The sequence below is a fragment of the Salimicrobium humidisoli genome (assembly GCF_002295105.1).
Taxonomy (GTDB): domain Bacteria; phylum Bacillota; class Bacilli; order Bacillales; family Halobacillaceae; genus Salimicrobium; species Salimicrobium humidisoli.
In genome coordinates this window covers 1-57671 of the sequence record NZ_NSGH01000016.1, presented here as the reverse complement: position 1 = coordinate 57671, position 57671 = coordinate 1, and the positions used below count along the sequence as shown (strand labels likewise).

The following is a 57671-nucleotide window of genomic DNA, read 5'->3' as shown; positions in this document are numbered from 1 at the left end:
GATTCCGACTTTCTCCGAAACTAGAAGAAATCGCCCATGAACTTCAACCGGCGATTTCTGCTGAAACAGGAGAGGAAATGTACGTCCACGTAGCGAAACATGCCCGGAGAAGCAAAAATCCTCCAAATGACACATGGGCCGCGATCGCTAATAATAAACGCGGGTACAAGAAACTTCCCCATTTCCAGATCGGTCTCTGGGGAGACAACGTTTTTCTTTGGCTGGCATTTATTTACGAGCTGCCTGACAAAGAAAGAATAGCGGAAGCATTTCTGGAAGATTCCGATCTCCTGAAGTCCGGAATCCCTGATCATTATGTATTATCCAAAGATCACACAAAGAATGAGGCTCTCGTATACAATGAAGAGAACTTATCGAAAACTCTTCACCGTTTCCGGGATGTGAAAAAAGGAGAGTTTCTCGTAGGTCGCCGCTTTTCATCAGACGATGATTTATTAAAGGACGGCGATGCTTTTATCAATGAGGCTCAAAAAACGTTCGAGACTCTTCTGCCACTGTACAAAAAAGCAATGAATGTCCAATAAATGTGAAGGGGCCAAAAGGGGTCCCTTCACATTTTAATATAATTGATATCGTCCCGCCCGGACTCTTTGACTACATGGTACGGAGAGTATTCCGAAACTTGTTCAAATTGCCTGAACAAAGTTTTTTCTTCGCTTTTTGAAGGCACTATCTGTTTAAAACGCGCATAAGCGAGTTTAAAATCTTCTTTCTTTACACCTTCTTCATAAGCTTTCTCAACCAGACTGTAAAAATTCACGACATCTATAATTTCTTCCTTCGACCAGTACTCCTCATCAATAGGGTAAGTATAGCCCATCAGAACTCACCTCCACTTCTCGCTTATGTATTCCGCTTCTGAAATAATTTCATTGAATAATTCCCGGACACTTACCACCTCACTGATTCTTGCTGAAACCTGGCCGGCCCATCCGAAGCCTTCCTGCTCGAGTCCTTCGTAAATGTACTTCTTATTAGCCTCCCCTGAAATATAATCTTTCATTTTTTCGTAATCGGCTCCTTCTTCTTCCAGTGAAAGAATCCGGTCGGTCCATGTATTTGCAAGCGCCCGTGCCGGAGAGCCGAGAGACCTTTTGATAACTGCAGTATCATCTGTACCTGCGCTCACTATTTTGTCCTTATAAGCCTCGTGAGCGTGCACACATTCTTCCGTAGCAATAAACCTTGTACCCATCTCGATACCTTCTGCTCCAAGAGCGAGAGCTGCCATCAGGCCGCGACCGTCCGAAATGCCTCCGGAGGAAATTACAGGTATGGAGACTGCATCCACAACTTCCGGAGTCAATACAAATGTTCCTGTATCTGAACGCCCTATATGACCTCCACCTTCCTGACCGACAACCATAACGGCGTCAGCACCAAGTTCTTCGGCTTTTACGGCCTGACGTTTTGCAGCTACAAGTACTATTTTTTTGATCGCAGTACCTTTGAGCAATTCCAGAACCCCTTTTGGATTACCACCTGTTACTGAAACGACGGGTACTTCTTCTTCCACTGCCACTTTAACCATATCCTCATACGGGCGGCCATGATTACCGATGGCAAAGTTTACACCGAATGGAAAAGCAGTTTTTTCTCTCGTTTTTTCTATTTCTTCCCTCAGCTCTTCAGGAGATCCCAGGCTCATCGCGGTGATCTGTCCGAGACCTCCGGCATTAGAGACGGCAGAAGCGAGTTCCGAATAAGCCAGGTAAGCAAGACCTCCCTGGATGATCGGATATCGTATGCCCAATAAATCTGTAACTTTCGTATTCCAGTCCATATTATCCCTCCCTGTTTCAAGTGTAGCATAAACTGACCGCAGGTATTACCGCTCTGCAATCCTGCAAATAAAAAACCGCCGGGCAGCCCGGCGGTTTCTGGAAGATAGATTATTTCGAGTTGCAAGTAGGACAAGTACCGTAAAGAGTCGAAACCTTTTCGTCCTCGTAGTGCTCGATGACTCTCTGACAATCCTGGCAAACAATTGTACCCATTTCTCATCCATCCTTTCTAATTTTGGTATCGCTTTCAATGTAGTTTTATTATATGGGTTAATACTGCTTTCGTCAACAGTGTAGTATAACTTTTTTATAAAAATGTCATACTAATAAAAGCGGTTAATATATTCTATTTGCACAAAGATTTTTAAGGAGAAATTCCATAAAAAAACTTCCGCCGTTTATCAGTGATAAATCGGCGGAAGCAATCCCTGAAAACTGAATGCCAGTACTTTCCCTCTTAAGGTCGTTTAATCCGGGCGGGGTCAAGTAATGTATAACCTTTCTCTCTTAAACCTGAAATGATATCGTTCAAAGCTTTGTTCGTCCATTCGCGATCGTGCATTAACAAATTAGCCCCGTCACGCAGCAACGGCGTATTGACCATAATATCAGCAAGGCTTGAGGCATCTGTATATTCTTCGTTCCAGTCGTAGCCATATGTCCAGTTCATAAGGAGCATCCCTTCTTCCTTAACGAGCTGCTCGGAGTACTCTGTATTCTGTCCGAATGGAGCGCGAAAGAAATCAGGGCGCTTTCCAATGATTTCCTCGATTTTATCACTTACTCCTACAATTTGTTCATACTGCTCTTCTTCTGTCAGGTCCTGCAAAGAAGCATGAGTTTCCGTGTGGTTACCGATAGGAAAACCCAGGTCGTGAATCTTTTTAAGTGTGTTCTTTTCTTCCTCAGTATTCAGAAAATGGCCGTTAACAAAAAAGATGGCGGGAGCTTTTTTATCTTTCAGTTTTTTGGCCATTTCCAGTGCGTGCTCATCCGGAGCATCATCGATTGTGAGAAGCGCTACTTTACTCTCGCCTTCCCCCGCCGGAGCAAAAGACCAGTCTTCCTGGAGAACATATTCAGTACCGGGAGCTTTTTCTTCATTCTTCTGACTTTCATCATCTTTCTTCTTTTTCTTTTCAGCTTTGTCTTTCTCTTCAGCTTCACTTTCTTCCTGTTCCTGGTCATTCGTTTTCGGGCTTTCTTCGGTGCCTGACGTAGCATCACCAGTGTTGCTGCAGGCTGAAAGTAATAGGAAAGCCACCACTATTATCCATTTTTTCATTTTGCGTCCTCCTGTCTAAATATGTAATATCCTATAATTATAGTATAGTTTCCCCATATTCACTATTAATATAGGAAGATTTGTATTATAATATGGAATCGTGACTTATCGAGACGCTATTTGAAGGTGGTCTTTTTCAAATGATGCAGTTTTTGAAGCGTTTTAACTTGTTCGGAGGGCGTACGGTTAAAACCGGTATATCGGTGTTTATTACGGCACTAATCTGTTCTTTTTTCGATCTGCCTGTCATTTTTGCCGTCATTACTGCTGTAGTAACGATTGAACATACAGTGGTAGCTTCTATCAGGAAAGCGGCTGTGCGCTTTCCGGCTGCTGCCATCGGGGCACTGATAGCGGTACTGATGTATTCGATGTTCGGAAAAGTCGCTCTTGCCTATGGACTCGCGGCGATGCTAACGATAGGGATATGTCATAAACTGAAGCTCGATGACGGTATTACCGTGGCTACCATTACTGCTATAGCCATGATCCCTGATTTCGGGGAGAATGAAATTGTTTCGTTTATAGTAAGGTTGGGTACTACATCTATTGGTATTGTCGTCTCAACTATCGTGAATTTTTTCCTTCTCCCACCCAACTACACGACTACGATTCTCAAAAATCTTCACATGATGAACAGAACCGCAAGCCTGTTGCTCCGTAAGATTCTGCTCGATGTTACGGACGAATCCAGGCAGAAGACTTCCTTCCTGAGGCGGTTGCACCGTCAGCTTACTACCAGACTCGAGCGTACGGAAGTTCTCCTGAATTTCCAACGCGAAGAGTGGAAGTACCACAGACATTCAAGGGGCGATTTGAAACAGCTTGTGTATGTGAAAGAACACTTGTCGTTGATGCACCAGATTGTGTATCAGCTCGGTAATATGCTTTATGCCCGCGAGACTACACCTTCATTTGATGAAAACGAAAAAGAATTGATTTTGTACCTTGGGAAACTTTATGCCCAGGTGATTACAGACAAAACTCACACAATAAGTGAGGAGCAATTCAAACTCGTCGAAGACCTCGATCAGCGTCTCTGGGAATGGAGAGAACATCACATTGAGCAGAGATATGGATATCGTCATCATTTCGTCGCGGAAGTAGTGCTTATTTATGAATTACTGTCTTTTCATGACGTTCTCGAAGAAATGCACCTGTTGACGAAAAAGCACGAAGAGCATATCATCACTTATGATGATTAAAAACAGGAAAGGATGAAAGCTTGATGAATCAAGTAACAAAAGTATTCTATATTTCAGTAGTTATTGCGTTCTTATTTATCGCATGGGGAGTTATCCCGGACAGTGTGTTGCCTAACGCCAACCTGTCCAACGTTACATCGCAGATCCAGGGGTTCCTTACCGATAAGTTCGGCTGGTTCTATCTGCTCTCTACTACAAGTTTTGTAATTTTTGCCATATACCTAGTGTTCTCCAAGTACGGGAAACTTAAACTTGGGAAACCGGAAGATGAACCGGAGTATCCGTACATTACCTGGTTCGCCATGCTTTTCAGTGCAGGTATGGGTATCGGGCTCGTCTTCTGGGGCGCTGCGGAACCGTTGTCCCACTTCCACACTCCTGCGATACAGGGACAGGAAGCACAGACACCGGAAGCTGCTTACTCTGCCATGAAGTACACCTTCTTCCACTGGGGAGTACACCCTTGGGCGGTCTACGCTATATTGGCTCTCGCTCTTGCGTTTTTCAAATTCAGAAAAAACGCTCCCGGAGTTATAAGTACGGCACTCGTACCTTTGCTAGGTGAAAAGAGAATTCAGGGTCCTATAGGGATCACCATCGATTCCATAGCAGTATTTGCTACAATTTTCGGTGTCGCTACTTCTCTCGGTTTGGGTGCACTGCAGATCTCCAGTGGTCTTTCGTTTACCATACCGGGTCTCGAAGATACATTCTTCCTTCAACTTATCATTATCGTTATAGTAACCTTCCTGTTTATGATTTCTGCTATGACAGGATTGAACAAAGGAATCAAGTATTTAAGTAACACCAACATCGTTTTGGCGATCTTACTGCTTATTTTCGTTATTTTCGCCGGACCTACAAACTTCATCATGGATTTCTTCACCACTTCCTTCGGCGGTTACATCAGAGACTTACCGTACATGAGTTTCCGTCTTACACCGTTCTCTCAGGATAATACCTGGATAGAGGACTGGACGATCTTCTACTGGGCATGGTGGATTTCCTGGGCACCTTTCGTAGGTACGTTTATCGCCCGTGTATCGAGAGGACGTACCATCCGTGAGTTCGTTCTGGGTGTCATGCTCGTACCGACTGTATTCGGCGCTCTGTGGTTCTCCGCTTTCGGTGGTACTACAATTGGCCTTGAGTATTTTGACGGTATAGATGTATTTTCCGACATGTCGGAACTGGGTACGGAAGTAGCCTTGTTCTCAGCTCTTGAACACCTCCCTCTCGGAGGTATCATGTCTGCTGTAGGATTGTTGCTGATCAGTACTTTCTTCATTACGTCAGCCGACTCTGCAACATTTGTACTCGGTATGCAGACGACAAACGGAAGCCTGAACCCGAGTCGTAAAGTCAAGTTCACTTGGGGTATCATCCAGGCCGGTGCCGCTGCTGTACTGCTTTGGCAAGGTGGTTTAGGTGCCCTTCAGACGGCAGCCATCATTTCTGCCTTCCCGTTTGCTTTCATCCTGATACTAATCTGTTTCTCACTCATGAAAGCATTCAAAGAAGAAGAAAAACTTGTCGATTTAAGAAAGAAAAAATAATTTTTAAAGCACCCGAGGCTAATTAGCCCGGGTGCTATTTTTATGAAATATACGGAATGTCCTGACGCTTATCAGGAGAAGCAACGACCTGAAAATTTCGAGGACATGACCGGAGTCTACAAACGGGTGTCTTTTTCATAACATTTCAATTACATCCCCGGGGTAGTCTTTTTTGTTTGTTATTGTTAATGGGAGAGTTACAAGCGAAGGAGATGGTCAGACTGTGAAGTACTCTTTCCTATTCATTTATATAGTATTGTTTACCCTTACCCTGCATTTAACTACTCCGACTGTGGATGTCATTTATGCTGATGGAAATGACTATGATCTCATAGTCGTTTCTGATGAAGATAACCGGACTCCGAAGTCTTATATGAACGCATTGCTCGAATTCAAGGCCTCTGCTCCCTATTCCTTCAATTTCTCCAAAGAGAAAGTTAATGAACGGAAACTCACCCACCCTTTAACGAACGAGCCTGCTATAATCATTATGAAAGATGGTAAGACTGTCGGGAAAGTCTCAGGAAACGATTTGAGCACGAATAAAATCATTAGTGAACTTAACAGCATACTATCCTGAAAAAGCCATGAGCATGCACTCATGGCTTTTTAATGGCGTGGAACCTGTTTGTACAACTGTCTATATGTAAAAAAACCCTGCAGAAGGAATTCCTTCTGCAGGGATGCTGATCTATTACATAGTGTGGATAGGACGACCCATTGCTACTTCGGCTGCTTCCATACTTACTTCACCGAGAGTAGGGTGCGCATGAATCGTAAGTGACAGATCTTCAGCTGTCATGCCTGTTTCAATAGCAAGCCCGATTTCAGCTATCATATCACTTGCATTAGCACCGGAAACATGACCACCGATGATAAGCCCGTCGTCTTTTCTTGTAATAAGCTTAAGGAACCCTTCTGTACTATTCAGGGATAGCGCGCGTCCATTTGCCTGGAACGGGAACTTGGACTCTTTTACTTCATAGCCGGCTTCTTCAGCTGTTTCTTTCGTGTAGCCGACAGAAGCGATTTCCGGATCGGAGAACGCGACTAGAGGAATAGCCATGTAATCCACTTCCGCTTTCTCTCCGGCAATAACTTCTGCTGCGATTTTACCTTCATAAGAAGCTTTATGGGCCAGAGGAGGTCCAGGGACTATATCACCAATCGCATAAATATTTTCGAAGTTCGTACGACTGTGTTTATCCACCTGGATATAACCTTTATCATCCATTTCCATTCCCATTTCATCAAGACCCAGCTCATCTGTGTTCGGTTTACGTCCGACTGTAACCAGTACATAGTCTGCTTCAGCCGTTTTCTCTTCGCCGTTCACTTCATACGTAACCTTCACACCGTCTTCAGTTTCTTCCACGCCCTGGGCCATGGCGTTAGTTACTACTTCGACACCTTTATTCTTCAGGTTCTTCTTAACCGGCTGAACAAGATCTTTTTCAAATCCGTTCAGTATGCGATCCATTCCTTCAAGAATAGTAACTTCCGTATCGAAGTTTGCATAGGCAGTACCGAGTTCTGTACCTATATATCCGCCTCCGATGACAATCAGTTTCTTCGGAATTTCTTTCAGCTCCAGCGCACCTGTAGAATCAAGAACGCGTTCAGAGAATTTGAAATTAGGAATTTCGATAGGACGGGAACCGGTTGCGATAATGCAATCTTTGAACTTGTAAGTCTGTGACTGCTTTTCATCCATAATCTTCACTGTATTCTGATCGACAAAATAAGCTTCGCCTTTTACGACGTCTACTTTGTTACCTTTCAGAAGACTTTGTACGCCGCCGGTAAGTTTCTGGACGACGCCGCCTTTCCAGCTTTGTACTTTAGAGAAATCTACAGTGGTGTTTTCGGAGGAAATACCCATATCCTCGTCACCTTTTGCTTTCTCGAAGTTGTGAGCTGCTTCAATAAGAGCCTTGGAAGGAACACAACCCACGTTCAGGCATACTCCTCCAAGATTTCCTTTTTCAGCGATAGTAACTTTTTGACCTGTTTGAGCAGCACGGATAGCAGCTACATAGCCGCCAGGTCCTGCTCCTATTACTAATGTGTCTACTTCAATTGGGAAATCTCCTACTACCATACTTTACGCCTCCATCATAATTAGTTGTGGATCGTTCAGTAAACGCTTGATGTGATTCATTGCCTGCTGTGCAGTTACACCGTCGATAATTCTGTGGTCGAAGCTTAGAGAGATTGCCAGTACCGGAGCTACTACAATTTCTCCGTCTCTTACTACAGGTTTCTCATCAATTCTTCCGATACCCAGTATCGCAACTTCCGGATGGTTAATAACAGGTGTGAACCACTGACCACCGGCAGAGCCGATATTTGTAACAGTAGTGGAAGCACCTTTCATTTCTTCTCCGGTAAGTTTACCATCGCGAGCTTTAACAGCAAGCTGGTTCACCTCATCAGAGATAGTGAACATCGCTTTGCGATCAGCTTCTTTCACTACAGGTACAAGCAGTCCTCTATCCGTATCCGCCGCTATTCCGATGTTGTAATAATGTTTCTGGATAATTTCATTTGTTTCATCGTCCAGAGACGTATTCAATACCGGATATTTCTTAAGCGTTGATACAAGAGCTTTCACCACATATGGAAGATAAGTCAGTTTAATGTCCTGTTCAGCAGCAACTTCTTTGAACTTCTTACGGTGAGCTACAAGTTCCGTCACGTCCACTTCATCCATAAGTGTAACATGCGGCGCTGTATGCTTCGAGTTCACCATTGCTTTAGCAATTGCTTTACGCATACCGCTCATTTTCTCGCGAGTTTCAGGATAGGCTTCGCCTGATGGAACCTGCTGTTTACCGGCAGACTCTTCCTGAGTCTCTTCTTCTGCAGAAGCCTGAGCTTCCGACTGTTCTCCGTTCGCATAGGCTTCGATATCCTCTTTCAGAATACGTCCGTTTTTACCACTACCCTGAACTTTCTGGATATTAACATCTTTTTCACGCGCAAACTTCCGTACCGAAGGCATGGCTATCACTCTTGAACCATCATCCTCTTCGCTTTCGGAAGAAGCGGAGGCAGCCGGTTTTTCGTCACTTTGTTCCTGCTCGGCTTCCTGTTTCGAATCCTCTTTGGACTCTTCTTTTGATTCTTCTTCCGATTCTCCGCTTTCCTCTTCGGAGGACCCGTCATCGTAACCTTCTGCATCGAACGTAATAATAACTGTACCTACAGTTGTAGTTACACCTTCGTCTACATGGATCTTTTTGACAGTTCCTTCTACAGGAGAAGGGATTTCTACTACGGCTTTATCGTTTTGTACTTCACAAAGGACATCATCTTCCGCAATTTCCTGCCCTTCCTCTACAAACCACTTTGCAATTTCACCTTCGTGGATACCTTCACCGATATCCGGCAATTTAAATTCATATGCCATCAGGGATTACCTCCTACTTGGTTTATTAAAAATTCATTACACTTTCAACTTTTTCGATGATTGAAGTGTGATCAGGGAGCCACACGCTTTCCGCCTGGGTAAACGGATAGAGTGTATCCGGGGCAGTAACACGCAACACTGGAGCTTCGAGATGAAGAATAGCTCTCTCCTGAATCTCGGCTACAACGTTGGAAGCGATACCTGCCTGTTTTTGAGCTTCCTGCAGTACTACTGCACGGTTCGTCTTCTTCACGGATTCGATGATAGTATCATAATCAACCGGGCTCACTGTCCGGAGGTCGATAACTTCAGCCGAAACTCCCTTCTCTTCGAGTTGTTCCGCCGCTTTCAGCGCTGTGTGGACGATAGCACCGTAACCGATAAGAGTAACGTCAGAACCTTCTCTCTTAACTGATGCTTTACCGAGTTCCACCGTATAGTCTTCTTCCGGAACTTCTTCACGGAAAGAACGATAAAGTTTCATGTGTTCGAGAAAGATAACAGGATCGTTATCGCGTATGGATTGGATCAGAAGCCCTTTCGCGTCATACGGGTTGGACGGGATCACAACTTTAAGTCCAGGCATTTGAGCCATAGTCCCCTCAAGGCTGTCCGCGTGCAACTCGGGTGTGTTGACTCCTCCTCCGAAAGGAGAACGTATCGTAATCGGCATCGACTGGGTACCACCGGAACGATAACGGTAGCGTGCCATCTGGCCGGCAATTGCATCCATCGTTTCGAACACGAAGCCGAAGAACTGTATTTCAGGGACAGGACGATATCCTGTCAGAGCAAGTCCTATCGCCATACCATTTATACCTGATTCGGCAAGAGGGGTGTCAAACACGCGATCTTCGCCAAATTCATCCTGCAGGCCTTCCGTTGCACGGAAGACCCCGCCATAGTAACCAACGTCTTCACCGAAGACCAGCACATTTTCATCATTGCCGAGTTCTGTGCGCATTGCATCCGTGATGGCTTGAATCATTGTCATTTGTGCCATGATTTATTTCGACTCCTTTTCAGCGTATTCTTCCCGTTGTTCCTGTAGATTCTGCGGAAGTTCTTCATACATAATATCCATCAGGTCAGTAACCTTCTGTTTGGCAGTGTTATCCGCTTCCTTGATGGCGGCTTTAATTTCTTCTTTCGCTTTTTCAATCACTTCGTTTTCTTCTTCCTCACTCCATAGATCTTTGCTTTCAAGATACTTACGGAAACGAACGATCGGATCTTTTTGTTCCCATTCGTTATCAGTGTCTTCAGTACGGTAACGTGTCGGATCGTCCCCGGCCATAGTGTGAGGTCCGTAACGATACGTAAGTGTTTCAATCAGAGTAGGACCTTCACCGTTAATAGCTCTTTCACGGGCTTCTTTCGTTGCTGCATAAACAGCGAGAACGTCCATACCGTCTACCTGTATACCTTCAATACCTGCGGCAACTGCTTTCTGAGCAATCGTCTGAGCAGCAGTCTGTTTTTCGGAAGGTACGGAAATAGCATACTGGTTGTTCTGAACGACGAACACCGTTTGAGCACCGAAAGCACCCGCAAAGTTCACACCTTCATAAAAGTCACCCTGAGACGCGCCTCCGTCTCCTGTATAAGTTATTGCGATTGTCTTTTCACCGCGCTTCTTGAAGCCGAGTCCTACACCGGCCGCCTGAGTGATCTGAGCACCTATTATAATCTGAGGACTTACCGCTTTCACTTCTTCAGGCATCTGGTTACCGATATAGTGACCTTTAGAGAACAAGTAAGCTTTGTATAGTGGCAGACCCTGCCAGATCAGCTGAGGAACGTCGCGGTAGCCCGGAAGAATAAAGTCATCCTGTTCCAGTGCATAGTGACTGCCCAGCTGGGAGGCTTCCTGTCCTGCTGTAGGAGCGTAAAAACCGAGACGTCCCTGTCTGTTGAGAGCAATGGAACGCTGGTCCAAAATTCTTGTGTATACCATACGACGCATAATTTCCTTCAGATCGTCGTCCGAAAGATCCGGCATAGCCTCTTCGTTTACTATTTCGCCTTGCTCATTCAGAATTTGAAACGTTTCGAACTGTTTTTCGATATTTTCTAGAGTTCGTTTCAATGTCTGTCACCTCTTCCTTTCCATTTGAAATGTAAGTATCACCCTGAAAAAGACTGATTAACTCCCGCCTGCATTCAGCCAAAAATACATTGTGCACCTCTTACCCGCAATACCCGGAGAGGCGTGATATTAATCATCTAATTCGTCCCCGGTAACTGTTACAGGAACGAATCCGTTTTCGACTGGTACAATTACTCTACCACTAACAGTCTAGCCTAACAAAAACAAATCCGTCAATACACAGGCCTCCAGCTAGATTAAATGCTTCAGTAACTTGTAATGTCGCCGAAGCCGGGAGAATTCAGGGGATCCTTAGGTTATAATCTGTATTACTCACTTTTACTTTCTGTTACAATTGTAGACGATAATGTCTCAAGTTGCAAAAGAAAAAGACCGTAATTTCCCTACGGCCTTACCCTTTCTTATTATTATAATTCACGTTCAGGTCGGAAGCTTCATAATATTCCTTTTTCAACTCATTAAACTGTTCAGTCTTTTCATTGAAAGTTTCATTTACTTCCGTGATTTCTGTAAATTTATCATTTACGGAGGTTATTTGCGCACGCAGTTCTTCTTCTCCGGCATCCTCTTTCTTCAGCATTGCGTAAAGTTCTTCATCCATCTTCAGCAGTTCTTCATAAAGGGAGTGCATATCTTCGTAGGCATTATAACGTTTGTTCATGGCAGCTACCATATTTTCGGCAGCGGACCCGGCCTCTTCATTTTCCTCAATGTTACTGATAGAGGATTCCACTTCTTCGAATTCATCCCTTGCAGACTGAATACTTTCGTTTTCTGCATCCAGCTTATCTTTTCTTTCCTCGACATTTTCAAGAGCTTTATCGGCAAGCTTCTCGATCTTGTCCATCTCACTTTCTTTTGCTGCAATGATTTCTTTATATAACTCCCGTTCTTCATTTTCCAGGTCATTGATCTGTTTCTGATATTTCTCGAACGGTTCTTCCAGTGAAACAGTTTCTTCAAGGTGGTCATATATGTCTTCCTGAGCCGTCTGACTGGAACAGCCTGCAAATAAAAATGAACAGCCTGCAATAATGAACAAAACGTTCTTCCCCTTCACCAATCGCTTCCCCCTTAATCAATCAAAAACTTTTATTGTTTTTCATTTCTATCTACAATAGTATAATAGTTGGAATAAAATGAAAAGATGATTTTCCCCGTGGAACCAGGAAAGAAAGGATGAGAACGATGATTACGATGGAAGATATCGTCAGGGAAGGGCACCCTGCCCTGAGAAAAACTGCTGAAAATGTAGATCTCCCCCCAAGCCCGGAAGACCGGAAAACGTTGGAGGAAATGCTGCAGTTCGTCAAAAACAGTCAGGATGAAGAGATGTGTGACCGTTACGGGCTTCGCCCTGGAGTAGGGCTCGCCGCTCCGCAAATTGACATCAATAAACGTATGATGGCTGTGCATTTTACAGATACAAAAGATAAAGAATACAGCTACGGACTTTTCAACCCGAAAATCATCAGCCATTCGGTAGAATACACCTACCTTTCTACCGGTGAAGGCTGTTTATCCGTTGACAGAGAGGTACCCGGATATGTCCCGCGATACCGCAGGATAACTATGAAAGCCACGACACTTGACGGGGAAGAAGTGAAGCTCAGACTTAAAGACTTCGCTGCAATAGTATTTCAACACGAACTTGATCACCTGAACGGCATCATGTTTTATGATCATATAAACAAAGATCAGCCGTATGCCTTACCGGAAAATGCTACTCCGGCCGATTAAGTGGAACCTTCTGACAAAAAATCCTGCCGCACTCGTTCGAGTGCGGCAGGATTTTATATTATAACAGACCGACTTCATATACAGCTTTTGTCAGTCCGTCTTTGGAAACATCATCTGTTACATAGTCGCTCACAGCTTTCACCTGGGGCACGGCATTCCCCATAGCGATACCCGTACCTACATCACGGATCATTTCCACATCATTCGGGCCATCTCCAAAAGCGTAGACATTCTCCATCGCTACGTCTGCAGACTCGATAAGCTTTCTTATTCCCTCTGATTTCGATCCTCCACTCGGAATAATATCACAGGAGTATTTATGCCATCGGATATAATCGAAAGCTGTATGTGTCTGCCGGTAACTCTCAATTTCCTCCCCTTCACAAAATAAAAGGGACTGATACATCTCCTTCTTCTCATAGTAGCGGTCATCAACCTCGGGATATTCGAAATGGAGGGAACCGAGCGCCTGCTCGATACGCCAGCTTCCGGGTCTCGTAGCCATCATATTCTCGTCACTCATGAAGATCACAGGATGATTATTGCTGATCGCTTTCTTATGAAGAGATGCAAGTTCTTCGTGTTTCAGAGGGTTTTTATAAACAGGGTCCCCTTCCAGTACTGCATATTGTCCGTTAAAACTGATAAAAGAACTGATACCAAGCTGCTCTCTGATCCCTTTGTACATAAAAGGGGCTCTCCCGGTCGCAATCGCACAGTAAACCCCTGTGTCCTGAAGCTTTCTGATTGTGTCTATCGTGGATTGCGGTAACTTTTTATCATGGTCCAAAAGTGTGCCGTCTATATCAAAAAAGGCTAATTTTTTCGTCATCTTCCTTCCTCCCCGGACTGAATATTCTTTGATGGATATACTTTAGCATGAGTGCAATTTTTTTGAAAGGAACGGGCTCTTCCCCTTTTTTGTATTACACCGAAAACAAAAACTTTACCCTTATAATTAAGTTAGTTGTTTCATTATAAGTAAAACCGTATTATACTATAAGTAACAGGGATTGGGCGGTCATACGTTTTGGTAACAGTTTTCTTCCATTAGCCTGAAGGGAGATGGACGCTATGATGAAGCGTTTAAAAAGAAAGCTAAAAAAACGTTGGAAACGAATACTCGAGCGAAAGATGTATGCGTGAAGCTTATTTGAATTCCGGGAGAACGTGTGAGGTATGTATTTTTTTAATAAAGGAGAGATAAATGTAATGGTTTACAAAGTTTATTACCAGGAACTTCCGAATGAAGTGCCTGTAAGAGAACGTACTGATTCTATGTACGTAGAAGCAGAAATAGAACGCGAGGTACGTGAAAAATTAGCCGATAAGAACGTAAATATTGAGTATATTGAAGGTTTAAGTGAGGAACACCTTCAGTATGAGCAGCAGGACAAAGATTTCAAAATGGAGTCGTTTTAATAATGAAATTCGTTAAAAACGACCAGACTGCCGTCTTTGCTTTAGGCGGCCTTGGAGAAATCGGTAAAAATACGTATGGCGTCCAATTTCAAGACGAAATTATCCTCATTGACGCCGGTATCAAATTCCCGGAAGACGAACTTCTGGGCATTGACTACGTTATCCCTGACTACACGTACCTTATCCAGAACCAGGATAAAATCAAAGGGTTATTCATCACTCACGGACACGAAGACCATATCGGCGGTATTCCTTATCTGTTGCGTGAAATTAACATCCCTGTCTACGCCGGGAAGCTGGCAGCAGGCCTTTTGAAAAATAAACTCAGTGAGCATGGATTGACAAGGAGCACCAAGCTCCATGAAATCCAGGAAGATGATGTAATTAAATTCCGCAAGACCTCTGTGTCTTTCTTCCGTACGACTCACAGTATTCCTGATTCCTTCGGTATTGTGGTCAAAACACCTCCCGGTAACATCGTGCATACGGGTGATTTTAAATTTGATTTCACCCCGGTCGGAGAACCGGCAAATATCGCGCGTATGGCTGAAATCGGGAAAGAAGGCGTTCTTGCACTGCTTTCGGACAGTACGAACGCTGAAGTACCAGGCTTCACTAAATCAGAGAGAGTCGTTGGCGAAAATATTCAGAACGTCTTCTCCCGCGCTAAAGGACGCCTGATTTTTGCAACTTTCGCTTCTAACATTTACCGTCTGCAACAAATGGTGGAAGGTGCTGTGAAGCACAATAGAAAAGTGGCCGTTTTCGGCAGAAGTATGGAATCTTCCATACGTATCGGTCAGGAACTCGGATACATCAACGCTCCCAAAGGTACATTCATAGATGCTCATGAAATTAACCGTCTCCCGGCTCATGAAGTAGCTATTCTGTGTACCGGTTCGCAAGGAGAGCCTATGGCCGCGCTTTCCAGAATTGCAAACGGTACACACCGTCAGATCCAGATCATCCCAAATGACACTGTTGTATTCTCATCATCCCCAATCCCTGGTAATACTATCAGTGTCAGTCGTACCATCAACAAACTTTATCGTGCGGGTGCCGAAGTGATTCACGGACCCCTCAGCGACATCCATACTTCCGGACACGGAAGTCAGGAAGAAATGAAGCTGATGCTCCGTCTGATCCAGCCTAAATTCTTCATGCCGATTCACGGAGAGTACCGCATGCTCAAGGAACATGCCAAACTAAGCGAAGACTGTGATGTGGAACCTGACAATACATTCGTCATGGATAACGGTGACGTGCTTGCGTTAGGCAAAGACGAAGCGATGGTAGCAGGTAAAATCCCATCCGGATCTGTTTATGTGGACGGCAGCGGCATCGGCGATATAGGTAATATAGTTCTTCGGGACCGCCGTATTTTATCCGAGGAAGGTCTTGTGATTGTAGTCGTAAGCATTAATATGAAAGAATTCAAGATTGCTTCCGGCCCTGACATCATCTCCCGAGGATTCGTTTACATGAGAGAATCCGAAGACTTGATCAAAGATGCACAGAAGCTTGTTACTAAGCATGTAAATAAAGTCATGGAACGCCGGACAACCCAGTGGTCGGAAATCAAGAACGAAATCACTGATACGATTGCTCCGTTCCTTTTCGAAAAGACAAAACGCCGTCCGATGATTCTTCCTATCATTATGGAAGTATGATTCCATCAGTTTAATAATTATTAAAGCGCGCCCCCCGGAAGACATTTTTCCCGGAGGGCGCGCTTTTTTATTTGTTCCGTAAGTATCTGTCTAATCTTCTTCCACGACGAGATGTTTTTCAAAGCGGCTGATATCTATATCAGCACCGATCACTATCAGTACGTCACTTTCTTTTATATTTTCTGTAGCTCTCGGTGAAACGATTATGTCCCTGTTTCTTTTGATAGCAACTACGTTACAACCATACTGAGCACGAATATCCAGATCGATGAGTGATTTCCCACGCATCTTGCTTCCGGCTTTTACCTCCACGACGCTATGGTCATCAGACAGCTCAATGTAGTCAAGGATATTGTTGGAGATGATATTGTGAGCTATTCTTCTACCCATATCCCTCTCCGGATGCACTACGTGGTCAGCACCAATTTTATTCAGTACCTTCTCATGGTAGTCATTCTGTGCTTTTACAGTCAGGGTTTTAGTACCCAGTTCCTTCAGTATAAGTGTAGCAAGTATACTTGCGTGAATATTATCCCCTATTGCCACGATCACATGATCAATGTTCCTAATTCCAAGCTCTTTCAATGCATTTTCATCGGTAGCATCAGCAATAACAGCGTGGGAAGCTATATCTTTGAATTCGTTCACCTTATCTTCATCCGTATCGATTGCGAGGACATCCATCCCCTCTTCACTCAATTCCCGGCAGATACTACCTCCAAATCTGCCCAGGCCTATTACGGCAAATTCTCTTTTCATCACTAATTCCACCCTTCCTACGCGTATATTATCTCAAAAATAGCCGGAGAGGAAGACCTCTCCAGCTATTTATTACCTTTGATATAATCTGCATCAAACAAAAACATTCTCATCAGCATCACCAGAGAAGGGATAAGTAACAGCAGCCCGCCTATAAATGCGACTACCAGAGCCAATCCCATAGCATCAGGCGTTACACTTTCGGAAATCGTAACGTGCGGGTAAAGCAGATACGGCAGTTTCGAAACACCATATCCGAAGAAAGCGAAGAAGAACTGTAGCATTACGGCGATAAAGGCAAAGCCGTACAGTTTTTCACTGTAGACGAGAAATACAGCTATCAGATAGAACAACACACTGAGCCCAAACACCCACCAGTAATCGAACAGCCTGTCGAAGTGCTCGGGGTTGTGCTGACTCATAGCTATAAACACCGTCATACTGGCGATAATCGTAGGAATGCTCCAAAACAGAGCGTACTTTCTTAACAACGATAAAGCGTCTTTATCTCCCGCCTTATGGGCATAATATGACAGAAACATCGAACTGATGTAAAGCACGGAGACGATTGCAAGTAAGACTACACTCCAGGAGTACGGACTTAGCAGCAGTTCAGTAATCTGCAGTCTTACCCCGTCGTCCGTTACGTTAAGGAAGCCTCCTTCCGAAATAGTAAGAGCCGTAGAAAGTGAAGCAGGTATCAATAAACCCGTAGCTCCATAGAGAAACATGAAAACAGAGTTATTTTTTGAGCCGTAACTTTCAAACGCATAGAAGGAACCCCGGATAGCCAACAGCACAATTGCAATACTTCCGGGTATTAACAGCGCCTGTCCGAAGTAGTAAGCCATATCCGGAAAGAAGCCGACGAGTCCTACGAAGAAAAACACGAAGAACACGTTCGTCACTTCCCAGACAGGTGATAGATACCTGGAAATCAATTTATTCATAATATGATCTTTGTTCGTTCTTCTTGCGTAATAAGCAAAAAATCCTGCTCCGAAATCAACGGAAGCTACAATCAGATATCCGTAGAGAAACACCCATAAAACTGTGATACCTATATATTCGTATCCCATTATCGCTCCCCTCCTTTACCAACTTCCGTGTAAAGATGTTCAAGTTCCACTTCCGCAGGATGATCTTTGAACATTTTACGGAGAACTACAAGAGTACCGATGCCAAGAACAAAATACAGAAGGAAAAACAGCAGGAACATAGCTCCCACGTTCGGCGATGTAGTAGCTCCCTCGGCCACTTTCATAAACCCTCTCATAATCCAGGGCTGGCGTCCGATTTCGGCGTACACCCAGCCAAATTCAATAGCAAGCATGGATAAAGGACCGATGGTAGTCAGCGCCCAGAGCATCAGCTTATTATGCGGGTTCCATTTCTTGACATAGGTCATCAGTACATACAACCCGGACACCAGAAGTACAAACATTCCTATCGATACCATCAGGTCGAAGAAATAGTGAATAAATAGCGGAGGCTCTTCGTCATCAGGAATTTTATCAAGTCCCGTCACTTCCGCATCGAAATTTCCGTAAGCCAGAAAGCTCAAGGCTTTCGGTAATCGTATCTCACCGGTAATTTCATTATCATCATTCAGGGTACCGAAGAGCACAAGGTCCGCACCTTCTTCAGTTTCAAAGTGCCATTCCCCTGCCGCGAGTTTCTCCGGCTGGTATTCTGCCAGGAATTTTGCAGATAAATCTCCGGCCACAGCCGTGGAGATGGAGAAAACAAGTGTGGCTGTAACTGTCAGCTTCAGCGCGCGCTTCGCATATTCCTGATCCCGTTTCACGAGATACGTTACAGCAGCTATCGTCGCAAGAATCGCCGCTGAAGTCATGTAAGCTGAAGACACCACGTGAAAGACCTTCGTTGGAGTCGCAGGGTTGAACATTGCTGCCAACGGGTTAATCGCGTTGATTACTCCATCCTCCACATCGAACCCTGCAGGTGTATTCATAAAGGCGTTCACTGTTGTAATGAAGAATGCGGACAATGTTCCGCCAATTATAATGGGAATGGAGAGCCACCAGTGAGTCATAGGGTTCTTAAAGCGGTCCCACGTATAGAGATATGCCCCGAGGAAAATAGCTTCAAAGAAGAAAGCGAAAGTTTCCATAAACAGCGGCAGAGCAATCACCTTGCCGGCCAGCTGCATAAAACTCGGCCACAGCAGAGAAAGCTGCAGACCTATAGCCGTACCGGTAACCACGCCTACTGCCACAATTATCGTGAAGCCCCTAGCCCACCTTTTCGCCATTAACGAATAATATTTATCTTTTTTCTTTATTCCGATGAGTTCGGCTATGGAGATCATGACCGGAACTCCTACGCCTACTGTAGCGAAAATAATGTGAAAAATCAGCGTCATAGCCGTAAGCATACGGCTCAGCATGACGGAATCCAATTCAATCATTTTATTTCCCCCTCTTATGATAACTGATTACAGTTTGATCCGTATCAGGTTTTGACAAATTTGTGACTTATTTCACAATATCCTGTTACCAACTATAATACCTTACCCTGAGGAAACGTGTCTACTCATAGACCTGTGTCATTTAAGTGAAAAAGAACTTTGTTAACATTTAGTGACCGGAACTCTCCGGTAGAGTAAAAGCAGTAGCGGATCGCAGAGGGAAAGCCCGCATTTTTAAAGTTTCACTTAGTCAAAAGACCTGCCGGAATAACGGCAGGTCAGATAGCATCAAGCATTTGAAACTGGGATTTTACCAGCTCATAATATTCCCCTTCTTTTTCCATCAGTTCTTCATGCGATCCATGCTCCAGAACTTTTCCATTCTCCAGTACAAAGATTTTATCGGCTTCTCTGATAGTAGACAGGCGATGAGCTATCATAATAGCTGTACGATTTTTTAAAAGTCTGTTCAGTGCTTCCTGGATTTTCATTTCGGTTTCCGTGTCGATACTTGACGTAGCTTCATCAAGAATGAGAATACTCGGATCGGCAAGGAGAGCTCTGGCGAACGAAAGCAGTTGTCTCTCTCCTGCCGATAAAATGTTGCCCCGCTCTTCTACTTCCGTCCTGTATCCGTGAGGCAGCCGATCAATGAACTCATCCGCTCCCACCACCCGGGCAGCCTCTTTCACTTCTTCATCACTTGCCTCCGGCCTTCCGAACCTGATATTTTCCATAATATCCCCCGAGAAAATGAAGGTGTCTTGAAGTACAACACTAATCCGGGAGCGGATGCTGTCGATTTTCGCATCACGCAGATCGATTCCGTCTATTCTCACTTCTCCTTCAGTAGGATCATAAAATCTGCTGATCAGATTCGCGATTGTGGACTTACCGGAACCGGTGTGTCCTACGAGAGCAACCGTCTCACCCTGTTTTATCTCAAGAGATAAGTCAGGGATGGCTATTCTCTCGGTATCATAGGCGAATTTTACGCGGTCAAACTCTATGTGACCATTTATGCTTTTTAATTCGATCGCATCTTCCTTTTCTTTTACGTTCGGCTGTTCATCCAGGAACTCGAATATCCTCTCTGACGCTGCCATTGCCATCAGCAACTGATTGTACATCTGACCGAGTCTTGATATAGGTTCCCAGAACATACCGAGATAGATAGAGAAGGTTACAAACGTTCCTACCGTGACATCTCCCTCAAGAATTAAGTAAGCACCATATGCAAGCAGTATAACAGTTCCTATTGCATTACTCATTTCAACGAATGGACGAAACATGGCACTCTTCCTCGAAGCTTCTTTCCAGGCATTGAAGTTACTTGTATTTATCCCTTCAAAATATTCGGCATTTTCATCTTCCTGAGCAAACGCCTGCGTAATCCTCATTCCCTGCAGACTTTCATTTAAATGAGAGTTCAGCTTGGACTGTTCGATTCTGACTGTCTGCCAGGACCTGCGTATGTTCCTTCTCAGTTTCGTGGAAATATAAAACATGAGCGGAAGAACAATAAGAATTGCAATAGCAAGTTTAGGACTCAACGCGAATAAAAGTACCACAATGCCTGTAAGCAGAACGATATCCATCAGTACGTTAATGATACCGTTCGTAAACAACTCCTGCAGCGAATTAATATCATTCATAATCCTGACAAGAATCGACCCGGCCGATTTTGTGTCGAAGAATCGATGAGAAAGCCGCTGCACGTGAGTAAATAAGTGCCTCCTCAAATCATAGATGACGTTTTGTCCCAGTATATTCACATATTTTATACGAAGATTATTCCCGGCATAACTGATCAGATACATAAGAGAAATACCGATAACGAGCCAAGTCAAAAAAGGGACATCCTTGTCCGCTATAGCGCTGTCAATGGCTACACTACCGATAAGGACAGGTACGAACATCCGGACTAACGTGGAGACGAGCATAGCCGTAATTGCTATAGGAAGCAGTTTTTTCGTGTAAGGACGCAAGTACTTCAGAAGACGCAGCAGTTGTTTCCAATTAAACGGTTTCTCTATAGCCTGGTCCTGGGTATACTGAAATCTTTCCAGGTGTTTTTTATTACGTGCCATTTGACCCCTCCTTTCTTACTGCCGATGAGCTTTAAATATTTTATCCCTGTCTTTATACTGGATATCATAGATTCTCCGGTATGTTCCTTTGTTTACAAGCAGGTCTTCATGTCCCCCTCTTTCCACCACTCTCCCCCTGTCGAGCACCAGAATTTCATCAGCATGCTTAATAGAGGAAATCCGATGAGCAATAATAAATGTCGTCCTCCCTTTCATCACTTCCCTTAAAGCCTTCTGAATTTTGAATTCCGTTTCCATATCGACAGCGGAAGTGGCGTCATCCAGAATCAATACGGCAGGATCGATAAGTATGGCTCGGGCTATGGCAATCCGCTGTTTCTGCCCCCCTGAAAGACCCATTCCTCTTTCGCCGAGCAGCGTGTCATACCCTTCCGGAGTTTCCATAATAAAATCATGGGCCTGCGCTCTTTTGGCAGCATTGATAATGTCTTCTTCAGAAGCCAGCGGGTTTCCATAGGCGATATTTTCTTTAATTGTGGTGGAGAACAGAAAGGATTCCTGCAGAACGACCCCTACATTCCTTCTTAAATGCTGCAAATCATAATCTTTCACAGGTTTTCCATCCACATAAACACTTCCCGACTCCGGCTCATAGAATCTTGTTAAGACCTGAGTAACACTCGTTTTACCTGAACCCGTAGCTCCGATGAGCCCAATCGTTGTACCGGCCGGAGCGTGGAGCGTCACGTTACGCAAAGCCTTATCCTCTTCCCCCGGGTAAGTCAGGGTTACGTCTTCAAATACTACAGAGCCCCGGATCGGTGCATGTTCCACAGCAGGGTCGTTTATAATATCTTCATCCTCCTCGAGTATACTCAGCAGTCTCTCTCCGGAGGCTTTGGACTGTGAAAACAGGTTGATTACGAACCCGAAATTCATAAGCGGACCGAGCACGAGCCACACGAGGTTAAAGAATGCGACGAGTTCTCCAAGCTGAAGTTCCCCGTTCATTACGAGATACCCCCCATAAGCGAGAAGCACTACAACGCTTACGTTTCCGATGAATTCCATAAGAGGAAAATATCGGGCCCATATGTTTGAAGTATTAATGTATGTCTGGCGATAATCTCCGCTTCTGTCTAAAAATCTGTTAACTTCGAAATCCTCGCGGGACAGTGATTTTACTGTATTCATGCCGCTTATATTTTCCTGTACCCGCGTATTGAGATTACCGTAGGACTTCCTTATTCTTCTGAAAGCCGGGTGTACAATCCGGTCGAAGCGGAAGACGACCACCGCTAAAAAAGGCATAACGGCCATAGTTATAAGAGCCAGAGGTATAGAGTAGTAAAACATGACTCCGAGACTTGCCGTCATCAATAGTATAATGCGCACAAACTCCGAAAACCCGAAAGATAAGAAAAAACGGAATCCATCCACATCGGCGGTGAGCTTCGACATAATGTCCCCCGTTTTCGCGTTATCGTAATAACGGAAAGAAAGACGCTGCAGCTTTTCGTAAAGTGCTTCCCGCAAAGAGAAAACAGAGCGGATGCCAAAATAGTCACCGAAATACTGATCGATGTAAGTAGCTATCGCTTTCATTCCCATGAGGGCAATGAAGATCAGACTGATATAAGGTATCCAGGAGTATTTTTCTCCCCGGATCACTTCATCTATAGTAATCTGTAATACGATCGGATATACGACAGTAATAGCAGTTACGAATATTAGCGCGATGATCGACCCTAAAAGCCACATTTTATAAGGCCAGTAATACTGTTTCAGTTTTTTGAATATGTCCATCATTTCACCCCGTTTCCAGTAATCTTAATATATCGGTTTTCGAAATAATTTGCCAGCATTTTGACAGATTTTTTTAAATTTATTGAAAAATATACGGATAATAAGTTCAGGTTGATTTCTCACACTTTTTTTCTTATTATTTTTTTATAAAGAGGAGGGAATACCATGGAAATATTCGGAATTGAATTTGATCTTGCCGGTATAATAAGTACGGTCTTGCCGGTTTTAATTGAAATTGTAATTTTACTCGTCGCTTTCTCCATTATTAATCCATTGGGATCAAAAGCCATTGCCAAAACGATGGAAACGATGGGAAAGAAAAGAAAACTGGCCCCGGGGCGTATGAAGACCCTGGAAAAACTCAGTGTTAACATATTTTCCTACACTCTTCTTTTCATATTGGTCGTCATGTTACTCGGTGCAGTAAATATAAACATCGGGCCGCTCCTGGCAGGTGCGGGAATTATCGGTCTCGCCGTGGCGTTCGGAGCGCAGAACCTTGTAGCTGACGTAATGACAGGCTTCTTCCTTCTGCTGGAGCGACAGGCTGAAGTGGATGATTATGTTACAGTAGGCGGTTATGACGGAATTGTGGAAGAAATTGGGATACGCACAACTAAAGTACGCGGTTTTGATGGTACACTTCATTTTATTCCGAACCGGCTGATCGAGGGTGTAAGCAACCATTCAAGAGGCAATATGCGTGCCCTTGTGGACATCCAGATTTCCTATTACGACAATATTGATGAAGCTTTGCACATTTTGCAGGGAGTAGCTGACCGGTTCAAGGAAGATGCACGTTTTAAAGAAGGCCCGGACGTATTAGGGGTCCAGAGTATCGGCAATTCAGAAGTAGTTCTCCGCCTGTTAGGTCATACTGAAAACATGGAGCAGTGGGGAGCAGAACGTGATTTGCTTAAAGCTATAAAAGAAGCATTCGATGCAGCAGGCATAGAAATTCCGTTCCCTCATCAGGTCAATATTTTCAAAGACAGGTCAGAAGCCAAAAAGGAAGAGTACAGCTACAATTAATGAGTCAAGAAGCTGAACAGTTTGTTAAGATCTTCCGGAGAGTATCTCGGGGGATTCTGCTTTATCATATAATTGGAAAGGTATGCAGGGGAAGAGTGAATCGCTTATCTTCTCATATAAATAACAGAGAGAACGGGAACCGGAGGCTGTCGACCGGTTCCCGTTCTCTCTGTTTAACTTTGTACGGATGCTTCTGAATAAATGAACTTCTAAAGATGATATAAAGTATCTTTGACTATGGATACTCCATACTCCAATGCTTCTTCTTTGGGTTTTAGAGAGGACTGGTGCAGACCCGCTTGTGAATCCACCCCGAGCCAGAACATGAACCCCGGTATTTCCTTCAGCATGTAACCGAAATCTTCCCCGGTCATAGCTCTGTCGGCTTCCCTGCAATCATATCCCATCTCTTTCATAAGAGCAGTGAATTTTTCGGTCACTTCCTCTTCATTATATACCTGATAGTAATTAGCACCGTAATCGATGGTTATATTGCAGTCATTGGAGATTTCCATACCACGTGCTAACTTCTCTATTTCCCCTTTCACATCTTTCATGACGCTGCCGGACGTTGTGCGGATCGTCCCTTCCAGCCTTGATGTTTCAGCAATAATATTCTGCACCGTTCCCGCCTGTATCTTACCGATGGTAACTACTGCACTGTCCAGAGGGTCTACCCTCCTTGCGACTATTTGCTGAAGCTGGGTCACAAAATAACTCGCTGCTACTGTCATATCGAAAGCTTTATGCGGATAAGCCGCGTGCCCCCCCACACCTTTGAAATCGATGTAAAGCTCACTCGTGTTCGCAAACAGGAGGCCCGGTCTGGTTGAAATAGTGCGCACAGGAAGTTCGGGCGCAACATGAAGGGCAAAAATGGTGTCCGGTTTCCACTTCTTCATCGGCTCGGATCTTAACATGGGTTCTGCTCCCCCGGGCCCTTCCTCCGCAGGCTGGAATATAAACAGAACGTTATTCCGCGGGGGTTCAGCAGCCATGTATTCAAGAGCCCCAAGTGCGATTGTCATGTGGAAGTCGTGACCGCACGCGTGCATTCTTCCGGGGTGTTCGGAAGAAAAAGAATATCCCGTGTTTTCTTCCAGAGGAAGACCGTCGATATCTGTCCGGTACCCGATCGTTTTTGTCGGGGATGCCCCCCGTACGAACACGAATATCCCTGTCCTCCACGTCTCTACTGTGAGATTGTCTCCGGGCATCGTATCGATCATATCCAGAAGCAACTGCTGTGTCTTCACTTCTTCGAATCCGAGTTCCGGTATTTTATGAAGAGCTCTTCTCGTTTTAACGTAATCCATTTTTTCGCCTCCTTACCAGAAAAGCTGCCCTTCGGAAAGGACAGCTTCATGATTTAAGATTACTTCAGTTTACGAAGTTCCTGTTTGATTTCAGTCTTCGCTTTCGTCTGGTCATCAATGTCTTTCAGTTTGCGTGCCGGAGACCCTGCCACGAGGGTATTCGGTTCTACATCTTCCGTTACTATAGCGCCTGCAGCAACCACAGCACCTTCTCCTACGGTCACGCCTTCAAGGATAACAGCGTTCGCACCGACTACTACACCATCTTCCACGACTACAGGTTTAGCAGATGGCGGTTCGATGACGCCTGCGAGTACTGCCCCGGCACCAATATGACAATTCTTTCCTACAGTGGCGCGACCACCCAGTACTACGTTCATATCGATCATTGTACCTTCACCGATCACCGATCCGATATTGATGGAAGATCCATACATAATAACGGCTCCGTCTCCGATTTCCACCTGGTCACGGATAATGGCGCCCGGTTCAATTCGTGCGTTGACGTCTTTCAGGTCCATGAGAGGGATAGCAGAATGACGACGGTCATTTTCCACTTCGTAGTCTTCGATGTCTTTTTCATTAGCATCGAGAACGGCTTTAACCGCGTTCCATTCACCGAAAAGGACTCCGGAAGTACCGGAAACAAAGTCCCGCACTTCTTTACCGAAATCAATGTTCGAGAGATTTTCACCTTTTACGTATACTTTCACCGGCGTGGATTTCTCACTGTTAGATATGAAACTGATAATTTCATTTGCATCCATTTGATTCATGTCGTTACCTCCTTATGTATCTCTTTTCTCATCTACTTTACCAAAGCACTTGTGCCGTGACAAGAATAAGCGAGGGGGTTCCTCACTTATTCTTGGATTCGTGATAACTTTTACTGACGTTCTTCAGTATTTCTCTTCTGGTTACAATTCCGTCAAACTCATCATTATCCCCGATAACACATATAAACGGATGGTCGATCAATTTATGAAGTGCGTCGATAAACGTATGGTTTTTCTTCAGGCATGGGACGTCCGGATCCATGACCTCCCGTACGCTTATATCCCCCAGCCTGTTCATTTCAAACTGTTCAAGTCCGAGCGATTCTTCCAGTATTTTCGTTTTACTGATAATTCCTTCGAACTGAAACCGGGAATTCAGAACCGGCACCGATGAATAGCCTGTTTTAATAAGAACAAGCAAGGCGTGTTCGAGCGGGTTGCCGGACTGGACGTGTGCTACTTTTTCGGAAGAAATCATAAGATCTTTCACCAGTAACGTTTCGTTCTTTTCACTTTCCAATTGCAACATTATCTTCACTCCTCATTCTTTTCACATTACAGGAGCACCTCTTCTATGATACCATAATCCCGCTTCAAAAACGACCGGCTGCAATATCCTGTGATATTTACCTTTATATACCGGATAGTAAACCTTATTTTCTTTTCTTTGCCCGTTAGCTTATAATGAACTCATTAGATTTTACCTGGAGATGATCAATTGGAAACACATATTTTTTCAAAAAAAGAAGAATTGGCCAATGCCATTACACACGGCATAGGAGCTGTTTTAAGTATAGCCATGCTCGTCCTTCTCGTAACTTTCTCAAGTTTCGACGGTAACGTATGGACGATTACGGCCTCTGCTGTTTATGGAGCTACGATGCTTCTCCTGTTCCTGTCTTCCACTCTCGTACACAGCTTCCCTCAGGGAAAAATCAAAGATCTGTTCGAAATTTTCGACCATGCTTCCATTTACCTATTCATAGCAGGAACGTACACCCCCATCCTTCTTATAGCACTTGGCGGTAAACTCGGTTGGACACTTTTCGGCATCGTATGGGGAGCTGCTGTAGTGGGTGTCGTATTCAAAATATTTTTCGTTAAGAAATTCGTAGTTCTCTCCACACTGATTTATGTACTTATGGGGTGGATGATTGTTATCGCGTGGGACGCCCTGACTGCCTCCCTGGCCCCGGACGGCATCATCTTCCTCGTCGCGGGTGGACTCGCATATACGGTGGGGGCTCTGTTCTATGTATGGAGAGGTTTCACTCATCACCATATGATATGGCATCTGTTCGTACTTGCAGGGGCTATCCTTCATTTTATCACTGTATTCTTTTATATAATTTAAACGATTTTCGTAATCAGGCATTTCTTTACATCGTTACGAAAAAAATCTTCAAAAATAAGAAGGCTTGAGAGGTTTTCCTCCCGAGCCTTCTTCCTTTTTAAAAAGGAAACTGGTTCAACCATTGTCCGCCATCAAGAGTTACCACTTCTCCGTTCATATAGGAGGCATCCTCCGATAAGATGAACCCTGCTAATTTCGCAATTTCCTCTGGAGTTCCGACCCGTCCAAGAGGTACAGAACCAAGAGTACGCTTATAAGCATCTTCCGACTGGAATAATTTCTCCGCTCCCCCGGTTCTTTCAATCGGGCCCGGGGCAATAGCGTTGACTCTCACCCCGTACCTGCGTCCCCATTCTACGGCCAGCGTTCTTGTCATAGTCAGGACCCCTGCTTTTGCAGATGCCGAATGCACTACTCCCGCTCCCGCATTCCAGGCGTACGTGGCCACCATATTAAGTATGCTCCCTTTGGTTTTGTTCGCGATCCAGTAGTTCATAACCTCCCGGCTGCAGTAAAAAGTCCCGTTCAGAACTATATCGATCACTGATTTCCATCCATTCGGAGACATTTCTTCCGCTTTTTGAATGAAATTTCCTGCTGCATTATTTACTAAATGGTCAATCCTGCCAAATGTATCGTGTGTCTTTTCCACCATCTTTTTCACATCTTCCGGTTCTCTTACATCCATTACTACCCTTAGAATTCTTTCCTGTCCCTCTGCATTACTCAGGGCCTCGTTCAGTTTATCTTCGTTTCTTCCCGTGATGACAACATTTGCACCGTTCCCAAGAAAATGAGTGGCCATCGCCAGACCCATCCCGCTTGATCCACCTGTAATTATCACTGTTTCTTTCTTCATTTTATCAGCTCCTTATATTAAAAACAGTTCGCCATAAAAAAATGAATACCTGCTCATTTTTCGTTTTTCGACATTTTTGTGAAAAGAATGGGACGTATAATCTTTCATGATACAATGTATACGTCAGAAAGGAGTAAACAATGAAAAAACTTTTTATATTGCTCTCATTATTATTCATCAGTGCCTGTGGCAGTACTGCAGAAATAGATTCAAACATGTCCCGTGACATAGTCGATCTTTCGGCTAAAAACCAGCACGGAGAAAAAGTGAATGTTAAAGAAGAAATGAAAGGCGACTATTGGGTAGCCAACATGATTTTTACGAGCTGCACCACCGTGTGCCCTCCTATGACGAGTAATATGTCGCGCCTGCAAAACCAGATTGAAAAAGAAGGGCTGGATATCAGACTGGCTTCCTTTTCTATAGACCCGTCTACAGATGATGTAAAAACACTGAAACAGTTCGCGGATAAATACAATCCCGATTACGGGAACTGGAGTTTCTACACCGGGTACCCTTTCGAAGAAATCAAGGAACTTTCTATTAAATCATTCCAGTCTCCGGTGCAAAAACTTGAGAACTCCGATCAGTATGCCCATGCCACCGGATTCTTTCTCGTAACACCCGACGGTAAAGTCATCAAAAACTATGAAGGAACGAACAGCGAGGCTATGGAGACGATTATGAGTGATCTGAAGAAGATCAAGGGCGCTTCATAATTACTTTGCATTATATGCGCCCCCCCTATACAATAGAAGAAGCACGGATAGAAAGGAGAAAATTATGAACGAAAAACCGTTTTCCCCGCGGGAAATTGCGGAATCTTTATATGTGGTCAACCGCCATGCCAAGACCGCCCCTGATCCGAGACAGCTGTACGAATTGAAAAAAGAAGTGGTTGCCAAGCTTCTTAAAGAAGGCAAAGCCAAAAAAATCGGCCTGCATTATTCCGACCGTCCCAGATTAAGCAAACAGCATTCCACCTTACTGATAGAAGTCTCCGGGTATTATTTTCACATTCCTGCTCAGAAGAAAGATTTTCAGGAATTAAAACATTTAGGGAAAGTCGATACCAGCTTCCGGAACCCCAAAGCAAGAACTTCTCTTTCTAAATCCAGGCGTACTCTTCAGCAATATTTAGGTAAACAACTCAAAAAACCTTCACCTGTATCCTCTTACGGAAGTATGCTCGGCAATCAGAGCGTCGTCCCCTGGAATCAGCGGGTCCGACGTTAATCGACGTAAACCTTTTTAAAATAATTGTTCCGAGGTAAAGACGCTAAATTACAGCGTCTTTTCTATTTTTATCAAAGCAATGTAACCTTTTCCCTTCTCCCCTTCGGAAAGGAAAATGATTTATGGTACTATCAGTGGGTAAGTTTATGTATGAAACAGCGTCTGTATTCTTCATATCGTCGCAAATACCGGACGACTATCGTTTATTAATGTGAAACAAAAGGTGGTTATAAAGTGGAACACTTATTGAATGAACAAGTAAAACAACTTCAAATCTCGGGGATCCGGCAGTTTTTTAACATGGTCAGAGACTATGAGGACGTCGTCTCCCTTACTATTGGCCAGCCTGATTTCCAAACGCCGGAGCGGGTGAAAAGTGCCGCAATCACTTCTATTGAAGAAAACAAAACTGCATATACGATGAACGCCGGAATTCCGGAGTTAAGACAGGCCATAGCGGAGGATGTGGAAAAATACGGCTTGCACTACGATGCGGATTCCGAAATCATCGTTACTGTAGGGGCATCCGAAGCTATAGATATCAGCCTTAGAACTATATTGAGTCCCGGTGATGAAGTGCTTCTTCCATCCCCGGTATATCCCGGATACGAGCCTCTCATAAAAATGGCCGGGGCCAGCCCTGTCCATGTGGATATTGCTCCGTATGATTTTGTATTGACGAAAGATGCGATAGAATCTCACATCACGGACCGAACGAAAGCGGTCATCATGCCTTACCCGTCGAACCCGACCGGGGTCTCCCCTTCTTTCGGACAGCTCGAGGAAATTGCCCGATTTATGCAAAACAAAGAAATGTTTGTCATAGCGGACGAAATCTACAGTGAGCTGGTTTATGAGAATCCTCACACCTCTCTTGCGTCGTTCCCGGGTTTGAAGGATAAGGTGGTAGTCATAAACGGGGTGAGTAAATCCTTTTCTATGACCGGCTTCAGAATCGGGTATGTTCTGGCACCGGACTGGATGCGGCAGCATATGTTGAAAGTCCATCAGTATAATGTTTCCTGCGCCTCTTCTGTGAGTCAACACGCCGCTCTGGAAGCGCTGAAGAACAATCAGACTGAAATAGAACGGATGAGAGCCACTTACGAAAAACGGAGAGCTTTCGTTCTGGAGAAATTAAAAGACATCGGCCTCTCCTTCGTAGAGCCGGACGGGGCATTTTACGTCTTTATCCAGTTTCCTTCCGCCAAAAGCACTTTCGAGACCGCTGTAGGTTTAGTCGAGAAATCCGGGATAGCTTTAGTGCCAGGCAGCGCCTTTTCCGAGGGGGGCGAAGGTTACATGCGCCTCTCTTACGCTTATGACCTTCCGACTCTCGAAAAAGGGCTTGAAAGACTCCGCCACTATGTAGAGTATCATCTATAGGTTCATGTACTTCTTCTATGCTATAATAGGAGTAGTATTTGTAAATACAGGAAGGAAGATTCCAATTGGCTGCAAAACAAAAAAATGAATGGCTGGAATGGGGTAAAGCGATTCTGGTCGCTGTAGTTTTGGCTTTTATCATTCGTAATTTTCTCTTCGCCACCTCTATTGTCGAAGGAGCCAGCATGGACCCTACTCTTGAGAACGGAGAGCGGGTAGTGTTCAATAAAGTGGTATATCATCTGGATGAACCCGAATTCAACGATATAGTCATCATCGAGCGTCCTGAGAAAAGTTATGTGAAACGCGTCATCGGTGAACCCGGAGACACAGTGGAAGTGAAAAATCATGAATTGTTCGTTAATGGAGAAAAACAGAAGCAGAACTACCTGGACCAAAGCTCTATTCAGGCGACAAGGGATTATGGACCGATAAAGGTGCCGGACGGAAAATACTTCGTCATGGGCGATAATAGAGCTGTCAGTAAGGATAGCCGGAATGGACTGGGTATGATTGAGGAAGAAGAAATTATCGGACGGACCGAACTTGTAATTTTCCCCTTTGGAGAAGCAGAGAGAACGGAATAATCGAGAGAAATGAAAGAGGGAAGCTGCCGGTAATGGCAGCTTCCCTCTTTTGCGTTTTCAGCCGTTATCAAGAACAATAAATCCGATGAGTGCGATAAGGACAAATAAAAGGATCAAAAACATTGTGATTTCCATGGAGACCTTCACCTCCTAGTGTATGTATATTTCATGTTATAGTAGACAGGTAAACCTTAAACTACATCTATTCTAACCGTTTTTGATTTCAAATGAAAGAGGTGGACCATGGGAGACAGGATATTTTATTTTTTCACCGGCTGGTTTATAGTAGGTTTTATTCTGGTGCCGCTAGATCTTGTCCCTCCCTGGCTGGAGTGGGCAAACAGCGTATTTCTGATCGCTGCCGGTATAGTCGCCGTAACCTATTTTATACATACTTATAAGAAAAAAGCAGGTCTGTTTTACAGTACACTGGTTTTCACAGTGAGTATTGCTGTAGAGCAATTCGGTGTACAGAGCGGCTTTCTGTTCGGCAGTTATGAATATACGGCACGTTTCGGTATCAAAATCCTCGATACCCCCATAACTATAGGTTTTGCGTGGTTACTTGTGATGGGGTGCGCCGATGTTATCGCCCGGGGGATAGTCCGCCATTCCCGTTTCCTTCTTGCGATAGTCGGAGCGCTTGTTGCGGTGACAATGGACCTTATTCTTGATCCTGTTGCTTTTCAGGTAAAAGAATACTGGATCTGGGGAGAAGGCGGTTTGTATTACGATATACCTTCTCAGAACTTTTTAGGCTGGTTTATACTCGCTTTTCTTTTCCAGTCGGTCCTCGGTTTCTTTACCCATCATCCTGTTTCTGTCTGGCAGATGCGTATGAGCCTGGTTTTCCTCGGCATGATCGCCATGTTCAGCGTGACTGCCTTCGCGGGAGGTCTTTTGTTAGCTCCGATACTCGTTCTTATTCTGGGGGCTTTCTGGTATACTTTGTTCAAAAGAAAGAAGGCTCGTCATGAAATATCCGAATAAAAACAGATGGATTGAAAGCGGCTTCCGAAGAGTGAGCCGCACACTCATTCGTCGTCAATTCCATAATGTCTATATTGCCAAAGACTCCGGGACTTCTCCTTCCTACGGGTTGTTTCTGATCAACCACTCCAGCTGGTGGGATGGGCTGCTTCTCCATTTACTCAATGATAAAGTGTTGCAGACAGACAGTCATATTATGATTGATGAGGAGGGAATGGAGCGGTTTCCGGTATTTTCCCGGGTCGGTGGTTTCTCAGTAGATCATAACTCTCTCTCTCATACCAGACAGGCACTTCTTTACACCGAAAAGCTGTTAAAAGAGAAAAAAGGAGTCTTTCTGTTCCCACAGGGCGGTGAAAAACATCAGGAGGCCCGTCCTCTCCGTTTTCAAAAAGGGGCAGGTTTCATTATTAGGAGATGTCCTACGGAACCGGTGACCCCGGTCGTCATTTACTATTCATTCGGTCACAACAGGAAACCGGAAGCTTACATTCAAATCGGTCCCGCGCAAAAAGGGAACGTTTCTGTCATTGACTGGGAAAAAACTATGGAGCAACAGCTCGATTCACTGAAACAAAAGGTGATGCAGGAAGAGTTTGATTCGTTCAAGGCACTTCTTTGACCTCCATTCTCCTTTATGAGTTCATCCGGAGATGGGCGCGACACGGGAAGCGAACCGTGAATATGTACAGGTACCTGAAGGAGGGAGAGTAGTGGTTACTATTTTTTTGATATTAGCAGGGGTGCTTTTTCTTTGGACTATATTCAATTCTATGTTCATGCCGGGTTTAAAATCGAATACTCTGCGCCGGACCACTCCGGTTTCAATCCTCATCCCTCTTAGAAATGAAGAGTTTAACGCAGGTCCACTCATAGAATCATTGAAAAAGATCAACTATCCCGATCTGGAAATTCTTCTGCTGGACGATCATTCGGAGGACCGGACTTTCACCCTCCTCTCGGAAGCAACCGCTGATGACCCGCGGTTCCGGCTTTTCAAAGGGGAACCTCTCAAAAAAGGATGGACCGGTAAAGTATTTGCCTGTCACCAGCTTTCCCGTCTCGCCCGGGGAGAGTATATGTTTTTTCTCGACGCCGATGTCCGGGTCTCGCCCGATATCGTCACGAAACTGCTCGCTCTTGCCGGACAGAAACAGGCCTCTTTTGTTTCAGGCTTCCCTTCCTTTACAGACCGTAGTATGCTCGGACGGCTCCTTGTACCGATGCAGCACTTCGTCATTCATATGCATCTTCCTCTCTTCATGGCTAACAAGACAGAAATTCCTATGTTCACTGCAGCTTTCGGAGGATGTCTGTTTATCGAAAGAGAAGCTTATGAAGAGATTGGAGGTCACACGGAAGTATTCGATTCCCTGGTGGAAGACGTCCATCTTGCGAAAAAGATGAAAGAAAACAAGAAACGTACCATACTCGCCAACGTAACGTCAGATGTATCCTGCCGGATGTATGAAAGAAACGCGGATGTCTGGAAAGGGTTCCAGAAGAACATTTTCCCCGGTCTCGGCCGCTCTTTACTTCTGGCTCTTCTACTTGTACTGCTTTATACAGGGCTCTTCCTTTTCCCTTTTGCAGCGGCTTTAATTACAGGAGGGGGCTGGTGGGGAGTCTGTCTTCTGCTTGTTGCTGTTAAAATGTTCGTTGATGTCCGTACAGGTCATCCGTGGTGGATCTCTTTACTCCTCCCTGTGTCCGCTATTTCGGTAATTCTTGTTCTCTTTTCCTCCATTAAAGTGGATCGTCAGAAGAAACAATATGAATGGAAGGGGCGTACGTATTCATGAAAACGATTATTGTGGGCGGAGGCCTTGCAGGATTATCCGCAGCTGTAACCCTCGCCTCCGAAGGAGTGGAAACTGTTCTTTATGAAAAAAGTTCCCATTTCGGAGGAAAAATGAAAAGTGTCGATATGGATGGGTTCCATTTCGACTTCGGACCAAACACTATCACCATGCCCTACGTGTTCGAAAATGTGTTAAGAAAAGGAGGGATGGGGGGAACATTAAGCTATGAGAAACTTTCCACTCATACGCGGAACCAGTTCCCGGACGGTACCGTTTTTGACCTTTCTTCCGACCGTGACGTAATGATCAGACAGCTCAACAGGATGGATGAGAAAGGATCCGGACGTTACGACCGGTTCTCCGAGGCTATTTCGAAACTTTTCGACACCTCTTATTCCTCTTTTCTTACACGCGTCTTCACCGGCAAAAAAGATTATGTCTCCGCGTCGCTTCTTACAAGTACGATGCAGGTACGGCCGATGCAGAGCATGAACAGCTTTTATCGCCGGTATTTCTCCTCCCCTCATGTTATTGACGCTCTGAACAGGTACGCCACTTACGTCGGGTCGGATCCTTATCGCGCTCCTGCAACGTTTGCGATGATCGCTTATCTGGAACTTATGGAGGGAGTGTATTATGTTCGGGGAGGCAATACCAAAATTGCCGAAACTATGGTCCAGGCAGCCGAGAATTGTGGTGCCTCGCTTCACAAAAACCGTGAAGTCATTTCTTTGCTGAAAAAAGGGAAAAGAATTGAAGGCGTAGTGCTTGAGGACGGAGAAAAGGTAAAAGCTGACAACGTTATAATCAACGGAGATCTTGCGCATACACTTCCTTCTCTTCTTGAAGAAGAGAAGCCTGAATACGACCCTTCGATATCTGCCTTCGTCATTCTTGCCGGAATCGACGGTACACTTCCGCTGCACCACCATCACTTATTTTTCTCGGCAGATTATAAGAAGGAATTCAGTGAACTCCGCTCCGGTGAATATCCCGAAGATCCGACGATCTATATAGCTACATCCCGCAAATCCGATCCTTCGATATCACCGGACGGGGACAATTGCTTTATTATGGTAAATGCCCCTCCAGGCAGATCTGTAGACAAAGAGGAATATAAACGGGTGATATATAATAAACTGGAAAATAGCGGAATTCATCTATCTGAGAGGATTCTATTCGAACAGATCTGGACGCCCTTCGATATTGAAAAAGAATTTTCCAGTTTTCAGGGTGCTCTTTACGGTCCGAGCGTCAACAACCGGAAACAGGCTTTCCTCCGGCCGCGGAACAAATCCGACCGATTTGATAATCTGTATTTTGCCGGTGGCAGCACACATCCGGGAGGAGGTTCACCGATCGTAACTCTCAGCGGACAAAATGTAGCGAACTATCTTTTAAATAAAATAGTGAACTGAGTAGCCATTTAAAAAAAGATCATTGCAGCCTGGCAATGATCTTTTTCTTCTGCTCGTCACTTATATATATTCTCTTATTGAATACGTTATAATTCTCCTGTCTTACAGCTTCAAGAATATTCATATATAATAGCGCGGCCCCTTTCACCGGAAGCCTCGAAGTTACAGGATATTCGTTAAGAGAAGTCATAGCCTTTTCATAGTAGCTCTCTGCTTTTTTGGCGAGTGATTCCCATACCATAATGAATTCCGCAGACTTAGTCTTACTGATCAATTCTTCCTTCGTATAGCCGAAAGCCTCATAGTGCTCTCTCGGTATATAAATTCTTCCCCGTTCCAGGTCCTCTCCTACGTCACGCAGTATGTTCGTCAGCTGCATAGCGTATCCTAAATAGATGGCATCCTGTTTCAATACTTTATACTTTCCGGGTGCCAGGATAGGAAGAAGCATCAGTCCTACGGTGCTCGCCACATTATAGCTGTATGTCAGCAGTTCATCCATCGTAATCATTTCAACATCCTCAAGATCCGTTTCCTGCCCCCTGATCATATCATGAAAAGGGGCCAGGTCCAGATCGAATTTTCTTCTGACATCATCGAGGGCTATCCAGAAATGACGTTGCGGCACCTCTTCCCGTCTCTCGAATCTTATCAACTCCTCCTTTACTTCAGCCAGCTCCCGTACCGGGTTTTCCCCTTCATCCACGACATCATCCACGTGACGGCAGAAACCGTAAACGGCCCAAACCGCGCGTTTACGATCCCGCGGCAAGTAGGAGAAAGCTTTAGCGAAAGTTTTTGAATGATTTTTAATGACAGTATGACACTTCGCATATGCCTGTTCAATTTCCACGACATTCACCTCAATTATAAATAACCTCTCCCATTAATTCTCCCGCAAGCAGCTTCGCTCCCTGCATAACTATCGGCACACCTCCTCCGGGATGAATGGAAGCTCCTACCGCGTATAATCCATCGACCGGGTAAGGACGGAACTGTGGTCGAAATACGCCGGACTGCCCGAGAGTAGGTCCGATACCAAAACTACCGCCTTTATAGAGACCGGAAAATTCCGCTTCTTTAGGGGTTCTCATCCGGAACCATTCCATATGATCACGAAGTCCGGGGAAGGCTTCTTCTTCGAGAGTATCTATAGCGTATTCTACCAGACTTTCCTCTTTCACGTAATCAATGGATGCATCGGCCGGGACCGGGATGAGAACGTACAGCACCCCTTTACCCGGAGGAGCGAGGGTGTCGTCGACAACGGATGGATGAAACGCATATATAGACGGGTTGGCAGGAACTTTTTTCTCTTCAAATACTTCTTTCATGTGCGCACTGAAATTATTCGTCATAAAGAATTGGTGGACCGGCTGCTCTTCATATATTTTATCTGTACCAATATAAAGCAGCACACACCCTGAGGAAGGAGTGTAAGACTTGTTCAGCTGGTAACTTTTTGGCATAAGGGCGTCCATCGATGGAAAATCTCCATTGTAGATGACTTCGTCCGCAGCCTCTTCCCGGCCATCCGCGCATCGGACTCCGGTCGCCTTCCGCCCGTTGAGAAGAACAGTCTGCACCTCACTGTTTGTGACAATATCCACGCCCCGGGCCTTGAGCTCTTCGGTGAGGATATCTACTACAGTAGCGTATCCACCTTTTACGTACCATATCCCTTCCACGTGTTCACTGAGAGAAATGAACGAGTAAATAGAAGGGGACCTGGAAGGATTACCGCCTATATAGAGAGACTGGAGACTGTAAATATCGAGAAGACGTTCCGAAACAAAATATCTGCTCATAAAAGACCGGATCGATTTATGTGCTTTCATTCCCCACAATAATTTCAAAATATCGGGATGAAGAAATTTTTTTCTGTTCTGAAACGTCTGTCCGAGTATTTGCGCCTTTCCTTTTTCAAACCAGGGTTCCATCTCTTTCAGGAACTTCAGGTAACCTTCCTTCTCCTCCGGGAAAACTTCGGAAAACTCTCTCAGCTGCTTCTCTTTATTCTGAAATTTACGGAATTTAGTTCCATCCGGAAAAGTCACCTGATACATCGGCTCCATAGGCATAAGAGGTATCCGTTCTTTCTCGATGCCGCCTTCCTTCATCAGGTCGAGCAGCATTTCAGGAAGAAGTACAATCGTCGGTCCCTGATCAATCCGGCTTTCTCCGTGCTTTTCAAAGACCATCCTGCCTCCCGGCTTCCCTGCTTTCTCTAAAACTGTCACTTTCCTCTGCTTATCCCGCGATAAATACAGAGCGGTCATCAGTCCTCCGATGCCCGAACCGATTATTGTCGTTTTTTTCATGATTTACCAATCCAATCGCTCGTTATTTTTGCGGATTCCAAAATAGTCGGCAGACCGCTTCCGGGATGGGTCCCTCCCCCTACGAGCCAGGTATTATCAAGTTCCTCGAAGCGGTTATGAGGTCTGAAATACATCATTTGTGAGAGCTGGTGTCCAAGACTGAATGTAGCCCCTTCATAGACTTCAAAGGTCCTTTCCCAGTCTTTTGGAGTAATGATTTTCTTAACAGTAATGTGATTTCTCAAGTTTTCGTACCCTGTCTCTTTCTCAATACGATCCAGCACCACCTGTTCCACTTCTTCCTTTTTCCTGTCCCAGTCGATGCCGGAGAGGTTATTCGGTACCGGGGCAAGAATGTACAGGGCGGAATGCCCTTCCGGAGCCAGAGTGCTGTCAGTCACACTCGGGTTCTGTATATAGATGGAGGGCTCATCGGAAATTTCCAGCGTACTCGTCAATTCCTCCACATTCTTTTTGTAATCCGAAGAGAAAAGAATGGAATGATGAGGCATATCGTAAACTTTATCCACACCTGCATAAATCATAAACGTGGAACAGCTGAGTTTTTTCTTTTTGATCTTTTCTTCTTTGTATTTTTTCAAAGAATCCTGATCAACCAGTTTCGTCATCGCCTGGGCGAAATCGGCATTGATTACGATTTCATCGGATTCCACGCGTTCTCCGGATTCGAGTTCCAGCGCTGTGGCTCTGTTGTTCTCCGTTTCAATTCGGGTAACTTTTTCCCCGAAATGAATACGGCCCCCCAATTCTTCAAAAACCTCAGCCATAGCTTTGGAGAGACGATTCACTCCTCCAATCGGGTGGAACACTCCGTATTCATGCTCCATATACGATAAAATGGAGAAAGCACCAGGGCACTCCCACGGAGACATTCCCAGATACTTGGCCTGGAACGAAAATGCCACTTTCAGTTTTTCATTATCGAAATAGCGGGATAACACATCGTAGACGGATTTACCTAACGTCAGCTCCGGCAATGCTTTCAGAACGCGGGGCGACAGATAATCAAGCATACGATTGTGTTTATGCTGAAGAATCGGCGTCAGCCTGTCCATTTTTTTCTTATTTTCCCTCATAAACCTTAAGTATCCTCTTTCATTACCCGGGAAATGCTCCGCGATCGACTGAAGCATCATATCCTGCTGATGATACATCGGCACCCGGGTACCGTTGAACAACAGCTCATACATGGGAGTGAGCTGTCTCATATCCATGTAATCTTCCATATTCCGCCCCGATTTCCGAAATAATTCCTCCACGAGATGAGGCATACTGAGGAACGTCGGACCTATATCGAACGTGTAACCGTCCAGCTGCCATGACCCGTTCCTGCCACCGACCCTCTTGTGCTTTTCGTATATGTGAACATCATTTCCTTCGGCTGCCAGAATCATTGCAGATGCAAGACCTCCAGGGCCGGCTCCAATGATTGATACTTTCTTCATGCCCGTCACCTTCTCTCTATTTATATTATGGACAGTACCCGTTTTATTAACTATCTAGTCTTATTTTTCGACCGCTCTGCATTTCACGTACACACCCCCCGTATTGCAGGCATTATCTTCTTCCATTCGTCCCTTCCCACAAAAAAAGCGGGGAACCGGATCGTCCGGTCTCCCGCTTTTTTGTTTCTGTCTGGGCTGATACAGGCTGTTTTAAAATCAGTAACAGCTCTTATCCGATAATAACTCTCTCTTTCGGATAATGATAATTCCCTTTCTTCCTTTTTTCATTAAAGGAAAACAGGAATGTCAGTATCCCTATCCTTCCAATGAACATTAATCCCATCAGTAATAGTTTCGTAAAGGAAGTCAATTCCGGAGTAATTCCGAGCGACAACCCTACTGTCCCGAATGCAGAACATACTTCAAACAGTATCTCAGAGAGGGAGAATGGCTCCACCACGGAAGTTACGAGCACCGAGATGAATACGGTAAGAACGGCCATAATAGTGACGACCACAGCCCGGTTCAAATCTTCCGTATACACTTCTCTCCTGAAAATACGTATACTCTGTTTCCCTCTTGCGAACGTTAAAATATAAATGACAACAAGTGCAAAGGTGGTCGTCCGGATCCCGCCGCCGAAACTGCTCGGAGAAGCTCCGACGAACATAAGGGAGGACATGAACAGATGCGTCTGTTCCGTAAACTGGCTTATATCCATCGTGGTGAGTCCGCCACTTCTGCTGGTCACCGACTGGAACAGTGCATAAAACAGAATTTCGTGCCAGGCCCGCCCGCTTAAGAAATGATTGAATTCAAGTACTACAATCATTATGGCTCCCAGTAAAATAAGAGCAAAAAAAGTGATCGACGTCAGTTTCGTGAACAGGGAGAACCTGGTCCGTTCCCCGGTTTCGAACAGATACTGCTTCAGTTCAATCAGTACCGGAAAACCGATTGCCCCTGCAATAATCAGCATCATATTAATAAATTGAACGAAATAATCGTCCCGAAAAGGGATAAGTGAGGCTCCTGTTATATCAAAACCGCCATTGGTCATTGCACTTACTGCACCAAAAAATCCCTGCAAATACGCTTCTCCGGGTTCAAAGTACTGGAGGTAGTATGTACCGAGAATCAGAAAACCTATAAACTCGATCAAAAGAACGATGAAAACGATCTGAAGAACGAGACGGACGATGCCGGAGAAGTCCGACTGGTTCTGGTCCGTCATTATGAGTCTCCGCTCCCGCAGACCGATTTTTTTACGAAGCAGTATCCAGATGATTGTACCAAAAGTCATTATACCTATCCCGCCGAGCTGCAGCATCAAAGCGATCATGAAATAACCTACTGTACTGAAAGTCTCCGGTATCGACACAGTCGCAAGACCTGTCACGCTGACGGCACTCACTGCGATGAACAGCGTATCAATGAATGCTATATCCACTCCCGGCGCATAAGCGATAGGTAATGACAGAAGCAGAGTAGCTACCGTAACTGCAAATAAATAAAATAGTGCGATCACCTGAAAAGGTGAAAGTGTCCGTACCCAGTCGAATTTCCTCTTAGCTATAGCCATCCGTTTAACTCCTTACTCACATCAATTCCCTTCATTATATAGAAAATCAAAAGCGTTGTATAGACGTTACCGGGATGTGGAAGATGTCCGACGTTTAAACTCCTCGAGCAGCTTCTCCCCCTGATATCCTTCTTCGAGTATTACCTGAAGCAGTTTCTCCACCTGCTCCTGTTTTTTATCCACTATGGTACCCATAAAAAGTACGTTTATCGCTTCTTCAAAATCATTGACTTCGAGCGGATAAACCAGGAATGTGGCAGGAGAATTGCTTTTTTTTGTGATAATCACCTGAATCATCACTTTTTCATTATTTTCTACGAAAGCACGAAAATAATTCTCATGGTCTTTATCGAGAAATGCCTCTATAAGCCAGCGTCCATGATCATCTTCTCTGTTAATGATAAGTCCATCTTTCAATTCTATGGACCGGAGGGTGATGTCCTCCTCCTGTTCTTCGATTACATCAAGCGATACAAGCTTGAACGTCTTCATATTTCTCTTCTCCCCCTTCCCTGCATCTGTTTACATTATAGAATAGGTCACCCGAAAGCGAAAGCCGCTGAACATTCTTAGTAATCGACTGAGTATTTTTCCCGCACTTCTTGAACATATATTCTCCTGTAACTGCAGTTACAAAAAAAAACCGCCCTCATTGCGGGCGGTTGTGCAACTCAATTCAGAAAGGGCTGCTCAGTTTAAAACTTACAACTTTCTTTTCTGTGAGGGTATCTATAGCGAATTTCACTCCTTCTCTGCCTATACCCGAGTCTTTCGTTCCGCCAAAAGGCATGGCATCGATTCTGAAATCACTACTGTCATTGACCATAACTCCGCCGACCTGCAGGTTCTGTACCGCATAGAACGCACGATTTACGTCTCTTGTGAAAATCCCTGCCTGGAGGCCGTATTCAACATCATTGGATTTATCTACAGCTTCTTTAAGGTTCTGCACCGGCTCCACGAGGACCACGGGTCCAAATATTTCCTCTTTGGCGATTGTAGAATCCGGAGGAACATTAGTGAGTATGGCCGGTTCCACATAAGCTCCACTTCTTGTGCCCCCGGTTTCAATCCTTGCTCCCCCTGCTTTTGCTTCATGAATCCATTGTTCTACACGTTTTGCTTCTTTTTCTGAAATCAGGGGACCGACATCCGTGTCCTCGGTGAATTTATCCCCCATCTTCAGTTTTTTCGTTTCTTTAATAAATTCCTCAAGGAAAAGCGGGTAGGAGTCCTGTTCCACATAGACTCGCTGTACACTGATGCAATTCTGCCCGGCCGCACTGAATCCTCCGTCTGTACAGGCTGCGACGGCATCTTTTAAATCAGCGTCGTTCAGAACGATGACCGGAGAGTTTGAACCCAGTTCCATGTTGACGTGTCTGGTACCGGTCTTCTCGGTGATTTTTTTCCCGGCATCCGTACCGCCTGTGAACGAGAGCGCCTTGATATACGGATGATTCACCAGTTCTTCACCGATTTCCCTTCCAGGACCGGTCACTACCGACAGCATCCCCTCCGGCAGACCGGCTTCCGTAAAAGCTTCGGCAAGTTTCAGAGCGCTCAAAGGGGTCTCGGAAGCAGGTTTTAAAACGACTGCGTTACCACCGGCAATGGCGGGACCCAGTTTGTGGGCGACAAGATTCAAAGGGTCATTGAATGGAGTGATAGCTCCTACTACTCCTACCGGAAAGTGATAGTAATAACCGACTTTATTTTCGTTTCCTTCCACCTGGTCGAAGTTTATCGTTTCCCCCTGCATCCGTCTGGCCTCTTCTGCGGCAATTTCGAGCGTCTGAGCGGAGCGCGCAACTTCTCCTCTCGCTTCATTTATCGTTTTGCTGCTTTCTGAAGCAATCGTTCTGGCAAATGATTCGGCATTGTCTGATACATAGCGGCTTACGTATTTCAATATACGGATCCTTTCATGGACAGGCCACGAGTCGAGGGACCTGAATTTCTTATGGGCAGATTCAATAGCATATTTCATATCCTCTTTCGATGCTCTCGGCACCGTCGCAATACACTCGTTGTTCTGAGGATTTATTACACTGATGGTTTCTTCCCGTTGTACCCATTCTCCTGCTAACAGCATCTTCACTTCCTCGGTTCTTGTTGTCTTCATACCTTCCCTCCTCTACAGCTTTTCAGGCTCTCGTTCCTTATGATAATGAATCAGATCTATGAGCAGCGAAAAGCCCGTTTCCTTTCTTCCGGCCCCTGCTCCTGTCAATAACACAGGACCCAGAAGGTCGCACTCATACAGTATTGCATTAGTCGCCCCGCTTACCCCGGCGAGGGGGTGATCTTCCTTAATTTTCTCGGGAGCTACGCTTCCGGTGACAGAGCCGTCCCCGTTTCTTTCCACTTTTCCGATGAGTCGCCACTTTTCCCCGTTAGCCATGGCATTTTCCACGTCTTCCATTCTCATTTCCGTTATACCCCTACATTCGATATCCTTATAATCGAGCGGCTGGTTCATCAGATAGTTCGATAAGATCGACACTTTATACCTTGCATCATACCCTTCCACATCATTAGTCGGGTCGGCTTCGGCGTAGCCGTTGGCTTTCGCCTGTTCAAGGGATTCATCGTACGTTTTTCCTTTTTCCATTTCCGTCAGAATATAATTGGTGGTGCCGTTCAGTATGCCGCTGATTCTGTTGATATCATTCCCGGCCAGAGTTTCTTCAGGCATCCGGAGGGCCGGTGTACCACTCATGACCGTGCCTTCGAATCCGAAAAACACCCCGTGGTCTCTGGCCATCCCTTTCAGTTCATTGTAGGCGAGGGCTACCGGCCCTTTGTTCGTAGTAATTACGCTTTTTTTACCGGCAAACGCTTTTTTGCAATGGGTGATCGCAGGTTCTCCTGTATTGACATCCGTGAATGTCACTTCCACGATGACGTCTGCATTTGTCGTTTCTATCGTTTCGATACTGGAGAGACCCTTTACGACTCCCGGCTGTTCCGGATAATTTTCGACCGAGCCGTCTTTTCTTATACACTCGAGCAGCTGCTGCACGTCGAGACCTTTTTCCTGATATACGGAGCCTTTCATCAGGTCCGATACGGCTACGATTTTCGTTTCAAGTCCATATCGCTCCTGCAGGCTCTCCGCTTTCTCTTCAAGTATTTCGACGAGGGCCTGACCTACGCCGCCGAAACCGATCATTGCAATATTCGTCATTCTATCCCTCCTGGTTCTTCCAGTAGGATTGTAAGATTCCTACCATAATATCAAGGCCTTTCTGAAGGGCCTGCTCATCAATATCGAAGTCCGGATGGTGAAGCATCCGTTCCTTTTCCAGCCCGCAACCGAGGAAAAACATGGTGCCTTTCAAGCGGTTGACCATGTGGCTGAAATCTTCACTTCCCATGCCGAAGGGCTCGTTGTATATTTCAAAGTTCGCCGCTGCCTTTCTTACTACTTCATTAAGTTCTTCGTCATTAATGAGAGCTGGCTCCCCTTTCTGGATCTTCCACTGGTACTGGCCTCCGAGTGAATGGATCATATCCATCTTTTCGAGCAATTCTTTTTCCAGCTGATGCCGGACCTGCTCCGTATATGACCTCATCGTTCCGTATATATCCACTCGGTCAGGGATAATATTACTCGCGGTTCCGGCATGAATTTGTCCTACACTAATCGTACCCACTTCCAGCGGATGCATCCTACGCCCCGTCATGCTGTAGACTGTCTGCAGAAACTGCGTGGTCATCCATATTGGATCCGCTCCCTGGTGAGGGTAGCCGGCGTGTGCTCCTTCTCCGAAAATCGTAATATGAAATTCATCATTGTTAGCCATGCTCGGTCCGTCGTTCACCTGAATTTCTCCCGTGCGCAACCACGGACACATATGCAGAGCGTATACAGCGTCTATATCTTCAAGAAGCGGGGAGCGGATCATTTTCTCGGCACCCGTCTCCCCTTCTTCATCCGCCGCCTCTTCGGCTGGCTGGAAGATAAGCTTGATCGTCCCTGTGATCATTTCTCTGTGTTCCTTCACCCAGTGAGCTACGCCGAGAAGGATGGCACAGTGAGCATCATGACCGCAGGCGTGCATCACCCCTTCATTCACTGACGCATAGCCGGCGAATGACTGTTCAGTGATGGGGAGTGCGTCCATATCTGCACGCACTCCGACAACCGGTCCTTCTCCGTTCGAAATGACGGCCACAATACCGTAGCCTCCAATTTGTTCGTGAACTTCGAAGCATTCAAGCTTTTTTAATTTTTCCGCTATATATGCACTTGTCTCTTTTTCCTCGAAACTGAGTTCCGGATGCTGGTGCAGTTGGCGCCGCCATTCCACCATGTGGTCAAATAAAGTTTCCGGTCCATACATCTCCATTCCTCCTAGCTTTTCGGAGAAACCTTCTGCTCGACTTTTTCGAAAGCCTGCTTCAGATCGGCTTTCAGATCTTCTATATCTTCAATTCCGGCCGAGTAACGGATCAGTCCTTCCGGTATGCCCATCGCTGCCCTTTCTTCCGGTGTACATTCCACATGGGAAGTTGTACGCGAAGGTCCGACGATCGTTTCTACGGCTCCCAGGTTCGCAGCCTTATTGGCAAATTGCAGAGCCGGAATGAGCTCGCGCACCGTTTCTACTCCTCCTTTTACGGAGAAACTGAGCATACCTCCGAAACCATGCATCTGTTTTTTAGCGATATCATAGTTCACGTGCTCTTCAAGCCCCGGATAAAATACATCTTCCACAATATCAAATGTCTTCAGATATTCGGCGATGTCATGAGCGTTTTTATTCTGCTGATCTATGCGCAGTTTCAACGTCTTCATACCTCTGAGCAGCAGGTAGGCCGACATAGGATCCAATGTGGCTCCATTGATTTCTCTATAATGATACACCTGTTCCACCAGCTCCCTGGAACCCACAAGCGCGCCGCCAAGAGCATCTGCGTGGCCTCCCAGAAACTTGGTAGCACTGTGGATAACCAGATCGACTCCAAGGTCGAGCGGGTTCTGGTTTACAGGGGTGGCGAACGTATTGTCGACGATTACGATAGCCCCGTTGGCTTTCCCCACTTTGGCCATTCGTTCGATATCGGTGATTTTCACCGTAGGGTTCGTAGGCGTTTCGAGATACAGGATCTTACATCCTTTCTCCACTTCGGCTTCGAGCACCTCATGATTGGCTGTTTCGCACAATTCCACGTCCACGTTCATTTTCGGAAGAAACTCGGTGAAAATCTTATTCGTCCCTCCATAAGTGTCTTTAATGGAAACGATTCTGTCCCCCGGAGAAAGGAAAGTACTCAGTGTATTACTGATAGCAGCCATCCCGGTGGAAAAGCTGGTGGCAGCCTCTCCCCCTTCGAGATTTTTGATCTTATCTTCGAATGCTTCCACGGTCGGGTTCGTATTTCTTCCGTAAATGTGACCTTTCTTCTTGCCTGTGGCTACTTCATACCACTCGTCCATATCCTCATAACCGAAGGAAACGCTATGAACGACGGGTACCTGCGTCGCGCCAAAAGCCAGCTGATCTTTCTCTCCTGCCCAAATGGATCTTGTACTGAATTTACCTTGTGTCATGGTCATCATCCTCCTATAATTTGATTAGCATATCTTGCGATTGCCGTATCCTGGGCTCCCGTGCCAGAAAGGTCGGTCACTGTTATCTGCTCTTCATTTTCTCTGGCGGCGACCCCTTTGCCGGTAATCTCGCCCAGTTCGATCGTATTCTCTATTATATTGTTGTCGTTACAGGCACGAAGTTCCCCGAGCCTTCTGGACTGCGGCAGGGAATCACATGTAACGACGTCCACTGTCGCCAAAACTTCTTCAGAGAGTTCCTGTTTATGCTCGGCGTCCGAGCCCATGGCTGTTATATGAAGACCCGGGTGCAGCCACTCTGCCTGCACAATCGGTTCACTGGCGGGAGTCGTGGTGACGACTATATCGCTTTTTCTCACGACTTCTTCAGCAGTCGCCGTGACAGTAACAGGGAGTCCGAGTTTCTCCTCCATTTCCTCCTTGAATTTTTCAGCCTTTTTCCGTGATCTTCCCCACACCCGGACCTCTTTTAAAGGATGAACGATAGTAAGCGCTTCCAATTGATATCTCGCCTGAGAGCCGGTCCCGATAATTCCGGCATACTCACTATTTTCCCTGCTGACATGTTTTGCTGCTACAGCTCCGGCTGCGGCAGTCCTTAAATCAGTCAAAAGACCCTGATCCGCAAAAATCTTAAGGATTTCTCCAGTCTCACTGTCTATCAGAATCATCATTCCATTCGAAGTCGGCAATCCTTTTTTCGGGTTATCAAAGAATCCGGTGGAGAGCTTCACGCAAAAGCTATCATATCCCGGAATATAAGCCGATTTAATATCAACCTCTCCATTGAACTCAGGGATATCTATTCTCATAATTTCAGGCATAATCACCTGTCTGCTCGCCAGTGCGGTGAAAGCTTCTTCGATTACAGATACCAGATCTCCGGTCAGTAAAAGCTTTTCTTCCAGCGTGCTGCGGTCAATTACTTCAATAACAGTCCCCCCCTTTACGAGCTTATTGAATCAGTGTTGAAGCCGAAATTCTCTTTTCTGATCAGTTCCAGAGGATGAGTCGTGAAGAGCTCATACCCTGTTTCTGTAACGCGGAACGTCGTCGAAATTTCTATTCCATCATTTTCGAACCACAAAGCCGGAATAATGTGAAACGTCATGTTCGGTTCGAGCACCGTATGGTCGTCTTTTCTTATGCTAACCGTATGCTCGCCCCAGTCCGGCGGGTAGGATAAACCTGTCGAATACCCGAGCCTTGCTTCTTTTTCAAAACCGTACTGCTTAATAGAATTGCGCCATGCGGCTTCCAGATCACTGCATCTGGCTCCCGGCTTTATCACCTCCAGGGTCTTCCTTATCCCCTCTTCCACAACGGAGGCGACGTAATTGAGCCTTTCTCCCGGCTCACCGAGAGAAATCGTTCTGGCCATCGGAACGTGGTAACGTTTATAACAGCCTGCCGTTTCGATGACGACCGGAGAGTTTTCCTGGAATGTCTGGTCGGACCAGGTAAGGTGGGGCATGGAGGTATGGTCCCCCGTCGGCATCATCGGAACAATCGCCGGGTAGTCCCCCCCGTATTCGGGAGTGCCGCTTATCAGGTGATAATATAACTTCGCAACTGCATCATTCTCCCTGACACCGGGCTGGATATAGTCGATAGTCTTCCGCATCGCCTCGTCTACGATAATTCCGGCTCTTCTCATATACTCGATTTCCTGGTCGGACTTAATGAGTCTTACATAACCCACAAGGTTCGATGCATCGGAGAAAACAGCATCAGGAAGGGCAGCCTGCAGTCGTTGAAAAGACTTTGCCGTAAAATAGAACTGTTCCATCTCCACTCCGGTCCGCCTGTTTCCCTGTCCGATTTCTCTTAAAATCTCTCCGATGAAATCCATCGGGTGGTATACATCCGAATGAACGTAGTAATCAGGATAGGCGATGACATTGTCATTGTATATCCATGTAGTCGCTTTAGCACCGTTGGCGTCCATCGTACGCCCGATCCACAGGGGCTGAGGCTCGTCTATGATTACAATCAGCATCTGGTGAACATAAAACGACCATGCATCATACCCCGTTAAATAATTCATGTTTGACGGGTTCGTTATACACAAGACTTCCAACCCGTTCTCCTCCATACGCTTCTTCGTTTTATCCAGCCTATTCTGATATTCCGTAATGTCGAACGGAAGCACCATGGTTATCCCCTCCTTTACCTTTGATCTTTGCAACTTTCTATATCTTATTTTACGTTATAAAAAGTCCGAATATAATGTTCTAATTGTATGAATATTCAATTATTTCTTTCGTACAAATGTGTCATACTTTTGCGTGGAATGTACCTCCCCTTTCTTTATATGGAGCACATAAAAAAACGGAAGGCTTCAGAATGAATTCCAAAGCCCTCCGTATATTCTGCTTATTCTTTGATTAACATCCACATTCTCACACTTAATTCCAGCAAAAAGAAATCGTCTGCTTCGAGCAGGGAGAGGCCGGTCAGACGTTCAATATTTCTCAGTCTGTGAAGCAGCGACTGACGGTGAAGATTCATGGCCCGGGCAGTCTGACTTACGTTCGAATTGTACTTGTTGTATACCATAAAAGTGTGCAGGAGGTCCGCCTGTCTCTTTTCATCGTACTCTATAAGATCTTTTAAAGTATACGTGACGAGATCGACCACTTCTTCGTTTTTTGAAATGGAAAGCAATAAACGGTTAACCTTCGTATCAGCAAAAAATGTACGAAATCCTGCTTCTTCACGCCTGTACCCGAATCTGAGTGCCGTAACGGCTTCCTGATAGCTTTCGTAAAAGACCTTCACCCCGTCCCCGTGAAAAGAGATCCCCCACGAGACGGTAATACCTGCAAGTAATTCATGCAGCCGCCTCTCCACGAGATCAAGAAACTGATGGGTCGTCTCCATATAAGATTCTTTATCAGCCTCCAGAAATATAATTACCCGACCATCCTCGAAAGCGGTCATCCGTTCCCTTTTTATCTGGTCGGCCGCATGCTGGATTTCCGACTGGACGTAATAGTTTCTGCTGTGCATAGAGGAAGAAGCCACGTTACTGTCGATGGAGGTGACGTGCGTCTGAATCTCCTTGGAGAACTGCAGGTCTCCTGCAATACAAACGTAAGGTTTCTCCAGATTATATCCGAGCAGATGCCCTTTTTCCATTAATCCGTCACTGATTTCTTTATTCTCCCGTGCAAGATCGAGCAGAAAATTATCTTTCAGCCTGATTTCCGTCATTTCGATGGCGTTCTCCTTCACAAAGAAAAGAGCACAGGCAGTAACGGCATGCTCAAGTATAGTGAGATCCGAGGCACTGAATGCCCCTTTCCCTTCTTTGAAAAGGAGATATCCCTGCTTTTTGTGGTTGGATAGAATAGTTAACTGATAACATTCTCCACTGTCGAATTCATATTTCTCTATCGGGTAGTGATGTTCAAGATAAGATGTTTGAGTAAAAGGCACGGAACGGTACGCCCCTGCCTCGTTTTGATTCAAAATGTCGATCATTTTCCTGTCGAAATAATGATTGGCACGTACGTTGCGATCTTTATCACTTATAGCGACGGGGATGGAAGTGTGTTCGTATACCAATGACGAAATTTCCTTCAGCCCTTCTCCGTTCAGCACACAATCCACCATTTCCTGACGGATATGTTCCACAAATCGCTGCTCTTCTCTTTTTTCTTCAGAAATTGCCTGCAGAACTTCCTGCATAATATCTCCGAACCTGACCTCCCAGGGAACTTCCAGAAGTACGACCCCATTCCTCTCGCATTCTTCTACAATTGTATCGGGGATGGTGAAAATATACCTCCCCGTAGCAAAACCGATAGCGGATGCTCCCGAATCAATAACGTCTCTCGTATACTGTTCCAGACACTTCGGATCATTGTTGCATCCCATTCCGGTCGAAAGCACGAACTCCTTCTGTTTGACGAAGTCCTCTACCGGCGTTTCGATAACACTGATCCACTCCACCATTTGTTTATGAAGTAAAGAAGAAGGAGTGAGAAGCGTCGATTTTTCCATTACAGGCAATTCCATTATATCGTTCATAAGCAGTCCCATTACGTATCACCCGGCCTCTACAGTTGTTTCAGTACTTCCGCCCCTATATTATTCCCCGTTATTAAAATGACTACATTTTCTCCCTTCGGCAGCCGCTCTTCCAGTATCCATCCGACCCCGGAAGCAGCCGCACCTTCTACCAGCATTTTGTGTCTGTCCAGCATGAATTCGATTCCGTTTCCAATCTGTCTTTCCCCGACAAGTACGCTTTCATCCATCACCTGTTTCGTCATCTCATAAGTTAACGTATTTTCCTTCCCGAGCCCGCCGAGAAGGCTGTCAGCAAGCGTATCCTTTTCGGGAAGTGTAACCGGACCTCCCCTTTCGATACTTTCATGCATGACGGCACCCCCTTCTACGGAGACCCCGGTAACCTTGATGGCTTCATTGATCTTTTTGAGGCACGTTCCTACCCCCGACATCAGCCCTCCTCCGGAAAGAGGGACTAACACGTGATCCACAGACGGGCACTGTTCCATTATTTCAATTCCAATCGTCCCCTGTCCCGCAATTACTGCTTCGTCATCAAACGGGGGGACTACCGTTACTTCCGGAAGGGAATAACAGTACCTCTCGGCTTCATCCTGACTTGTGCCGGTAACGACGACCCGGGCGCCAAGCTCCTCCAGACGTTTCTTCTTTACGTCGGGGACTCTTTCAGAGATACATATAGTCGCAGGTATGCCTTCCTCCCGTGCCACATAGGCGACAGCAATGCCGTGGTTGCCTGTTGAAAACGTGGCCACTCCTTTCGCTTTCTCCAGTTCAGTGAGACCTTTTATTTTATTGGCAGCCCCTCTCAGTTTAAATGCCCCCGTGGGCTGTTCCGTCTCCAGTTTAAGATACACGTTCGCTCCCGTCTTTTTTGACAGAGCGTCCGAATATATACAGCGGGTTTTTTCTATCAGAGAATCGATCCGCTGTTTCGCTCTGTAAAACTGCTGCAGCTGCATAACACCCCTCCTTTCGGATTTTTCTGATAAGTAATTATAGTATACATGAAAAAAGGTGCGCGCTTAAAGCGCACACCCTGTTTTGTAACGAAAATAAACTATGAAGTCATCCCCTGCTTAACCGTAGAGACGACATTTTTCAAACGCTTCCTGCATGCGGATTTTCTACTGGAAAAATCTGTTCATCCAACTTCTGAAGTCGGCGGACGGCTTCCTTCCTCTCCATCTTTTTGTAATGATGGCGTCCCTGCTCCTCCTCATTCAGCGTATCCGCTTCCCATACTGCATTCTGCAACGGAGAACGCTGTGATCCGAGAGCGAAAGGTAGATAGCTGTCCGTATGGAGCAGTACACAAAGAGAGACTTCTTTGGCCGTTTCCCTGTCTTCCCCGAGCCGGATAAGAAGTTTGTGAGCCCGTTCCGCACCTTTGATTGCATGTATATCGTGTTTACGGTATTCGTCGTAATTCCATTTTCCATCCGTATACCATTCATAATGACCGACATCATGCAAAAGAGCGGCTTTTGCAGCAATTTCTTCGTTAAGGTCACGTTCCCGTGCAAGAGAAAAAGCGGTCTCAGCTACCGTTATCGCATGATAGATGCCTGAGCGTTGAAGGTATTTTTTTGTTATCCAGTGAGAAAAAATGTTCTCTAACGTTACCATTTCCCTCGTCTCCTCCCCGAATTTTTACTGTTTAATATAGCATTATTCCCCTTTATGAGCAAATTTAAAACTATTCTTCCAACCTTTATCTGTTCCGTTATAAGCAGAGATGAACCGCTGCCTGAACAACTGCACACTTCCGTTGTTTCCCTGGGCATCTTGTGAAACAATGGCTGAACAGGTGAGCAGACGAAAACAGCAGCCCGTTCTCAACTAGTGAGCCGGCTGCTGCATCATTACGCCTGTCGGGAGCTTTTAATCAAACCAGCCTTTTTTCCTGAAAAACACTATCATGGCAAACGCCATAATAATCATTAACGCCCAGACGATGAAATAGCTGTACTGGTATTGAAGCTCAGGCATGTAAGCAAAGTTCATTCCATACACGCCTGCTATAAACGTCAGCGGAAGGAAGATCATCGATACAACCGTCAGAAACTGCATTGTTTTGTTCTGTCTGTGCGATGTCATAGACAAGTTACTGTCCCTTATATCCTGAGTCATTTCCCGGTTTGAGGCGATCATGTCGGAAACTTTCAGTAAGTGATCATAAATATCCCGAAAATACTCTTTATGTTCGTAAACATTTTCGAGATCATGCGTATAAAGCATGCGATACACCATGTCTCTCATGGAGTGTATCGTCTGACGCATCCGGAGCAGTTCCGAACGCCGGTCGAACAATTCTTCCAGCATGTCCTCCATCGATAAATCGTTGGTGTTATCTTCGAGATCGTTAATCTGATCCTCGATGGAATAAATGATCGGAAAGTAGGCATCCACCACCTGGTCAAGAATTTTGTGAAGTATAACTGCTTCATCATGACGCTCGGGTCTTTGCTTTACCTGCTCCTTCACTTTTTCGATAACTGACGAAGGTTTCTTATGATAGGTGACGAGCAGCCCCTCTTTTAAGAATACGTCGATTTCCCCCTTTTCAAGTGTGTGGGGGTCGAGTGTATGCAACACAAAAAAAGTATGATCCCCATACCCATCCAGTTTGGGGCGCTGCAGATCCTGGAAACAATCTTCCACCGCAAGAGGGTGAAAGGAAAAATCACTTTCAAGCACTTTTTTCTCATTTTCGGCCGGACTGTCGAAGTCCACCCATTTCCACTCGTAAGATGCAGTTGTCCGGTTTACGTATTCACCGCTCTGCAGTCCGCTTTCAGATTCGTATACTAAGCTATGTAACATAAATTCACCTCTTTCGTCCCTCTTCATATTCCCACATTAGCACCTGCATAATCTGATATACTTAATGAAAAAGGAAGGTATAATATAACTATGGTCAGAGAAATCAACTTACAAAAAAACGACATCACTCTCAGAAGTATCAGGGACGAGGACCTCCCCCTCCTGTATCAGCTGATTCATGGAGAGAAGGAACCGCTCTGGAAAAAGTACGAAGCCCCGTTTTACTCGCTGGAACCTCACACATTGGAAAGTTACACAAACAGAGAAAACGCCCGAAAGCAGCGATTATCCGAAAACGAAGTCGATTCGAGACTTGTGATAGAAACGAACGGGGAAATCGTCGGTACCGTCGTCTATTACTGGGAAGAAAAACTGTCCTATTGGCTTGAAGTCGGGATCGGCATTTACAATCCGGCCTACTGGGGGAAGGGGATAGGAACCAGAGCCCTTAACATGTGGATCGACTATCTGTTCAGAGCCATGCCTCTCGTAAGAATCGGTATAAGAACCTGGTCCAAAAACGACCGGATGCTTCAGCTTGCTTCCAAACTGGGAATGAAAGAAGAGGCCAGAATAAGAAAGGCCCACCTTTACCGTGATTCCTATTACGATTCCGTACGCTTCGGCGTATTGCGGGAAGAGTGGTACCTCCCTGAGGAAGACATGCATGACGAATAAAAAAATGCTGCCCGTCCAGACTTTCGGGGCAGCATTTTTAATGGAAACAGTTCAGCCGAATACTTTGTTAAGTGGTGGCACGACCTGTTTTTTACGTGAAACTACACCTTCAAGTACAGCCTGGTCATCTTCGAGCTTAACGTCAAAAGCTTTCTCCACCGACTCTTTCTCCGTTCCTACTGTAAGTACTGTGGAGTCACTGTCGAGGATATCGGTAATCAGTAAAACAAAGAGATCATAATTGTTCTCGTCCACTTCTTTTTGCATAGCGTTTTCAAGTTCCGCTTTCCGCGTCAGCACATCCGAAGTGTCTACCGTATTCACCTGGGCTATTCTTACATTTTTTTCACCCATATCAAATGCTTTTGCATCCAGGGAGATGAGTTCTTCCGCGGACTTGTCACTGATATCCGTTCCGGCTTTCAGCATTTCAAGTCCATACTCTTCAAGATTGATGTCTGCTTTCTCTGCAAGTTCCCTGGCAGCTTTCTCATCTTCATCTGTACAGGTCGGTGATTTAAAAAGAAGCGAATCGGAAATAATGGAGGAAGCCATAAGTCCGGCCATCGTCTCCGAGACCTCCACATCGTTTTCTTTATATAGTTTATTTAAGATTGTAGCTGTACAGCCTACGGGCTCTGCACGGTAATAAAGCGGACTTTTCGTTTCGAAGTTGGCTATCCGATGGTGATCGATGACCTCCTTGATCTCGACTTGATCGATATCATCCGCACTCTGCTGAAACTCATTGTGATCCACAAGAATTACTTCATCCGTTTCGTCCGCTACTGTTTCCACAAGACGCGGAGCTTCCTGATTAAAATGATTCAACGCATATTCCGTTTCCCCGTTCAATTCTCCGAGGCGAACCGGCTCCACGTCGATCCCGAGTTTCTTTTTCAGATCGGCATATACGATAGCTGAACAGATCGTATCCGTATCAGGACTTTTATGTCCAAAAATCAAAGTTTTTGTCATGTTTATACCCCTTTCCTTTACTATTACGTACCCTAACCGATTATAGAATAAATAAACGGTAACGTCTATCCTTCTATCGCCCTTGACATTATCCTCATCTGTGTTATTATTAAAAGAATACAATCTTATAAAGGAGGTTTGCCAATGTCGATTCTATTTGCCAATGAGCTGATAAAGTGGATACTTTTCCTTGTATTTCTGGGAACAAGTTACATGTCTTATCAGTCTTATAAAGATGGAGTGACCGGACGTCAATTTACGCTTGGACTTCTTCATCTGTTTATCAGTCCTTTTTTTGCCTATTCAATTGGACCACTTATTCTTGGTCTCGGTCTGATTCAAATTTACATGAGTACTATACAGTGGAAAAACAAAAAAGCCGCAAGACTTTTCAGTCGCATACACTAATCTGACCTCTATGTAATTCTTCCAGCCGGCCGCCTCCTCTTCGGCCACCGACTTTCTATTCGTGCGAATCGTTTTCTCTTTATGCTAAACTTTTAAAGAGAAGATTTGCACAATAGGAGGTTTTTTTAATGAATTCAACAATAGAAACGATTTTGAACCACCGCTCTATACGTTCGTTCGAAGATACTCCCCTGGAAGATAAAACTATACGGACACTTATCGAATCCGCCCAGCAGGCTTCCACCTCAAGCTATATGATGGCATACTCCATCATCGGGGTGACCGATGAAAACAAAAAACAGGCTTTACAGGAGATATCCGGGCACCCGCACGTAACAAATAATGGCCATCTCTTCATCATGTGTGCCGATTACAGAAGGATCACTTATGGAATGGATGAAGAAGTCAGGGACGATGTTGAGAAAAACCTGGAGAACACCGAACATCTCATGACCGCCGCCATTGATGCCGCCCTTGCTGCTCAAAACATGGCTATAGCCGCAGAATCAATGGGGCTTGGAATGTGTTACCTCGGAAGTCTGAGAAACGATATTACAAAGACTGATGAAATTCTTAACCTGCCCGAGCACGTCGCGCCGCTGTTCGGTATAGCTGTCGGCGTACCGGCCGAACAACCTGAGAAGAAACCGAGATTACCGATGGAAGCTGTGTATTTTGAAAATGAATATAAAGACCATAAAGAAATAATCGAAGAGTTTAATCAGAATATAAGTAATTACTATGCATCAAGGTCCTCCAACCAGCGTCGCGACACATGGACCCTTCAGATGCAGTGCAGGTTCAAAAAACCCGTCCGAATGGATGTCACGGACTTTTTAAAAAGTAAAGGTTTCAACAAACGATAAAGGGTGAGAGTATGATCCAGCAAATAAAGTCTCTTATCAACAATTCCGATAATATTGCCGTATTAACGGGCGCGGGGGTGTCGACAGCAAGCGGTATCCCTGATTTCCGTTCAAGTGAAGGACTGTGGACGGAAGACAAATCCAGAGAAGAGCTTATGTCGGCAGACTATTTCCACGAAAATCCGGAACGGTTCTGGCAATTTTACAAGTCGATATTCCGACTGAAACTGCTTCAGAATTACGGCCCGAACCAGGTGCATCGTTACCTGAAAAGCCTTGAAAAGGAAGGCAGAGAAGTAAATATCATCACTCAAAACGTGGATGGTCTGCATGCAGAAGCGGGAAACGAAAATGTTACGGAATACCACGGTACTCTGAAAACAGCTACCTGTCCCGACTGCCATACGACGTATTCTTTCGAAAAGATACTGGCTGAAGATGTTCCGGTCTGCGCATGCGGAGCCGTGTTAAAACCGGATGTCGTTCTATTCGGGGATATGATACATTCACACGAAAAAGCCGAAACAATGGTTAAACGGGCGGATATGCTTCTCGTCCTCGGTACGTCCCTTAGCGTCATGCCATTCAATATGCTCCCTCTGGCAGCAACCGGTCCCAAAGTGCTGATCAATAATCATCCTACGTCGATGGACTATATGTTCGATTACCATATTCATGATGATTTATCCAGAGTTATAGAACAACTGAAAAAATAATGTACTTCAAAACCCCCGGACATTTATTATATGAACTATACCCCGAATAATGGACACGAAAAAAAGTGCCCCTTATGGTAGTGAACCCCGGAAGTTAGAGTAAAAAATCTAACTTCCGGGGTGTTTTTATGTCCAAGTATAGTGAAGAATTTAAGGTAAAGGTGGTAAGGGAATATCTTGAGGGCTCTCTGGGGTACACTTCA

56 protein-coding genes (1 of these 56 running past the window's edge) are annotated in these 57671 nt (G+C 45.2%); 21 read left to right on the top strand and 35 right to left on the bottom strand.

Annotated elements, in window-relative coordinates:
* A protein-coding gene (locus CKW00_RS10400) for a YktB family protein (RefSeq protein WP_095822502.1) crosses the window boundary here: on the top strand, positions 1-545 show its 3' portion. The gene continues 82 nt to the left of window position 1, outside the view; the window shows 545 of its 627 coding nt (coding positions 83-627); its start codon lies beyond the left edge, outside the window; its stop codon occupies positions 543-545.
* A gap of 26 nt (positions 546-571) precedes the next feature.
* Here the strand turns inward: CKW00_RS10400 and CKW00_RS10395 are convergent, their stop codons facing one another.
* The 4 genes from CKW00_RS10395 to CKW00_RS10380 all read right to left on the bottom strand — a co-directional run bounded on the left by CKW00_RS10395 (position 572) and on the right by CKW00_RS10380 (position 3090).
* Positions 572-841 (bottom strand): UPF0223 family protein, encoded by a 270-nt coding sequence (locus tag CKW00_RS10395; protein WP_095822501.1) that lies wholly within the window; start codon positions 839-841, stop codon positions 572-574.
* Positions 842-847: 6 nt separating this feature from the next.
* Positions 848-1804, bottom strand: coding sequence for an NAD(P)H-dependent flavin oxidoreductase (locus tag CKW00_RS10390; protein ID WP_095822500.1), 957 nt, complete (start codon positions 1802-1804; stop codon positions 848-850).
* A 109-nt stretch (positions 1805-1913) separates the two neighbouring features.
* Positions 1914-2018, bottom strand: coding sequence for a GapA-binding peptide SR1P (locus tag CKW00_RS10385; RefSeq protein WP_073991988.1), 105 nt, complete (start codon positions 2016-2018; stop codon positions 1914-1916).
* 244 nt (positions 2019-2262) lie between these two features.
* Entirely contained in the window at positions 2263-3090 is an 828-nt protein-coding gene (locus CKW00_RS10380) for a polysaccharide deacetylase family protein (RefSeq protein WP_095822499.1), read from the bottom strand.
* Between the two features lie 140 nt (positions 3091-3230).
* Here CKW00_RS10380 and CKW00_RS10375 point away from each other — a divergent pair, with 140 nt between their 5' ends.
* The 3 genes from CKW00_RS10375 to CKW00_RS10365 all read left to right on the top strand — a co-directional run bounded on the left by CKW00_RS10375 (position 3231) and on the right by CKW00_RS10365 (position 6431).
* Complete coding sequence (locus CKW00_RS10375) at positions 3231-4295, top strand: FUSC family protein (protein WP_095822498.1); 1065 nt, start codon at positions 3231-3233, stop codon at positions 4293-4295.
* A 23-nt stretch (positions 4296-4318) separates the two neighbouring features.
* Positions 4319-5851 carry a glycine betaine uptake BCCT transporter gene (locus CKW00_RS10370; protein ID WP_095822497.1) on the top strand — a complete coding sequence of 511 codons (1533 nt, stop codon included), beginning with the start codon at positions 4319-4321 and terminating at the stop codon, positions 5849-5851.
* Positions 5852-6074: 223 nt separating this feature from the next.
* Positions 6075-6431, top strand: coding sequence for a hypothetical protein (locus CKW00_RS10365; RefSeq protein ID WP_095822496.1), 357 nt, complete (start codon positions 6075-6077; stop codon positions 6429-6431).
* A gap of 114 nt (positions 6432-6545) precedes the next feature.
* Here the strand turns inward: CKW00_RS10365 and lpdA are convergent, their stop codons facing one another.
* From lpdA to CKW00_RS10340, 5 genes are all read right to left on the bottom strand, one after another.
* Positions 6546-7952: a dihydrolipoyl dehydrogenase gene (lpdA, locus tag CKW00_RS10360; RefSeq protein ID WP_095822495.1), complete on the bottom strand. Its 1407-nt coding sequence runs from the start codon at positions 7950-7952 to the stop codon at positions 6546-6548.
* Positions 7953-7955: 3 nt separating this feature from the next.
* Positions 7956-9263: a dihydrolipoamide acetyltransferase family protein gene (locus tag CKW00_RS10355; RefSeq protein WP_095822494.1), complete on the bottom strand. Its 1308-nt coding sequence runs from the start codon at positions 9261-9263 to the stop codon at positions 7956-7958.
* 25 nt (positions 9264-9288) lie between these two features.
* The gene (locus tag CKW00_RS10350) at positions 9289-10266 is read right to left on the bottom strand and encodes an alpha-ketoacid dehydrogenase subunit beta (RefSeq protein ID WP_008589662.1); all 978 of its coding nucleotides are present in this window, start codon (positions 10264-10266) and stop codon (positions 9289-9291) included.
* 3 nt (positions 10267-10269) lie between these two features.
* Positions 10270-11352, bottom strand: a complete 1083-nt coding sequence (gene pdhA, locus CKW00_RS10345) for a pyruvate dehydrogenase (acetyl-transferring) E1 component subunit alpha (RefSeq protein ID WP_095822493.1) — start codon at positions 11350-11352, stop codon at positions 10270-10272.
* A 412-nt stretch (positions 11353-11764) separates the two neighbouring features.
* Positions 11765-12433, bottom strand: coding sequence for a YkyA family protein (locus CKW00_RS10340; protein ID WP_158221307.1), 669 nt, complete (start codon positions 12431-12433; stop codon positions 11765-11767).
* 128 nt (positions 12434-12561) lie between these two features.
* Between CKW00_RS10340 and def the strand changes: the two genes are divergently transcribed.
* On the top strand, positions 12562-13113 hold the full coding sequence (gene def / locus CKW00_RS10335) for a peptide deformylase (RefSeq protein ID WP_095822506.1): 552 nt from the start codon (positions 12562-12564) through the stop codon (positions 13111-13113).
* A 58-nt stretch (positions 13114-13171) separates the two neighbouring features.
* On the opposite strand, the gene CKW00_RS10330 is transcribed toward def, so the two are convergent.
* Positions 13172-13945 (bottom strand): Cof-type HAD-IIB family hydrolase, encoded by a 774-nt coding sequence (locus CKW00_RS10330; protein ID WP_095822491.1) that lies wholly within the window; start codon positions 13943-13945, stop codon positions 13172-13174.
* A 380-nt stretch (positions 13946-14325) separates the two neighbouring features.
* Between CKW00_RS10330 and CKW00_RS10325 the strand changes: the two genes are divergently transcribed.
* Both CKW00_RS10325 and rnjA read left to right on the top strand, forming a co-directional pair.
* Positions 14326-14535 carry a DNA-dependent RNA polymerase subunit epsilon gene (locus CKW00_RS10325; protein WP_095822490.1) on the top strand — a complete coding sequence of 70 codons (210 nt, stop codon included), beginning with the start codon at positions 14326-14328 and terminating at the stop codon, positions 14533-14535.
* Positions 14536-14537: 2 nt separating this feature from the next.
* Positions 14538-16205, top strand: a complete 1668-nt coding sequence (rnjA, locus tag CKW00_RS10320) for a ribonuclease J1 (RefSeq protein ID WP_008589648.1) — start codon at positions 14538-14540, stop codon at positions 16203-16205.
* A gap of 90 nt (positions 16206-16295) precedes the next feature.
* Here the strand turns inward: rnjA and CKW00_RS10315 are convergent, their stop codons facing one another.
* The 5 genes from CKW00_RS10315 to CKW00_RS10295 form a co-directional block, all read right to left on the bottom strand.
* Entirely contained in the window at positions 16296-16964 is a 669-nt protein-coding gene (locus tag CKW00_RS10315) for a potassium channel family protein (RefSeq protein ID WP_008589645.1), read from the bottom strand.
* Between the two features lie 65 nt (positions 16965-17029).
* Entirely contained in the window at positions 17030-18043 is a 1014-nt protein-coding gene (locus CKW00_RS10310; RefSeq protein ID WP_198951632.1) for a cytochrome d ubiquinol oxidase subunit II, read from the bottom strand.
* A complete protein-coding gene (locus CKW00_RS10305; protein WP_095822488.1) occupies positions 18043-19395 on the bottom strand; it encodes a cytochrome ubiquinol oxidase subunit I in 1353 nt (450 codons plus the stop codon). Before CKW00_RS10305 ends, CKW00_RS10310 begins: the two co-directional genes overlap by 1 nt.
* Positions 19396-19673: 278 nt before the next feature.
* Positions 19674-21485 (bottom strand): ABC transporter ATP-binding protein, encoded by a 1812-nt coding sequence (locus tag CKW00_RS10300; protein ID WP_095822487.1) that lies wholly within the window; start codon positions 21483-21485, stop codon positions 19674-19676.
* A gap of 15 nt (positions 21486-21500) precedes the next feature.
* The gene (locus CKW00_RS10295; RefSeq protein WP_095822505.1) at positions 21501-23252 is read right to left on the bottom strand and encodes an ABC transporter ATP-binding protein; all 1752 of its coding nucleotides are present in this window, start codon (positions 23250-23252) and stop codon (positions 21501-21503) included.
* A 165-nt stretch (positions 23253-23417) separates the two neighbouring features.
* Between CKW00_RS10295 and CKW00_RS10290 the strand changes: the two genes are divergently transcribed.
* Positions 23418-24284, top strand: a complete 867-nt coding sequence (locus CKW00_RS10290) for a mechanosensitive ion channel family protein (RefSeq protein ID WP_095822486.1) — start codon at positions 23418-23420, stop codon at positions 24282-24284.
* A 209-nt stretch (positions 24285-24493) separates the two neighbouring features.
* Here the strand turns inward: CKW00_RS10290 and CKW00_RS10285 are convergent, their stop codons facing one another.
* The 3 genes from CKW00_RS10285 to cbpB all read right to left on the bottom strand — a co-directional run bounded on the left by CKW00_RS10285 (position 24494) and on the right by cbpB (position 26905).
* A complete protein-coding gene (locus CKW00_RS10285; protein WP_095822485.1) occupies positions 24494-25600 on the bottom strand; it encodes an N-acetyldiaminopimelate deacetylase in 1107 nt (368 codons plus the stop codon).
* Positions 25601-25659: 59 nt separating this feature from the next.
* Positions 25660-26376, bottom strand: a complete 717-nt coding sequence (gene dapD / locus CKW00_RS10280; protein WP_095822484.1) for a 2,3,4,5-tetrahydropyridine-2,6-dicarboxylate N-acetyltransferase — start codon at positions 26374-26376, stop codon at positions 25660-25662.
* Between the two features lie 82 nt (positions 26377-26458).
* On the bottom strand, positions 26459-26905 hold the full coding sequence (cbpB, locus tag CKW00_RS10275; protein ID WP_008589628.1) for a cyclic-di-AMP-binding protein CbpB: 447 nt from the start codon (positions 26903-26905) through the stop codon (positions 26459-26461).
* Between the two features lie 189 nt (positions 26906-27094).
* On the opposite strand from cbpB, the gene trhA reads away from it, so the two are divergent.
* Positions 27095-27730, top strand: coding sequence for a PAQR family membrane homeostasis protein TrhA (trhA, locus tag CKW00_RS10270; protein ID WP_095822483.1), 636 nt, complete (start codon positions 27095-27097; stop codon positions 27728-27730).
* A 97-nt stretch (positions 27731-27827) separates the two neighbouring features.
* On the opposite strand, the gene fadH is transcribed toward trhA, so the two are convergent.
* Complete coding sequence (gene fadH, locus CKW00_RS10265; protein WP_095822482.1) at positions 27828-28589, bottom strand: 2,4-dienoyl-CoA reductase; 762 nt, start codon at positions 28587-28589, stop codon at positions 27828-27830.
* Between the two features lie 140 nt (positions 28590-28729).
* Between fadH and CKW00_RS10260 the strand changes: the two genes are divergently transcribed.
* The 8 genes from CKW00_RS10260 to CKW00_RS10225 all read left to right on the top strand — a co-directional run bounded on the left by CKW00_RS10260 (position 28730) and on the right by CKW00_RS10225 (position 36008).
* Positions 28730-29308, top strand: a complete 579-nt coding sequence (locus tag CKW00_RS10260; RefSeq protein ID WP_095822481.1) for an SCO family protein — start codon at positions 28730-28732, stop codon at positions 29306-29308.
* Positions 29309-29372: 64 nt separating this feature from the next.
* Complete coding sequence (locus tag CKW00_RS10255; RefSeq protein ID WP_093105020.1) at positions 29373-29825, top strand: YkyB family protein; 453 nt, start codon at positions 29373-29375, stop codon at positions 29823-29825.
* Positions 29826-30059: 234 nt separating this feature from the next.
* Complete coding sequence (locus CKW00_RS10250; RefSeq protein ID WP_095822480.1) at positions 30060-31211, top strand: aminotransferase class I/II-fold pyridoxal phosphate-dependent enzyme; 1152 nt, start codon at positions 30060-30062, stop codon at positions 31209-31211.
* Positions 31212-31276: 65 nt separating this feature from the next.
* The gene (gene lepB / locus CKW00_RS10245) at positions 31277-31798 is read left to right on the top strand and encodes a signal peptidase I (protein WP_008589616.1); all 522 of its coding nucleotides are present in this window, start codon (positions 31277-31279) and stop codon (positions 31796-31798) included.
* A gap of 243 nt (positions 31799-32041) precedes the next feature.
* Positions 32042-32788, top strand: coding sequence for a carotenoid biosynthesis protein (locus CKW00_RS10240; RefSeq protein WP_095822479.1), 747 nt, complete (start codon positions 32042-32044; stop codon positions 32786-32788).
* Complete coding sequence (locus CKW00_RS10235; protein ID WP_095822478.1) at positions 32772-33410, top strand: lysophospholipid acyltransferase family protein; 639 nt, start codon at positions 32772-32774, stop codon at positions 33408-33410. Before CKW00_RS10240 ends, CKW00_RS10235 begins: the two co-directional genes overlap by 17 nt.
* Before the next feature lie 91 nt (positions 33411-33501).
* Positions 33502-34590: a glycosyltransferase gene (locus CKW00_RS10230; protein ID WP_158221306.1), complete on the top strand. Its 1089-nt coding sequence runs from the start codon at positions 33502-33504 to the stop codon at positions 34588-34590.
* Complete coding sequence (locus CKW00_RS10225) at positions 34587-36008, top strand: phytoene desaturase family protein (protein ID WP_233129766.1); 1422 nt, start codon at positions 34587-34589, stop codon at positions 36006-36008. The genes CKW00_RS10230 and CKW00_RS10225 overlap by 4 nt, the downstream gene beginning before the upstream one ends.
* Before the next feature lie 19 nt (positions 36009-36027).
* Here CKW00_RS10225 and CKW00_RS10220 read toward each other — a convergent pair whose 3' ends face one another.
* The 15 genes from CKW00_RS10220 to corA all read right to left on the bottom strand — a co-directional run bounded on the left by CKW00_RS10220 (position 36028) and on the right by corA (position 53822).
* A complete protein-coding gene (locus CKW00_RS10220; RefSeq protein WP_095822475.1) occupies positions 36028-36870 on the bottom strand; it encodes a phytoene/squalene synthase family protein in 843 nt (280 codons plus the stop codon).
* Between the two features lies 1 nt (position 36871).
* Positions 36872-38329, bottom strand: coding sequence for a phytoene desaturase family protein (locus tag CKW00_RS10215; protein ID WP_095822474.1), 1458 nt, complete (start codon positions 38327-38329; stop codon positions 36872-36874).
* Positions 38326-39795: a phytoene desaturase family protein gene (locus CKW00_RS10210; RefSeq protein WP_095822473.1), complete on the bottom strand. Its 1470-nt coding sequence runs from the start codon at positions 39793-39795 to the stop codon at positions 38326-38328. Before CKW00_RS10210 ends, CKW00_RS10215 begins: the two co-directional genes overlap by 4 nt.
* A 229-nt stretch (positions 39796-40024) precedes the next feature.
* Complete coding sequence (locus CKW00_RS10205; RefSeq protein ID WP_095822472.1) at positions 40025-41377, bottom strand: TrkH family potassium uptake protein; 1353 nt, start codon at positions 41375-41377, stop codon at positions 40025-40027.
* 66 nt (positions 41378-41443) lie between these two features.
* On the bottom strand, positions 41444-41869 hold the full coding sequence (locus tag CKW00_RS10200; RefSeq protein ID WP_076569557.1) for a YwpF-like family protein: 426 nt from the start codon (positions 41867-41869) through the stop codon (positions 41444-41446).
* Positions 41870-42053: 184 nt separating this feature from the next.
* Positions 42054-43502, bottom strand: coding sequence for an aldehyde dehydrogenase family protein (locus CKW00_RS10195; protein ID WP_095822471.1), 1449 nt, complete (start codon positions 43500-43502; stop codon positions 42054-42056).
* A 12-nt stretch (positions 43503-43514) separates the two neighbouring features.
* The gene (locus CKW00_RS10190) at positions 43515-44567 is read right to left on the bottom strand and encodes a homoserine dehydrogenase (RefSeq protein ID WP_095822470.1); all 1053 of its coding nucleotides are present in this window, start codon (positions 44565-44567) and stop codon (positions 43515-43517) included.
* A 1-nt stretch (position 44568) separates the two neighbouring features.
* On the bottom strand, positions 44569-45726 hold the full coding sequence (locus CKW00_RS10185; protein WP_095822469.1) for a M20 metallopeptidase family protein: 1158 nt from the start codon (positions 45724-45726) through the stop codon (positions 44569-44571).
* A gap of 11 nt (positions 45727-45737) precedes the next feature.
* Positions 45738-46937, bottom strand: coding sequence for a cystathionine gamma-synthase family protein (locus tag CKW00_RS10180; RefSeq protein WP_095822468.1), 1200 nt, complete (start codon positions 46935-46937; stop codon positions 45738-45740).
* 5 nt (positions 46938-46942) lie between these two features.
* A complete protein-coding gene (locus CKW00_RS10175; RefSeq protein ID WP_095822467.1) occupies positions 46943-47881 on the bottom strand; it encodes a cyclodeaminase in 939 nt (312 codons plus the stop codon).
* Between the two features lie 23 nt (positions 47882-47904).
* On the bottom strand, positions 47905-49113 hold the full coding sequence (locus tag CKW00_RS10170; protein WP_095822466.1) for a M24 family metallopeptidase: 1209 nt from the start codon (positions 49111-49113) through the stop codon (positions 47905-47907).
* Between the two features lie 221 nt (positions 49114-49334).
* Positions 49335-51005, bottom strand: coding sequence for a PucR family transcriptional regulator (locus tag CKW00_RS10165; protein WP_095822465.1), 1671 nt, complete (start codon positions 51003-51005; stop codon positions 49335-49337).
* Positions 51006-51022: 17 nt separating this feature from the next.
* Positions 51023-51958 (bottom strand): pyridoxal-phosphate dependent enzyme, encoded by a 936-nt coding sequence (locus CKW00_RS10160; protein ID WP_095822464.1) that lies wholly within the window; start codon positions 51956-51958, stop codon positions 51023-51025.
* 139 nt (positions 51959-52097) lie between these two features.
* Positions 52098-52625: an HD domain-containing protein gene (locus CKW00_RS10155; RefSeq protein ID WP_095822463.1), complete on the bottom strand. Its 528-nt coding sequence runs from the start codon at positions 52623-52625 to the stop codon at positions 52098-52100.
* A 255-nt stretch (positions 52626-52880) separates the two neighbouring features.
* On the bottom strand, positions 52881-53822 hold the full coding sequence (gene corA / locus CKW00_RS10150; protein WP_233129765.1) for a magnesium/cobalt transporter CorA: 942 nt from the start codon (positions 53820-53822) through the stop codon (positions 52881-52883).
* 90 nt (positions 53823-53912) lie between these two features.
* Here corA and CKW00_RS10145 point away from each other — a divergent pair, with 90 nt between their 5' ends.
* Complete coding sequence (locus tag CKW00_RS10145) at positions 53913-54500, top strand: GNAT family N-acetyltransferase (RefSeq protein WP_095822461.1); 588 nt, start codon at positions 53913-53915, stop codon at positions 54498-54500.
* A gap of 51 nt (positions 54501-54551) precedes the next feature.
* Here CKW00_RS10145 and CKW00_RS10140 read toward each other — a convergent pair whose 3' ends face one another.
* Positions 54552-55478 (bottom strand): manganese-dependent inorganic pyrophosphatase, encoded by a 927-nt coding sequence (locus CKW00_RS10140; protein ID WP_008589576.1) that lies wholly within the window; start codon positions 55476-55478, stop codon positions 54552-54554.
* A gap of 144 nt (positions 55479-55622) precedes the next feature.
* Between CKW00_RS10140 and CKW00_RS10135 the strand changes: the two genes are divergently transcribed.
* From CKW00_RS10135 to CKW00_RS10125, 3 genes are all read left to right on the top strand, one after another.
* Positions 55623-55886 (top strand): hypothetical protein, encoded by a 264-nt coding sequence (locus CKW00_RS10135; protein WP_008589575.1) that lies wholly within the window; start codon positions 55623-55625, stop codon positions 55884-55886.
* A gap of 128 nt (positions 55887-56014) precedes the next feature.
* Positions 56015-56752, top strand: a complete 738-nt coding sequence (gene nfsA, locus CKW00_RS10130; RefSeq protein ID WP_095822460.1) for an oxygen-insensitive NADPH nitroreductase — start codon at positions 56015-56017, stop codon at positions 56750-56752.
* A gap of 11 nt (positions 56753-56763) precedes the next feature.
* On the top strand, positions 56764-57468 hold the full coding sequence (locus CKW00_RS10125; RefSeq protein ID WP_095822459.1) for an NAD-dependent protein deacylase: 705 nt from the start codon (positions 56764-56766) through the stop codon (positions 57466-57468).
* Positions 57469-57671: the final 203 nt, after the last annotated feature.

What these genes read in the sequence shown, in the direction of transcription:
- CKW00_RS10395 (WP_095822501.1), bottom strand. Translation starts at nt 841, where the DNA reads ATGGGCTATACTTACCCTATTGATGAGGAGTACTGGTCGAAGGAAGAA.
- CKW00_RS10390 (WP_095822500.1), bottom strand. Translation starts at nt 1,804, where the DNA reads ATGGACTGGAATACGAAAGTTACAGATTTATTGGGCATACGATATCCG.
- CKW00_RS10385 (WP_073991988.1), bottom strand. Translation starts at nt 2,018, where the DNA reads ATGGGTACAATTGTTTGCCAGGATTGTCAGAGAGTCATCGAGCACTAC.
- CKW00_RS10380 (WP_095822499.1), bottom strand. Translation starts at nt 3,090, where the DNA reads ATGAAAAAATGGATAATAGTGGTGGCTTTCCTATTACTTTCAGCCTGC.
- CKW00_RS10375 (WP_095822498.1), top strand. Translation starts at nt 3,231, where the DNA reads ATGATGCAGTTTTTGAAGCGTTTTAACTTGTTCGGAGGGCGTACGGTT.
- CKW00_RS10370 (WP_095822497.1), top strand. Translation starts at nt 4,319, where the DNA reads ATGAATCAAGTAACAAAAGTATTCTATATTTCAGTAGTTATTGCGTTC.
- lpdA (WP_095822495.1), bottom strand. Translation starts at nt 7,952, where the DNA reads ATGGTAGTAGGAGATTTCCCAATTGAAGTAGACACATTAGTAATAGGA.
- CKW00_RS10355 (WP_095822494.1), bottom strand. Translation starts at nt 9,263, where the DNA reads ATGGCATATGAATTTAAATTGCCGGATATCGGTGAAGGTATCCACGAA.
- CKW00_RS10350 (WP_008589662.1), bottom strand. Translation starts at nt 10,266, where the DNA reads ATGGCACAAATGACAATGATTCAAGCCATCACGGATGCAATGCGCACA.
- def (WP_095822506.1), top strand. Translation starts at nt 12,562, where the DNA reads ATGATTACGATGGAAGATATCGTCAGGGAAGGGCACCCTGCCCTGAGA.
- CKW00_RS10330 (WP_095822491.1), bottom strand. Translation starts at nt 13,945, where the DNA reads ATGACGAAAAAATTAGCCTTTTTTGATATAGACGGCACACTTTTGGAC.
- CKW00_RS10325 (WP_095822490.1), top strand. Translation starts at nt 14,326, where the DNA reads ATGGTTTACAAAGTTTATTACCAGGAACTTCCGAATGAAGTGCCTGTA.
- rnjA (WP_008589648.1), top strand. Translation starts at nt 14,538, where the DNA reads ATGAAATTCGTTAAAAACGACCAGACTGCCGTCTTTGCTTTAGGCGGC.
- CKW00_RS10315 (WP_008589645.1), bottom strand. Translation starts at nt 16,964, where the DNA reads ATGAAAAGAGAATTTGCCGTAATAGGCCTGGGCAGATTTGGAGGTAGT.
- CKW00_RS10310 (WP_198951632.1), bottom strand. Translation starts at nt 18,043, where the DNA reads ATGGGATACGAATATATAGGTATCACAGTTTTATGGGTGTTTCTCTAC.
- CKW00_RS10305 (WP_095822488.1), bottom strand. Translation starts at nt 19,395, where the DNA reads ATGATTGAATTGGATTCCGTCATGCTGAGCCGTATGCTTACGGCTATG.
- CKW00_RS10300 (WP_095822487.1), bottom strand. Translation starts at nt 21,485, where the DNA reads ATGGCACGTAATAAAAAACACCTGGAAAGATTTCAGTATACCCAGGAC.
- CKW00_RS10295 (WP_095822505.1), bottom strand. Translation starts at nt 23,252, where the DNA reads ATGGACATATTCAAAAAACTGAAACAGTATTACTGGCCTTATAAAATG.
- CKW00_RS10290 (WP_095822486.1), top strand. Translation starts at nt 23,418, where the DNA reads ATGGAAATATTCGGAATTGAATTTGATCTTGCCGGTATAATAAGTACG.
- CKW00_RS10285 (WP_095822485.1), bottom strand. Translation starts at nt 25,600, where the DNA reads ATGGATTACGTTAAAACGAGAAGAGCTCTTCATAAAATACCGGAACTC.
- dapD (WP_095822484.1), bottom strand. Translation starts at nt 26,376, where the DNA reads ATGAATCAAATGGATGCAAATGAAATTATCAGTTTCATATCTAACAGT.
- cbpB (WP_008589628.1), bottom strand. Translation starts at nt 26,905, where the DNA reads ATGTTGCAATTGGAAAGTGAAAAGAACGAAACGTTACTGGTGAAAGAT.
- fadH (WP_095822482.1), bottom strand. Translation starts at nt 28,589, where the DNA reads ATGAAGAAAGAAACAGTGATAATTACAGGTGGATCAAGCGGGATGGGT.
- CKW00_RS10260 (WP_095822481.1), top strand. Translation starts at nt 28,730, where the DNA reads ATGAAAAAACTTTTTATATTGCTCTCATTATTATTCATCAGTGCCTGT.
- CKW00_RS10255 (WP_093105020.1), top strand. Translation starts at nt 29,373, where the DNA reads ATGAACGAAAAACCGTTTTCCCCGCGGGAAATTGCGGAATCTTTATAT.
- CKW00_RS10240 (WP_095822479.1), top strand. Translation starts at nt 32,042, where the DNA reads ATGGGAGACAGGATATTTTATTTTTTCACCGGCTGGTTTATAGTAGGT.
- CKW00_RS10235 (WP_095822478.1), top strand. Translation starts at nt 32,772, where the DNA reads ATGAAATATCCGAATAAAAACAGATGGATTGAAAGCGGCTTCCGAAGA.
- CKW00_RS10225 (WP_233129766.1), top strand. Translation starts at nt 34,587, where the DNA reads ATGAAAACGATTATTGTGGGCGGAGGCCTTGCAGGATTATCCGCAGCT.
- CKW00_RS10215 (WP_095822474.1), bottom strand. Translation starts at nt 38,329, where the DNA reads ATGAAAAAAACGACAATAATCGGTTCGGGCATCGGAGGACTGATGACC.
- CKW00_RS10210 (WP_095822473.1), bottom strand. Translation starts at nt 39,795, where the DNA reads ATGAAGAAAGTATCAATCATTGGAGCCGGCCCTGGAGGTCTTGCATCT.
- CKW00_RS10205 (WP_095822472.1), bottom strand. Translation starts at nt 41,377, where the DNA reads ATGGCTATAGCTAAGAGGAAATTCGACTGGGTACGGACACTTTCACCT.
- CKW00_RS10200 (WP_076569557.1), bottom strand. Translation starts at nt 41,869, where the DNA reads ATGAAGACGTTCAAGCTTGTATCGCTTGATGTAATCGAAGAACAGGAG.
- CKW00_RS10195 (WP_095822471.1), bottom strand. Translation starts at nt 43,502, where the DNA reads ATGAAGACAACAAGAACCGAGGAAGTGAAGATGCTGTTAGCAGGAGAA.
- CKW00_RS10190 (WP_095822470.1), bottom strand. Translation starts at nt 44,567, where the DNA reads ATGACGAATATTGCAATGATCGGTTTCGGCGGCGTAGGTCAGGCCCTC.
- CKW00_RS10185 (WP_095822469.1), bottom strand. Translation starts at nt 45,726, where the DNA reads ATGTATGGACCGGAAACTTTATTTGACCACATGGTGGAATGGCGGCGC.
- CKW00_RS10180 (WP_095822468.1), bottom strand. Translation starts at nt 46,937, where the DNA reads ATGACACAAGGTAAATTCAGTACAAGATCCATTTGGGCAGGAGAGAAA.
- CKW00_RS10170 (WP_095822466.1), bottom strand. Translation starts at nt 49,113, where the DNA reads ATGGTGCTTCCGTTCGACATTACGGAATATCAGAATAGGCTGGATAAA.
- CKW00_RS10165 (WP_095822465.1), bottom strand. Translation starts at nt 51,005, where the DNA reads ATGGGACTGCTTATGAACGATATAATGGAATTGCCTGTAATGGAAAAA.
- CKW00_RS10160 (WP_095822464.1), bottom strand. Translation starts at nt 51,958, where the DNA reads ATGCAGCTGCAGCAGTTTTACAGAGCGAAACAGCGGATCGATTCTCTG.
- CKW00_RS10155 (WP_095822463.1), bottom strand. Translation starts at nt 52,625, where the DNA reads ATGGTAACGTTAGAGAACATTTTTTCTCACTGGATAACAAAAAAATAC.
- corA (WP_233129765.1), bottom strand. Translation starts at nt 53,822, where the DNA reads ATGTTACATAGCTTAGTATACGAATCTGAAAGCGGACTGCAGAGCGGT.
- CKW00_RS10145 (WP_095822461.1), top strand. Translation starts at nt 53,913, where the DNA reads ATGGTCAGAGAAATCAACTTACAAAAAAACGACATCACTCTCAGAAGT.
- CKW00_RS10140 (WP_008589576.1), bottom strand. Translation starts at nt 55,478, where the DNA reads ATGACAAAAACTTTGATTTTTGGACATAAAAGTCCTGATACGGATACG.
- CKW00_RS10135 (WP_008589575.1), top strand. Translation starts at nt 55,623, where the DNA reads ATGTCGATTCTATTTGCCAATGAGCTGATAAAGTGGATACTTTTCCTT.
- nfsA (WP_095822460.1), top strand. Translation starts at nt 56,015, where the DNA reads ATGAATTCAACAATAGAAACGATTTTGAACCACCGCTCTATACGTTCG.
- CKW00_RS10125 (WP_095822459.1), top strand. Translation starts at nt 56,764, where the DNA reads ATGATCCAGCAAATAAAGTCTCTTATCAACAATTCCGATAATATTGCC.